At 67.4% G+C, this 51,551-nt stretch carries 46 protein-coding genes and 1 pseudogene (1 of these 47 only partly in view); 15 read left to right on the top strand and 32 right to left on the bottom strand.

The genetic code is table 11. The features are described 5' to 3' along the window. Positions 1-237, top strand: a 237-nt coding sequence (locus tag K309_RS0107165; protein WP_029045785.1) for a TCP-1/cpn60 chaperonin family protein, incomplete at its 5' end; no start/stop codon positions are given. Positions 238-372: 135 nt separating this feature from the next. Here the strand turns inward: K309_RS0107165 and K309_RS0107160 are convergent. From K309_RS0107160 to K309_RS0107090, 15 genes are all read right to left on the bottom strand, one after another. After that, on the bottom strand, positions 373-1,164 hold the full coding sequence (locus K309_RS0107160) for a metallophosphoesterase (protein ID WP_029045784.1): 792 nt from the start codon (positions 1,162-1,164) through the stop codon (positions 373-375). 216 nt (positions 1,165-1,380) lie between these two features. Continuing rightward, the gene (locus tag K309_RS0107155) at positions 1,381-2,352 is read right to left on the bottom strand and encodes a type II secretion system F family protein (protein WP_029045783.1); all 972 of its coding nucleotides are present in this window, start codon (positions 2,350-2,352) and stop codon (positions 1,381-1,383) included. 47 nt (positions 2,353-2,399) lie between these two features. Next, the gene (locus K309_RS0107150; RefSeq protein WP_029045782.1) at positions 2,400-3,377 is read right to left on the bottom strand and encodes a type II secretion system F family protein; all 978 of its coding nucleotides are present in this window, start codon (positions 3,375-3,377) and stop codon (positions 2,400-2,402) included. Between the two features lie 42 nt (positions 3,378-3,419). Then, the gene (locus tag K309_RS0107145) at positions 3,420-4,784 is read right to left on the bottom strand and encodes a TadA family conjugal transfer-associated ATPase (protein WP_029045781.1); all 1,365 of its coding nucleotides are present in this window, start codon (positions 4,782-4,784) and stop codon (positions 3,420-3,422) included. 34 nt (positions 4,785-4,818) lie between these two features. Beyond that, positions 4,819-6,015, bottom strand: a complete 1,197-nt coding sequence (locus K309_RS0107140) for a CpaE/TadZ family protein (RefSeq protein ID WP_029045780.1) — start codon at positions 6,013-6,015, stop codon at positions 4,819-4,821. Positions 6,016-6,037: 22 nt separating this feature from the next. After that, positions 6,038-6,496 (bottom strand): TadE/TadG family type IV pilus assembly protein, encoded by a 459-nt coding sequence (locus K309_RS0107135; protein WP_029045779.1) that lies wholly within the window; start codon positions 6,494-6,496, stop codon positions 6,038-6,040. Further along, positions 6,493-7,020 carry a TadE/TadG family type IV pilus assembly protein gene (locus K309_RS0107130; protein WP_029045778.1) on the bottom strand — a complete coding sequence of 176 codons (528 nt, stop codon included), beginning with the start codon at positions 7,018-7,020 and terminating at the stop codon, positions 6,493-6,495. The genes K309_RS0107135 and K309_RS0107130 overlap by 4 nt, the downstream gene beginning before the upstream one ends. Before the next feature lie 9 nt (positions 7,021-7,029). Beyond that, positions 7,030-8,292, bottom strand: a complete 1,263-nt coding sequence (locus K309_RS0107125; RefSeq protein ID WP_029045777.1) for a pilus assembly protein TadG-related protein — start codon at positions 8,290-8,292, stop codon at positions 7,030-7,032. Between the two features lie 25 nt (positions 8,293-8,317). Then, complete coding sequence (locus tag K309_RS0107120; RefSeq protein WP_029045776.1) at positions 8,318-8,656, bottom strand: hypothetical protein; 339 nt, start codon at positions 8,654-8,656, stop codon at positions 8,318-8,320. A 26-nt stretch (positions 8,657-8,682) separates the two neighbouring features. Further along, positions 8,683-10,560: a type II and III secretion system protein family protein gene (locus K309_RS0107115; RefSeq protein ID WP_029045775.1), complete on the bottom strand. Its 1,878-nt coding sequence runs from the start codon at positions 10,558-10,560 to the stop codon at positions 8,683-8,685. 66 nt (positions 10,561-10,626) lie between these two features. Beyond that, positions 10,627-11,469: a Flp pilus assembly protein CpaB gene (gene cpaB, locus K309_RS0107110; RefSeq protein WP_029045774.1), complete on the bottom strand. Its 843-nt coding sequence runs from the start codon at positions 11,467-11,469 to the stop codon at positions 10,627-10,629. A 50-nt stretch (positions 11,470-11,519) separates the two neighbouring features. Next, the gene (locus K309_RS0107105) at positions 11,520-12,935 is read right to left on the bottom strand and encodes an ATP-binding protein (RefSeq protein ID WP_029045773.1); all 1,416 of its coding nucleotides are present in this window, start codon (positions 12,933-12,935) and stop codon (positions 11,520-11,522) included. A gap of 76 nt (positions 12,936-13,011) precedes the next feature. Beyond that, on the bottom strand, positions 13,012-13,545 hold the full coding sequence (locus tag K309_RS0107100; RefSeq protein ID WP_029045772.1) for an A24 family peptidase: 534 nt from the start codon (positions 13,543-13,545) through the stop codon (positions 13,012-13,014). Between the two features lie 56 nt (positions 13,546-13,601). Beyond that, positions 13,602-13,778 carry a Flp family type IVb pilin gene (locus K309_RS0107095; RefSeq protein ID WP_051320367.1) on the bottom strand — a complete coding sequence of 59 codons (177 nt, stop codon included), beginning with the start codon at positions 13,776-13,778 and terminating at the stop codon, positions 13,602-13,604. An 88-nt stretch (positions 13,779-13,866) separates the two neighbouring features. Continuing rightward, positions 13,867-14,052 carry a Flp family type IVb pilin gene (locus tag K309_RS0107090; RefSeq protein WP_029045770.1) on the bottom strand — a complete coding sequence of 62 codons (186 nt, stop codon included), beginning with the start codon at positions 14,050-14,052 and terminating at the stop codon, positions 13,867-13,869. A 1,165-nt stretch (positions 14,053-15,217) separates the two neighbouring features. Here K309_RS0107090 and K309_RS0107080 point away from each other — a divergent pair. After that, positions 15,218-16,228 (top strand): glycosyltransferase family 2 protein, encoded by a 1,011-nt coding sequence (locus tag K309_RS0107080; RefSeq protein WP_029045769.1) that lies wholly within the window; start codon positions 15,218-15,220, stop codon positions 16,226-16,228. Between the two features lie 208 nt (positions 16,229-16,436). Here the strand turns inward: K309_RS0107080 and K309_RS0107075 are convergent, their stop codons facing one another. Then, positions 16,437-17,813: a sigma-54 dependent transcriptional regulator gene (locus tag K309_RS0107075; RefSeq protein ID WP_029045768.1), complete on the bottom strand. Its 1,377-nt coding sequence runs from the start codon at positions 17,811-17,813 to the stop codon at positions 16,437-16,439. Between the two features lie 1,272 nt (positions 17,814-19,085). Beyond that, positions 19,086-20,054 (bottom strand): LysR substrate-binding domain-containing protein, encoded by a 969-nt coding sequence (locus tag K309_RS0107070; protein ID WP_029045767.1) that lies wholly within the window; start codon positions 20,052-20,054, stop codon positions 19,086-19,088. Between the two features lie 78 nt (positions 20,055-20,132). On the opposite strand from K309_RS0107070, the gene K309_RS0107065 reads away from it, so the two are divergent. Next, positions 20,133-21,401, top strand: coding sequence for an MFS transporter (locus K309_RS0107065; RefSeq protein ID WP_035876973.1), 1,269 nt, complete (start codon positions 20,133-20,135; stop codon positions 21,399-21,401). Here K309_RS0107065 and K309_RS0107060 read toward each other — a convergent pair. From K309_RS0107060 to hemL, 4 genes are all read right to left on the bottom strand, one after another. Continuing rightward, positions 21,398-21,901: a TPM domain-containing protein gene (locus tag K309_RS0107060; protein WP_029045765.1), complete on the bottom strand. Its 504-nt coding sequence runs from the start codon at positions 21,899-21,901 to the stop codon at positions 21,398-21,400. The two genes, K309_RS0107065 and K309_RS0107060, sit on opposite strands and share 4 nt — an antisense overlap. Before the next feature lie 17 nt (positions 21,902-21,918). Continuing rightward, positions 21,919-22,788, bottom strand: coding sequence for a TPM domain-containing protein (locus K309_RS0107055; RefSeq protein WP_029045764.1), 870 nt, complete (start codon positions 22,786-22,788; stop codon positions 21,919-21,921). Between the two features lie 10 nt (positions 22,789-22,798). Further along, positions 22,799-23,425 (bottom strand): LemA family protein, encoded by a 627-nt coding sequence (locus K309_RS0107050; RefSeq protein WP_029045763.1) that lies wholly within the window; start codon positions 23,423-23,425, stop codon positions 22,799-22,801. A 122-nt stretch (positions 23,426-23,547) separates the two neighbouring features. Beyond that, positions 23,548-24,840 (bottom strand): glutamate-1-semialdehyde 2,1-aminomutase, encoded by a 1,293-nt coding sequence (gene hemL / locus K309_RS0107045; RefSeq protein ID WP_029045762.1) that lies wholly within the window; start codon positions 24,838-24,840, stop codon positions 23,548-23,550. A 228-nt stretch (positions 24,841-25,068) separates the two neighbouring features. Between hemL and K309_RS0107040 the strand changes: the two genes are divergently transcribed. The 6 genes from K309_RS0107040 (at position 25,069) to K309_RS0107015 (ending at position 35,620) form a co-directional block, all read left to right on the top strand. Further along, entirely contained in the window at positions 25,069-25,239 is a 171-nt protein-coding gene (locus tag K309_RS0107040; protein ID WP_010813017.1) for a rubredoxin, read from the top strand. Between the two features lie 372 nt (positions 25,240-25,611). Then, positions 25,612-26,109: a response regulator gene (locus tag K309_RS0107035; protein WP_029045761.1), complete on the top strand. Its 498-nt coding sequence runs from the start codon at positions 25,612-25,614 to the stop codon at positions 26,107-26,109. Between the two features lie 19 nt (positions 26,110-26,128). After that, positions 26,129-26,500, top strand: a complete 372-nt coding sequence (locus tag K309_RS0107030) for a response regulator (RefSeq protein WP_029045760.1) — start codon at positions 26,129-26,131, stop codon at positions 26,498-26,500. Positions 26,501-26,552: 52 nt separating this feature from the next. After that, the gene (locus K309_RS0107025) at positions 26,553-27,113 is read left to right on the top strand and encodes a chemotaxis protein CheW (RefSeq protein WP_029045759.1); all 561 of its coding nucleotides are present in this window, start codon (positions 26,553-26,555) and stop codon (positions 27,111-27,113) included. A 112-nt stretch (positions 27,114-27,225) separates the two neighbouring features. Continuing rightward, complete coding sequence (locus K309_RS0107020; RefSeq protein WP_029045758.1) at positions 27,226-29,484, top strand: methyl-accepting chemotaxis protein; 2,259 nt, start codon at positions 27,226-27,228, stop codon at positions 29,482-29,484. Positions 29,485-29,644: 160 nt separating this feature from the next. Continuing rightward, positions 29,645-35,620: a hybrid sensor histidine kinase/response regulator gene (locus K309_RS0107015; protein ID WP_029045757.1), complete on the top strand. Its 5,976-nt coding sequence runs from the start codon at positions 29,645-29,647 to the stop codon at positions 35,618-35,620. A 166-nt stretch (positions 35,621-35,786) separates the two neighbouring features. Here K309_RS0107015 and K309_RS43925 read toward each other — a convergent pair whose 3' ends face one another. The 5 genes from K309_RS43925 to K309_RS0106990 form a co-directional block, all read right to left on the bottom strand. Further along, positions 35,787-36,182, bottom strand: coding sequence for a hypothetical protein (locus tag K309_RS43925; protein WP_369796398.1), 396 nt, complete (start codon positions 36,180-36,182; stop codon positions 35,787-35,789). 683 nt (positions 36,183-36,865) lie between these two features. Further along, positions 36,866-38,173 (bottom strand): MFS transporter, encoded by a 1,308-nt coding sequence (locus K309_RS0107005; protein ID WP_029045755.1) that lies wholly within the window; start codon positions 38,171-38,173, stop codon positions 36,866-36,868. A 79-nt stretch (positions 38,174-38,252) separates the two neighbouring features. Then, positions 38,253-39,011, bottom strand: a complete 759-nt coding sequence (locus K309_RS0107000) for an SDR family oxidoreductase (protein ID WP_029045754.1) — start codon at positions 39,009-39,011, stop codon at positions 38,253-38,255. Between the two features lie 151 nt (positions 39,012-39,162). Then, positions 39,163-39,405, bottom strand: a complete 243-nt coding sequence (locus K309_RS0106995; RefSeq protein ID WP_029045753.1) for a hypothetical protein — start codon at positions 39,403-39,405, stop codon at positions 39,163-39,165. Further along, the gene (locus K309_RS0106990) at positions 39,398-40,834 is read right to left on the bottom strand and encodes an aldehyde dehydrogenase family protein (RefSeq protein WP_029045752.1); all 1,437 of its coding nucleotides are present in this window, start codon (positions 40,832-40,834) and stop codon (positions 39,398-39,400) included. The genes K309_RS0106995 and K309_RS0106990 overlap by 8 nt, the downstream gene beginning before the upstream one ends. Before the next feature lie 203 nt (positions 40,835-41,037). Between K309_RS0106990 and ppa the strand changes: the two genes are divergently transcribed. After that, complete coding sequence (gene ppa, locus K309_RS0106985; RefSeq protein ID WP_029045751.1) at positions 41,038-41,565, top strand: inorganic diphosphatase; 528 nt, start codon at positions 41,038-41,040, stop codon at positions 41,563-41,565. Between the two features lie 128 nt (positions 41,566-41,693). Continuing rightward, the gene (locus K309_RS0106980) at positions 41,694-42,278 is read left to right on the top strand and encodes a cytochrome b (RefSeq protein WP_051320366.1); all 585 of its coding nucleotides are present in this window, start codon (positions 41,694-41,696) and stop codon (positions 42,276-42,278) included. Positions 42,279-42,291: 13 nt separating this feature from the next. Here K309_RS0106980 and K309_RS0106975 read toward each other — a convergent pair whose 3' ends face one another. Further along, positions 42,292-43,533 (bottom strand): GNAT family N-acetyltransferase, encoded by a 1,242-nt coding sequence (locus K309_RS0106975; RefSeq protein ID WP_029045749.1) that lies wholly within the window; start codon positions 43,531-43,533, stop codon positions 42,292-42,294. Between the two features lie 202 nt (positions 43,534-43,735). Between K309_RS0106975 and K309_RS0106970 the strand changes: the two genes are divergently transcribed. Next, on the top strand, positions 43,736-45,784 hold the full coding sequence (locus tag K309_RS0106970) for an NAD(+) synthase (RefSeq protein WP_029045748.1): 2,049 nt from the start codon (positions 43,736-43,738) through the stop codon (positions 45,782-45,784). A 69-nt stretch (positions 45,785-45,853) separates the two neighbouring features. Here K309_RS0106970 and K309_RS0106965 read toward each other — a convergent pair whose 3' ends face one another. Continuing rightward, complete coding sequence (locus tag K309_RS0106965) at positions 45,854-46,180, bottom strand: DMT family transporter (RefSeq protein ID WP_029045747.1); 327 nt, start codon at positions 46,178-46,180, stop codon at positions 45,854-45,856. A 3-nt stretch (positions 46,181-46,183) separates the two neighbouring features. Further along, complete coding sequence (locus K309_RS42400) at positions 46,184-46,339, bottom strand: hypothetical protein (RefSeq protein ID WP_198030797.1); 156 nt, start codon at positions 46,337-46,339, stop codon at positions 46,184-46,186. Between K309_RS42400 and K309_RS36075 the strand changes: the two are divergent. Both K309_RS36075 and glnK read left to right on the top strand, forming a co-directional pair. Further along, a pseudogene (locus K309_RS36075) lies at positions 46,293-47,153 on the top strand (GlxA family transcriptional regulator); the annotation flags it as partial. The gene K309_RS42400 and the pseudogene K309_RS36075 overlap by 47 nt on opposite strands. Positions 47,154-47,403: 250 nt before the next feature. Beyond that, complete coding sequence (gene glnK / locus K309_RS0106955) at positions 47,404-47,742, top strand: P-II family nitrogen regulator (RefSeq protein WP_006162803.1); 339 nt, start codon at positions 47,404-47,406, stop codon at positions 47,740-47,742. Between the two features lie 80 nt (positions 47,743-47,822). Here the strand turns inward: glnK and K309_RS0106950 are convergent, their stop codons facing one another. From K309_RS0106950 to trxB, 3 genes are all read right to left on the bottom strand, one after another. After that, positions 47,823-48,464 (bottom strand): trimeric intracellular cation channel family protein, encoded by a 642-nt coding sequence (locus K309_RS0106950; RefSeq protein WP_029045746.1) that lies wholly within the window; start codon positions 48,462-48,464, stop codon positions 47,823-47,825. A gap of 26 nt (positions 48,465-48,490) precedes the next feature. After that, positions 48,491-49,165: a Smr/MutS family protein gene (locus K309_RS0106945; protein ID WP_029045745.1), complete on the bottom strand. Its 675-nt coding sequence runs from the start codon at positions 49,163-49,165 to the stop codon at positions 48,491-48,493. A 108-nt stretch (positions 49,166-49,273) separates the two neighbouring features. Then, positions 49,274-50,239 (bottom strand): thioredoxin-disulfide reductase, encoded by a 966-nt coding sequence (gene trxB, locus K309_RS0106940; RefSeq protein WP_029045744.1) that lies wholly within the window; start codon positions 50,237-50,239, stop codon positions 49,274-49,276. A 231-nt stretch (positions 50,240-50,470) separates the two neighbouring features. Between trxB and K309_RS0106935 the strand changes: the two genes are divergently transcribed. Beyond that, positions 50,471-51,551, top strand: partial view of a DNA translocase FtsK gene (locus tag K309_RS0106935; RefSeq protein ID WP_029045743.1) — the 5' end (the start) only. Its footprint extends 1,247 nt past the window's final position; 1,081 of the gene's 2,328 nt are visible here — the first part of the coding sequence; the start codon lies at positions 50,471-50,473; the stop codon falls past the right edge of the window.

The raw sequence follows: 51,551 nt of genomic DNA, 5'->3' as shown, positions 1-51,551 counted from the left end.
ATCGAAGGCAAGGGCAACTACGGCTACAACGCGGCTTCGGGCGAGTACGGCGACCTGGTCGAAATGGGCGTGCTGGACCCGACCAAGGTCACCCGCACCGCACTGCAGAACGCCGCTTCGGTGGCTTCGCTGATGCTGACCACGGACTGCGCAGTTGCCGAAACGCCGAAGGAAGAGTCGGCTCCGGCAATGCCGGGCGGCATGGGCGGCATGGGCGGCATGGAAGGCATGATGTAATTTGTGCCGACTGACTGCCGGTGGGGTGTGACAACCCAGGCTGGCAGGCTGTTTGAACGAAAACCCCCGCGGGTGTGAGCCTGCGGGGGTTTTTGTTTTGGGGTTATTGCCTGCCTGACGACTAGCGGGGGCCGGTCATACCTCCACCACGTAGCACCAGTCGAAGCACTTGTTTTCCAGCTCGCCCGTGCGCCGGCTGACATAACCCCGCGGATTGCACACCACGCGCGAATCGTCGATGCAATAGTCGAAACTGGTGTGGGTATGGCCATGGATCCACAGGTCCGCCTGCGCCACCAGGTCGGGCCGGCGTGACAGGAACCCGCCGGAGACCAGGTCATGCGAGTAGCGCGGGTCAAGACTGCCCAGGTCAGGGCCATGATGGGTGACCACCACGGTCTTGCCTTTGAAGGGTTGCGCCAGCTGCGCCGCCAGCCAGGCCGAAGCGGCCTCGTGGCGCGCCAGCGCGTCTTCCGGCATGAAATGGCGGGCCTTGCCGTCGCCGTCGCCGCCGCCGACTTCGATCAGCCTGTGGTCCAGCATCACGCCCTCGCAGGCCTGCATCGAATCCTCGCGCCGGTCGGCGCCGAACAGCGTGTAGTCCGTCCACCAGGTCGTGCCCACGATCCGCACGCGGCCACTGGCGCCGTCGAACTCCGCAACGGCGCCGTTGAGCACATGCATGCCGGGATATTCCGCGGCGGCTTCGGCCATCTGCCGGTCGACCGCATCGAAATTGCTCTCGTAATACTCGTGGTTGCCGGGGACATAGATGACGGGCTGCGCGAACGTGCGCGCGGCCCAGTCGATGCCGTCGCGGCCGTTGGCGATATCGCCCGCCAGCACCACGATGTCGGCATCGCAGCCGGGCACTTCTTGCGGCATGTTGTGCTCGATATGCAGGTCGCTCAGGATGCGTAGTTTCATGGGGACTCCGGGGCGATTGGGTCTGGCTGCATCCGCCGCGCCGGCGGCGGGGCAGTGAGTGGCATTCTTAAGAACCCTGGCGCCGCGGTCAAGTCCCTGGCTCGCACGCCCGCCACCGAAGCAAAAAAGCCCGGAACCAGGTCCGGGCAAGGGACTGTCTGGCCGGCGTTGCACCGGGAGACAGCCGGGGGAACCGTTCAGGGTTACCCGTGCGTCCTATCCTCCTTGTCCCGCCATGGTTGGCAACAGGACGCGATAGATCTGGATAAACGCCGGCCCCAGCAGTACCAGCAGCAGCGAGGGGAAGATGGTGAAGATCAACGGGAACAGCAGCTTGAGCGCGATCTTGGCTGCCTGCTCCTCGGCGAGCATGCGGCGCTTGGTGCGCAGCATGTCCGACAGCACACGCAGGGATTCGCCCAGGCTGGTGCCGAAGCGGTCGGCCTGGATCAGCATCGAGGCAAATTTGTCGACGTCTTCCACGCCGGTGCGCAGCGACAGGTTGGACAGCGCTTTTTCCTTGGAGAAGCCGGAGCGCAGTTCCAGCAGCATCAGCTGCAATTCATCGGCCATTACCGGGCAGCGCAGTGCAAGTTCGTCGGCGACGCGCATCAGCGCGGCGTCCAGGCCGAGGCCGGCTTCCACGCACACGGTCAGCAGGTCGATGACGTCGGGGAATTCCTCGAATACCTTGCGCTGCCGCTCGGTGACCTTCCGTGCCAGCACGACGTTGGGCAGGTAGTAGCCGATCGCACCCAGCAGCGCGAGCAGGGCCAACATCGTGTACTGGTCGTCGACCACCCGACTGCCATTCAGCGCCAGCAGCCCGGTCATTGGCAGCACCACCGCCAGCACAGTCTTGGCGCCAAAGTACAGCGGTGCTGCACTGGCGCTGCGCCAGCCGGCGTTGGTGAAGCGCACGCGCAACTGTGAATTTTCCCAGCCTTCCTTGGGCAGGGACAGCCGCGACACCGGTTGTGCCCAGCGCACCAGTCTCTCGGTCCAGGCCTGCTGTGGGCCGGGAGCGGAAGGCGTGCCTGCCTGGCCGGCGAGCTGCTCCACGCGTCCGCGCATGCGGTTTGGTGAGAACGCGTACATCACGGCAAGTACTGTGCCGAATGCCGCCACGAAGACCAGCGCGAGCACGACCAACTGCTCGGCGGGAATACCCCCGATGATGCCTTGCATGATTGACTCCCCTCAGGACCGTTGTGCCGCCGCGGCTTGTTGTTGTCTCATACACGGATGCGGATGATCTTGCGCATCCATATCACGCCGAACACCATCGACACCAGCGCGCCGCCGATCATGCGCCAGCCGATCGGGTCTTCCCACAGCACCTTCATGAAGCCGGGGTTGACCACCATGATCATGCCGCCAGTCGCGAACGGCAGCAGGCCGAGGATCCAGGCGGACAAGCGCCCTTCGGCAGAAAGCACGCGAATCTTGTCGAACAGCTTCAGCCGCTCGCGCACCATGTTGGCGATGGTGTCGAGGATCTCGGCCAGGTTGCCGCCGCTTTCGCGCTGGATCAGCACGGCGATGACAAAGTAGCGCAGGTCACCCACCGGCACACGGATTGCCAGGTTGGTCATGGCTTCGTCCAGCGCAACGCCATAGTTGATCTCTTCGAACGTGGTGCGGAACTCAGGGCCGATCGGGGCCTTGATCTCCTGGCCGACCATGCCCAGCGCACCGCTGAACGAATGCCCGGCGCGCAGCGAGCGGCTGATCATGTCGACGGCGTCCGGCAGTTGCTTTTCCATCTGCTGGAGGCGCTTGACCCGAAGCCGCATTACGTGCAGCACCGGCAGCAGCCCGGCCACGACGGCAATGGCCAGCACCACAGGCATCGGCACCGGCACCAGCGGGATCAGTGCCACCGTGCACAGCACCACAAGCGCGCAGTAGCCCAGCAGTTGCGACACCGACCAGGAGCTGCCGGACTGCTCCAGCCAGCGGTCCACCGAGCCGATGCGCGGCAACCGCATCAGCCACTGCTGCATCCGGGGAGAATCGCTGAGCAGCCGCTTCTTCAGGATCGACAGGCGTTCGGCACTGACATGTCCGCCCGCGGACAACGCACGCAGCCGTGCGTCGATACGCTTGGCGGCGGGGCCGTGGTAGTTGTTCCACCAGAGATAGAGGCCTTCGATGCAGAGCACCACCGCCGCGAACAGCATGATGCCGAAGGCATAGAAGATCGTGCTCATATGTGTCTCCCCCGAGAGAATGTGCCGCGTCGGTGGCGCGGATCACACTTCATAGCGATGCGCCGGATCGTAGGTTTCATCGGGCAGGCCCACGCCGAACACGCGCAGCCGCTCGGCAAACTTGGGGTACACCCCGGTGGCGCGGAAATGGCCGCGCACGGTGCCGTCCTTGTCCACGCCGGAGCGCTGGAAGGTAAATATCTCCTGCATGTTGATGATTTCGCCTTCCATGCCGGTAATCTCCGAGATGCTGATGATCTTGCGTCGCCCGTCGGTCATGCGTGCGGCCTGGACGATCACGGTGATGGCTGAAGAGATCTGCTGGCGAATTGCCTTGGCCGGCATGGTCAGGCCTGCCATGCTGACCATGTTCTCCAGGCGCGTCAGCGCGTCGCGCGGGGTATTGGCGTGGATGGTCGTCAGCGACCCCTCATGCCCGGTGTTCATCGCGTTGAGCATGTCCAGCGCCTCGCCGCCGCGCACCTCGCCCAGGATGATGCGGTCCGGGCGCATGCGCAGTGCGTTGCGCACCAGCGAGCGCTGCGTGATCTCGCCCTTGCCTTCGATGTTCGGCGGGCGGGTTTCGAGGCGCAGCACATGAGGCTGACGCAACTGCAGTTCGGCCGCGTCCTCGATCGTGACCACGCGCTCGTCCTCCGGGATGAAGCCGGACAGGATGTTCAGCAGCGTGGTCTTGCCGCTGCCGGTGCCGCCCGAGACCAGCACGTTGACCTTGGCATGCGCCAGCGCCTGCAGCATCTGGGCCATCGGCGGCGTCAGGCTCCTCAGGTTCACCAGGTCTGAAACCTGCAGCGGATTGACCGCGAAGCGGCGGATCGACAGCAGTGGCCCGTCGATCGCCGAGGGCGGGATGATGGCATTGACGCGCGAACCATCGGGCAGGCGCGCGTCGACCATCGGACTGGTCTCGTCGATGCGGCGCCCTACGCGCGACACGATCTTCTCGATGACCTTCATCAGATGGGCATCATCGTAGAAGCCGATATCGGTGAGTTCCAGCTTGCCGCGCCGCTCGACATAGGTCTGCTTAGCCGTGTTGACCAGAATGTCGGACACGGTCGGATCCTGCAGCAGCGGCTCGAGCGGGCCGAAGCCGAACATCTCGTCATAGATGTCCGACGTCATCTGGCGGCGTTCCGTATCATTGATCAGGATGCGCTCTTCATCGATGATGGCGTCGATCAGCACCCCGATCTCCGTCTTCACCTGCTCCAGCGGATAGCGCGCGAGACGCTCGAGTTCGACCCGGTCCAGCACCGCGTCGTGGACGGTCTTCTTGAAATTCCGGTAGGCCTGCGTGGTGCCATGGCTGCGGGCGGGCGCGGCATGGCCGTTCATTTGCAGCGGCGGGTGTTCCGGCAGGGAAAGCTGTTCGCGGATCGACATGATGGACTCCGGTTCGTGATGCGGTTCAGGCGGTTCAGGCGGCGGTCGACTTCGGGCGCAGGAAGAGCCTGGCCAGGGACGGCTTGGGCGGCTGCGCCCGCCGCTCGGTACCAGTACCCGCGGCAAGCGTGGCGCCGAGAGACAGCAGCGACTTGGCGATGGCGCTGCGCTTCTGTTCCTTGAGAACGGGAACGCCGTGGCCGATCGACTCATCCACCACGACAGGATCATCGGGCAACGCGTGGAAGATCTTCATGCCGAAGACTTCCTCCAGCTTGGCACGCGGCAACTCGTCGCGGCGGCCCTGGCGGTTCAGCAGGATGCGGATCTTGTCCTCGGTGTAGTGCAGCGCGCGCAGGATATCCAGCAGCCGCTTGCCGGTGCGGACATAGGGGATGCTGGGCTGCACGGTCACGCAGATGCTGTGGCTGCGGTCGAAGGCCGCAAGCGACAGTGGGGTGACCGACTGCCCGATGTCGATCAGGATGAAATCGTAGCGCGGGCTGACCACCGAAAGGATATGGTCGATCCTGTCCTTGCGGACCTCGTTGGCCTTGATCGGGTCGACAGCACCGGCCAGGATGTCGAATCCCTCATCGACGCGGGTCATGCAGGCATCGAGGAAGGTATCGTCCATGCGTTCCAGCTGCGAGCACACGTCCGGCAAGGTTGCTGGCGGCGTCTTGTCGGTGATCAGGAAGGCGGTGTCGCTGAACTGGGTGTTCAGGTCGATCAGCAGCACCCGCTTGCGCTCGCAGGCGCTCAGGGTGTAGGCCAGGTTGCCGGCGATAAAGCTGGTGCCGGCACCGCCCTTGCATGAAACCAGCGAGATCACGCGTGCTTCGTTGCGCTCCCTGGGCACGTGGTTTGACTCCAGCCGCCCGAGCGCCTCGCTCAGTTGGCCCTTGTCGAGCGGCCACGGCAGGATGTCGCGCACTCCGGCACGCAGTGCCCGGATCAGGACATCCGGCTGCTGCGCCGACGTCACCAGGATGCAGGGCAGGTCGGGATGCTGCTGGCGCAAGGCTTCGATGCCGAGCATCTGCGTGCCAGCGCGGAAGTCCTGGTCGAGGATGATCGCATCCGCGCTGCGCAGGTGGCTGCCATGCGTGCACAGCGCGGCGGGAGCATCCTGCAGCCGCATGATCTGGAAGGTTCCACAGGCATCCGCCATACGCGAAAGCTCGCCCAACCTTTCAGCATCCTCGGAAACGATCAGAATTCTGAGCATGGTGTGCTCCTGGTTATGCGTGCTAATTGCAGATCTTGCCGCCGGTTGAGGAGTTCAGGCTTTCCCGCGGCAGCGTAGTCGTGAACGAAGGCATGGCCAGCGTGATTGGCACGACCGGAATAAAGGTCTTGACCGAGACGTTGGCCACGCTGACGGTGACCGAGCGGCACGTGCTGCGGGCAGCGTCGGCGTCGGCGTCGCAGCCGCTTGGCTCGTAGCCGATCTGGATATTGGTGGCCTGTAGCTTCGGCATCAGCTTGGTCATCCTCTCCTTGATGGTCGCGTCCTTGGCGTCGCACACTGCGGCGATGCGTGCGCCCAGCCGGGTCGCCTCGCCAGCGGTATTCCAGTAGAACAGCACGCGCGAGAATTCGGCAATGCCGATCAGCAGCATGAAGAAAATGCTGGCAACGATGGCGAACTCGATCGCGGTGGCGCCGGCCTCTTGCCGACACAAGCGGGTGGCTCGAAGCGAAGTCATAGCACTTGCCTCATCACTGTCGCGATATCGGAGAACGCGAGGTTGCCGACCTTGATGTAGGTCTGGATTGGCGAATATGCATAACCCGATATCTTTACCTCGACCAGGTTGATGGTGCCCGCCTGCACGCCCGAACTGTCGCCGTCCTCGTAGATGGGGACGTTGGCGAACTGCTTGCCGCCACAGCCGCTTGCGTCGACACGGTCGCAGACGACCACCATCGAGGTGCTGAGGCCTTTCACCAATACGTCGCCTTCGCAGACCGTCTTGCCATAGACGGCCATGCACTTTGCCTGCGCCACCGGATAGTTAGGCTCGCTGGGCGCATACTGCGACAGGAAGCGTGCGGCGTCGCGCGTGGCCTTGGTCAGGGCGTTGTACTGGTAGATGGCGCGGCCGTACTCCGCAACCCCGCTCACCAGCAGAAGCAACGGCACCAGGACCATTGCGAATTCCACAGCGACCACTCCGCGCCGATTGCGCCGATTGTGCTGACTGCGCCTGCGCTGTCTGCATCGCTCCATGATTCGCTCCTATTGCACCAGCACCGGCACGCGGGGACCAGAACCCGTATCGGAGCCAGGCACACCCTGTGTTGCGCAAGGGCTGGTGGGGTCGTTCGAATTGCCCAGATATTCGAGGTTAACCACATCCTTTGCGCTGGGCTCCTGCATTGGCTGCACCATCAGCATGCAGTTCCAGGAGACCACCTTGGCCAGCTTGGTCGAGGCGAATTCGGTGCAATCCACCATCGGTACATGAACCAGCCTGCGGTCAGCGCCGGCCTTGTGCACCGCCTGTGTCGATTCCGTGCCCTTGGTGGTCAAGCCGCTATTCGCGTCCGTCTGGTATGGCGCGTTGGCTCCTCGCTTCTGGATGAAGTCGGCGTAGGCGTTGCCGCCGTTCGGCGGATTCCATGTGGTGACGCTGTAGGCATAGCCGGTAAAGTCCGGCGTCCCGTCAGTCGGGCCCTTGTAAGAGCCGGTATAGATGCCGAAGCGGGTATTCCACGCCGCGATCAGCGACGCGATATCGCCTGGTTCACCAACTTTGGAACCCACTGCCGGCAGGTCGCACTGTCCGCTTCCGGCAAGCAGGCCCGCCAGCTCGGAAGCACCACCTCCCGGAGGCGACAGGTCAGCCCAGCCAAAACTGCCGGGGCCATACGGATCCTTCGGATCGACCTTGGATTTGATCCAATCGCCCTTGTTGTACGCAGTCTTTGGGGGATTCGAGGTGGGCGGCGTGCAGATATAGACCGGGATGGCACAGGCTGTCTGCGCGCTGGTTGTGGTGGCCACGGCCATTGCGTTCACGGTACTGGGCTGGATGTCGATGCCGGGCAGCAGGTTAAGGATCTGGATGAACCAGTGGGCAATATCCGTGCGCTCGGCGGTGCACTTGACGTACTTCACCTTGTCCAGCGCGTATGGCACGCTGTCCTTGGTGTAGTAGGTGCCGTCAGCGTTGTCGCTGTACGAGACATTGAGATCCTTGACCATTTTCACTGCCTCGTTCTGGAACATGGCAGCATTGCTCGTGCCGGTGGCGAGGCCCGCCGCCTCCGACACGAGCAGGGGTGTGGCCCCCGTGACGTCGCGCGCGGCGGCCAGCGCGCAGGCATCGACGCTGTTCTGCAGCTCGCTCTTGGTCACATAGAGCTTGCCCAGGTCGAGCGCCAGCCCGACGAAGCCAATCAGAACGGCCAGCGACAGACCGACGATGATGGCGATTGCGCCACGCTGCCGCTTGCGCCAGGTCGTCCGTCGGCCCCGGTAGGTGGTAGGGCGTGACATATCGGCTCTCCGTGGTTTGCTCGGATCAGCGCGACCCGCCACCTGACATGCCGACGCCGCCGTAGCCGCTGGCGCCGAAGTCGATCGTCATGGAGGGCGAGCTGCCTTGCGTGCCGTTGGCCAGCGAACGGTCGAAGTTCCTCATCGCAGCCACCGCGGTCTTGCCGTCCGCACCCGTGACAGTGGGCAGCCCCGCAGGCGCATCGGGATTAATGATCTGCATTTGCGTGACCGTGGCGAGTGCGACGCCGCGCTGGCCGTCCCACACCGGCGTCGAGGTCATGCAGGCCGACAGCGTGAGGCAGGCCAGGCTGCCGAGCACCAGCGTGGTGGCGCCGCGCGAAAGGTTGGGCTTCTTGCTCATGATCGTTCTCCTGTGGGCGCGGCGGTTCAGTTGCCGCCCGCGGCGGTGCCGGTGGCTCGTGCCTGTGCCAGGCGCGCGGCGGTGGCTTCGATGCGGGCGATGCGCGCGGCGGTGTCCTCGGCAGGTGGTGCGGCGGCGATATTGCGAGCAGCTGGTTGGGCCGGTTCCGGCGCGCCGGAGCTCCGAGGCATCGCGGTCGCGGCTGCCTGCGCTCCTGACGATCCGGCAGTTGCCGGGGGGTCCAGCGGGCGGCCCGTCGGCACCATCGAGACCGACGTGGGCGTGCCCTCGCTGCGTGGCGCCGTCGGCGGCGTGACAGGTGCGGCGGCCGGCGCGGCAGGCTGCGAGGGGGCCGGCGCGGGCTGCGGCGCGGGCTTGCCACTGCCTTCCATATTGCCCATGAAGTACAGCGACAGCGGATTTGGCGTGGAGAAGCTGTCAGTCGGCAGCGGGTAGTTGTTGGACTGCATCGGCTTGACCAGGCGCGGCGTGATGACGAACACCAGTTCGGTCAGGTCCTGCTGGTACTGCGTGCTGCGGAACAGCGTGCCCAGAACCGGCACCTCGCCCGCACCCGGCAGCGCCTTGAGCGAGCCGCGCGCGCTGTCGGTCAGCAGCCCGCCGATGGCGAAGCTTTCGCCATCGCGCATCTGCACGGTGGTGGAGGCGCGGCGGGTGGTGATGACCGGCAGGATGGTCTGTCCGGCCAGCGTGCCGCCGCGGATCGTGGCACCCGTGGGCGACAGCTCGGACACTTCCGGCGACACCTTCAGGTGGATGCGGCCGTTTGCCAGCACGGTGGGCGTGAACTTCAGACCCACGCCGAACTCTTCTTCCTGCAGCGTGACCGTGCCTGCCCCGTTCAGCACATTGGCCTGCGCCACCGGGATATAGATCTTGCCGCCGGCGAGGAAGCTGGCCTCCTGGCCGCTGATGGTGACCAGGTTGGGCTCGGCCAGGATCTTGACCAGGCTGTCGTTCTTCTGCGCGTCGATGGCGAATTCGAACGGCAGGTTGTTGGCCTTGCTGCCGAAGATTGCCCCCGAAGCGCCGGTCAGCAGCGACGTCACCACACCACCTGTCCAGGAGCCGAAGCCGCCCTGCAGGTTGACCGCGGAACCCAGCTGGTTGAGCAGCGTCTTGGATACCTCGGCCACCTTCACTTCCAGCATCACCTGCTGCGGGCTGTCGACGGACAGCATGTTGAGCACGCCGCCTTTCTTGTCCCCGTTCTTGCCGTCGGTGCCTTGTGCCGCGTTGGCATACGCCTGGGCAATGTCCATCGCCTGCTGGGCCGACTGGGCATTGGTGACGCTGCCGGTCAGCACGAGGTTATCGGCAGCGGTCATCACCCGGATGCCAGGCTCCCCAGGCAGGAGCTGGGCGAGAGACGTCTGCAGGCCGCCGGCATCGGCATTGACCACGACGTTGATGATGGTGCAGGCGCCGCTGCGCCCTTGCACGATCATGTTTGTCGTGCCCACGCTGCGGCCCAGCACGTAGAGCGTCTGGGGCGACACCATGGTCGCCTGCACGACATTGGGATTGCCCAGCGTGCGGTTGCGCACCGGCTCCTGCAGCGAGATCAGCTGCGACTTGCCGACCGGCACCATCACGCTGGATTCGCTGCGGATCGCGCCGACGCAGTTGGGGCCGCGCGCGTCGGCGGCCGGCGCGGGTGCCTGCGCCGAGCTCTGGGCCACCGTGGTCGGGGCGCCTGGCGTCATGCTGATGGTCATCTGCATCGGTGCCGCGGGTGCCTTGGCGGCGGCCGGCGCAGTGGCCTTGGTCACGATGCCCGCCTCCATGGCGGCCTGCGCCGCGGCGGCCAGCGGGGTGAAGAGGATGGCGGCAAGCACCAGGGTACGGGTGCCGCCTGCGGCGTCGGATCTTTTCTGGTTCATTTTGAATCTCCCCCCGGAGAAGCGGTGATGCAGATCAGAATTCGTTGAACGTCGTGCGAGACGCGGTCAGAAGCATTCGACGCCGCCCTGCATGCCTGCCAGCACGCCGATGCAGTTGCCACGCGCGGGCTGCGCTGCGACCGTGCGGGTTTTCACCACGGTGCGTGTGGCCGTCTGGGTCACGACCTTGACGGCCGGCGCTTCGGGTGTCTTGCCCAGCAGCGTGCCCTTGGTGGCGCCGCCAGTGTTGATGTCCGCGACGTCCATCTGGTTGCGCAGCACCAGCGACAGCGTGCCGACACTGCGGGCCACGTCGAGCTTCTCGGCCTGCTCGGGCGTCACTTCCAGCGTGACGGCATTCACCACCTTGGGCTGGGTGTCGTCACGGCTGACCTGTTGCGCTACCGCCAGCACCAGGATCTTCTCCAGCACGATCTTGGAGATGTTGCTGTTCTGGGCGTTGCGCGCTTCTTCATTCGTGTTGACGATCACGTCGACGTAGTTGCCCGGCAGCGCGAAGCCGGCAACACCCACCACGTCGTTGACGCGAACCGTGATTGCGCGCTTGCCGTCATTGATGACCGCGGACAGTCCGCCCTTGGTGCCGATCGGCGCCAGCTTGGCATCGAGGACCGGCTCGCCGCGCTGGAGGCTGGTGCGGATCACGCGGCCCTCCAGTGCTTTCAGGTCCTGGAATGAACCGGGCGGAACGCTGCCTGCCGGCCAACTGACCAGCTGCAGCTGGCTGCCGTTGAGCGGTTGCCCCAGGTTCAGGTCGTTGGCGGCGACCACCACTTGCCTGACTGAGCTCGATGACTGCTGCACCAGCCATCGCGACGCCGACACCACTGCCGCCACGCCGGCGACCAGGGCAATCAGCAGCATCAGGATTGCGCGCATGTTTTTCATGATGACTCTCCCCAGAAATTCCGAATGGTGTCCGCGTTGGCTGCTACCGTTCAGCTCGCGGCGCGATGGTTGTCTGACCAGCGGCGGGCGCTACCTGCCTTTGGCATTCCTTCGGGCGAAGTGCGTAGCCCGTAGTAGCCCTGCCAGGCCGCCACCAGACCTTCCTCGGTAACTTGGGGCGCGGCGCCGTGGTAGTGCACGCCGGAGGCCACCAGGCGCAGCAGGTCTCGCGGGATGCAGGCGAACAGGGGCGTATCGCTGGCGTAGTGCAGGCTGTCGACAAGGAAGTCGAACACGGCTTCACTGCTGGCCAGTCCGTATTCGGCGGCCGTGCGCTGGTACACCTCGCGATAGTCGTCCACCGACAGCGCACCCACGTAGAGCTTGCTGCCGAGCCGGCGCAGGAAGGCATCGTCGCCGAGGGCCGCCGGTTCAAGGTTGCTCGAGAACACCGGCCAGACGTCGAACGGCACAGAGAAGCGCACGCCTGTCTGCAGCGTGAACATGTCGACGTTGCGGTCCAGCGGCACGATCCAGCGGTTCAGCAGGTCGGTGACGCCAACCAGCTGGCGGCCCAGGTCGTCGATGATGTAGATGCCGTTGTTCGCCTTCATGTGCGGCGGCGCCTGGTAGAAGCCGGCGACGGGGTCGTGGCGCAGGTCCAGCATGGACAGCGTCAGCTCTCCGCCGGACAGCACCACCGGGCGGTGGCAGAGGATCCAGCGGCGGTCCAGCGAACGGCGTGCCAGCGAGCCTTCGCTGTCATCGCAGGGAACATGGACCAGCGGGTCGAATACCTGGATGATTTCACCGGCCACGGTAATGGCATGCGGCACCGGCACCGCGCCCGGCAGCAGCATTCCCAGGCGCTGCGCCAGGTAGGTCTTGCCGCTGCCGGCGGGCCCGTAGATCATCAGGGCCCGGCAGGTATTCAGCGACATGCCGATGGCATCCAGCAGGTGGGCCGGGATCACCAGGTCATGGAAGGCCGCGGTGACGTCGGCCTTGGTCACCGATGCCTGGCCGACGGAGTGGCGCTTCACCGCCTGGACGTAAGCATCCAGCGTGACCGGCGCGGCGCCGACGTAGCTGCAGCGCGCCGAGGCTTCGGCCGCGCGGGCATAGCCGGCGTCCGTCAGCCGGAAGCGAACGTCCAGGTCGCTGGCGCCACGGTGGGCGATCTCCAGCAGTCGCTCGCGTACCGCAACGGCGGCGACCTCGTTGACCACGGTGCCCGGCAGTTTCAGCGTGTCAGTCAGCACAGCCAGCGTGACGGTGCGGTGCTGGTAAGCGGCCTTCATCAGCAGGCTCAGCAGCAATGCCACTTCCAGGCCGGTGTCGGCGATGGTGCGAGGCAGGACGTGCCAGGGGGACGGAGGCACCGTGCCGTGGTCGGGGGTATTCCTGGCTGTCGCGACGGGTTCGATGTGCCGCGTGGCGAGATCCGTGTCGTGGTACTCATTCATTGCCTTCCCCCCGTTTGCTGATCTGGTGTCCTGGCGCTTCAAGGCGCGTCGTGCTGCTGCGCTGTCGTATTGGTTTTCATGTGCCGGCAAAGAGCATTGCAAGCGTGCCAGCGGCGATGGCGACGCCGTAGGGTATCGAGCCAGCGGATGCTTCAGCTTCAGGCTGAACCGGCCTCGCACGGCGTTGGATCGCCACGCTGAGCATGTAGCTCACCCTTGAGAAGGTCACCAGCGTTTGTCTGGTGATGAGAAGCTGCACCAGCGCCCACACGCCACCTATCACGCAGGTCGCAAGTGCAACGTTAACGACCATGGCCGCGCCAAGCCAGGCGCCCACGGCTGCCAGCAGCTTGACGTCGCCGGCGGCCATGCCGCGCAGCAGGTAGAAGGGCAGAAACAGGGCCAGGCCCACCAGCCAGCCATACAGCCATGCGAGCGAGCCGGTGGTGAGGCCATGAATGGTCATCTGCACTGGCAGCGCGGCGATCCAGGCGCCGAACGTCAGCCAGTTGGGAATGCGGCGCCGGTCCAGGTCGATGGCCGCGGCGGTCAGCACGATGCCGATCGTGGCAGGGTCTACGAGGGAGGCGAGTGCGGTGGCGGCTTGCATGGCGTATCGGCTTGAAGGTTGGGGGCGAGTTGTCAGAGAATTGCTAGGCGAATGCCTCATGGCATGCTAGTGGCGATCAGCTCGTACATTTCTTTCACTGCGCCGCTGACCTTGAACACCGATCCGATGATGGCCACCGCAATCAGCATGCCGAGCAGTGCGTATTCGATAGAGGAGACGCCTTGGTCGTCTTGCAACAGGTCCTTTACGATCATGTTGAACTTCGAGGACATGGCGTCTCCTGTGTCACTGATGAGGTTCGTACCGCAAGGCGTACGCATGCCCGTAAAGACGGTTATGCGTACACCCGTTGCGTGCTTATCAGCCGTTGGCGGTCTGGAGTTCCGAGCCGATCTTGTCGAAGGTCTTGTCCAACTCCGAGCCGACGAGCTTGACTGCGGCGATGATGACGACCGCAATCAGGGCCGCGATCAGGCCGTATTCGATGGCCGTCACGCCTTCTTCGTCGCGGATAAATTGCTTGAACATGGTGGTCAGGTTTTGCATGATTCACTCCTCTGTTTTGTGAACGTTCACTGCAGGCTGCGGAAAATCGGTTCAAGGGTGGGGCCGGCCTGAGATCTCAGCGCCGGCAATTACGACAACACGGCGGCGCGCAGATAGCACATGCATGGAAGGGCCAGCGCCCGGGACCGCCGCACACGCCCTGCGGGCTGCGCGCCTCCAGCCGGCGTTCGGCCGAAGCGTGCATGCAACGCGCTACGTGATGCGCATGGCCTGCGCGGGTCAGGCAACGGAACGGCACGCTGCCGCCCATGCGGGCGGATGCGGCGTGACCAGCGTTCCAGTGCGTCAGCGCGAAATGGCGTGCGGCAGGCATGGCAAGATTCCCCGTATCGTTTTTTGGTTCTGATGCCGGCCAGTTGCTCCGGCATCTCGGCATTCGCCTTTGTGGCGGTGCCGGTGCCAGGACATAGGCAAGCGGCGGGCCAGCCAACGCGAAACCCTTGTGCCATAAGGCTTTCCGGGAAGCAGGGGTGATAAGGCGGCGGGCCGTCGGCACCGTATGCCGTGTTTTCACCGCGCTTCGTTGCCGGCGGGAAACGCAAGCCGCAAAGGCCATTTCGGATGAACCAACTAACGGATGAGGACGCAGGGCGCGCTGGCGGGCACCGCTTGTCAAATCAAAACAGCCGCTTCAACCAAAAGCATGATTTGGCAGGATTGGATGAGAGCGATACATACAGCGCTTGGCTGGGGCATTGCGGTGTTCGCCGACTGCGGCGCGGACGGCGCCGCCTGATGGATGAGGCAGCCAGACCGGCAGGCCAACGTTTCCGGATAGAAACGTCGACGCCTTCCGTGGCGTGCCTGGCATGTGTTGCAATGCCAGCCTGATCCCTTGCAACCCTTGTATTTACGCGGCTTACCGACCAGGTCGGCCGCATGATTCACGAAGGAAACGTTGCTCGCTCCGGCGCCGCCCGGGATGGCGATTCACGCGTTGCCGACGCTCGCGCCCCTTGCTTTCCGTTCGGTGCGCGACAAAACTGGGCCAGGAAGAATGGCTGCGCAACCCGCTATGCACAGCGGGGTGCCGCATGCACAAGACCAAAAAAAACAGGGGGAAGATGTCGCATCGACAGCCGGTGTGGTTGCACACGCGCACGCCCCCTGATGCAGGTGTTGCCAGCATCGGAGGATCCAGGTCATGTCCAACTATGAAACCCAGCTCCTGTCATTGGTGGTGCCGTTCCACAACAACGGCGCTGCCACAGATGGCTTCCTTGCGCGCGTGCTGCCGATCCTGGAATCCCTGCACGCCACGCATTTCGAGATTGTCTGCATCAACGACGGTAGCACGGACGACACGCTGTCCAGGCTGGTCGAAGCAGCGCGCCGTGATGGCCGGATTCGCGTGATCGAGCTGACGCGCTGCTTTGGCAAGCAGGCGGCCCTGACTGCCGGCATGGACGAGGCACTCGGGGACGCCGTGATTCCGTTCGATGCGGACCTGCGTGATCCGCCAGAACTGATCCCGACGCTGGTCCAGTGCTGGCGACAAGGCGCGGAGGTTGTGCTTGCCCAATGCACGGGTCCCGGCAATGGCTCGTACCTGAAGCGGTTTGCCGGAGCCGTTTGCGACCGCTTGCACAACGCACTGTCAGACCTGAATATTCCCAGCAATGTGGGTGAATTCCGTCTGATGGATCGTGCGGTAGTGAATGCCATCAAGCAGCTCCCCGAAAGGCACCGCTTCATGAAGGGCCTGTTCTCCTGGGTGGGCTTCCATACCGTGATCGTGCCGTATCAGCGTGAACAGTGCCGTGCAGGCTTATCGAACGAGCAGCGAAGCGGGCGACGGAGGGCGACGCTGGCCGACATCGCCAGCTTTGGCTCGGTGCCGCTGCGTGGCTGGACGTACCTTGGCTCGTGCATCGCGCTGGTCTCGATCTGCTACGGCCTGTACATCGCCGCATATAGTGCAATGGGCGATGGAGACGTGCCCGGCGTTGCGCCGGTGATCGCGCTGTTGCTGTTTTTCAGCGGCGTGCAGCTGATTGGCATTGGCCTGGTTGGCCAATACATCGGGCGCATCTACGAGGAATCAAAAGGCAGGCCGATTTACCTGGTCAAGCGCCGCTACCAAACGCGCCGTCCGCAGCGCCGCGCAGGTGGGGACGGCAAGATCATTTCACTGGTGGCCGGCAAGCGCAGCTGACAGGGCGACCGAGGCCTGCACAGGGTGCGGCCGCCCCGCTTCGCGGGCGGCTATTTTCGGCAGGCAAGCATGCCGGGCCCAGGCTGGCAACGCATGAATGGCACATTGCTGGGGGGATCGCAATCGACCCCGCCAGCAATGTCGAGAGGGATGAGTCGGGCGTGTGCGCGGAAGCTGATGATGCGATTGGCGCGGACGGTCTCCCGCCTCAGGTTCCCTGCACGCACACTATCCCCATATTCCCCTTCTTCACCTGCAGCTTGTAATCCCGCATCAGCCTGAACAACGTCACCCGCGAAATCCCCAGTTCAGCGGCCACATCGATCAGCCGCTCGTGATTGCGCTGCAGCGCCTCCACAATCGCATGCTGCTCGGCCTCCTCGCGGATCGCCGCAAGCGTCTTGGGCCGTTCTTCGGCAGGCGTTGCCAGCTCGAGGTCCGCCGGCTGGATCACGCCGTCCTCGCACATCGCCGCCGCATGGCGGATGCGGTTGATCAGTTCGCGCACGTTGCCGGGCCAGTTGTGCTGCTGGATCGCGCGCAGCGCGGTCGGCGAGAAGCCGCGGATGCGGGCCGGCGACTGCTTGCGCACGCTTTCGAGCACGTGCTCGGCGATCAGCATGATGTCGCTGCCGCGTTCGCGCAGCGGTGGCTGGCGTACGCGCAGCACGCACAGGCGGTGATAGAGGTCGCCGCGGAAGCGTTCGGCGGCGATGGCGGCGTCGAGGTCGACGTGGGTTGCAGAGATGATGCGTACGTCGACTTCGATCGATTCGGTGCCGCCGAGGCGCTCGATGCGGCCAGTCTCCAGGAAGCGCAGCAGGCTGGTCTGGCTTTCCAGCGGCATGTCGCCGATTTCATCGAGGAACAGCGTGCCGCCCTGCGCCATCTCGATGCGGCCGGGCTTGCGCTTGGTGGCGCCGGTGAAGGCGCCGCGCTCGTAGCCGAACAGTTCGGACATCAGCAGCGTGGGCGGGATGGCGGCGCAGTTGACGGCGACGAAGGGCTTTTGTGCGCGTTCGCTGGCACGGTGGATGGCCTGCGCGGCCAGTTCCTTGCCGGTGCCGGATTCGCCCGAGATCAGCACCGGGGTGTCCCAGCGCGAGACCTTCTCGATGCCGCGGAACAGCGTCTGCATGGCGGCACAGGTGCCGATCATGCCGTCCGGGCGCGAGCTGGCCGCCGCCCCCCGCACGGCGGGCCGTATCTGCGCCATGCCCTGGGCATGGCCGAGCGAGTGGGCCAGGTCGGCGGACTCGAACGGGGAGGTGTAGTAGTCGATGAAGTAGAGCCCGAGCAGGCGCCGTGCCGCTTCGCTCAGCGCGTCGCGGCTGGCGACGATGCCGATCCAGCCGAATTGCGGCTGGGCCAGCCACGGTTCGAACGATTCCAGCTCGGCATCGCTGAAGCCGCTGTGCACGTCGAGCAACGCGGCGGCTGGCTGGCCGCTGTGGGCGAGCGCGAGCAGTTCCTGCAGGCTCGACGCGAAGCTGATCTTCCAGCCCCGTTGCGACAGGACCCTGCACAGCATGGCGTCGTGATGCTGCGAAAGATACAGCAGCGGGCGGTTGGCATACGCGCTCATACGATTTCCCCGGATTTCTTCTTATCTGACGAAGCCGGACGTGGCAGTTGCCACATACCGGATTCGGTGGCCCTGAGGCCTGCCGTCGATGCATCATGGATGCCTCGCACCGGCGTGTTCCCCGAATTCTGTTCTTGCCGTCCCGCCGTTGCGCCGCGTAGTTGGCCGCTGCCGCGCCGATGTCGATGGCATCGGTCACGGCAGCGGCGTTTCTCCGCGCCTGCATGGCAGGCCGGTCAGCACCCCATTCTTCCAGACGCGCCGGCAAGCCGTGCGTCCGCGATCCCGTTTCGCCGCCCGGTGGGCCGGGCTGGCATGGGTTCTTCCGGGTTCCACGGGCCACGCGCAAGCGCGCGGCCCGTGTCCCGAAAGACCTCCTCTAATCTTGTCGGCGGCTTCTGTAACGACCCGCCGATGCGGGCCAGTTCCTGCTGCGTGGCCCAACGCTTACAGCACCAGCCCGACGCCCCGCCCTGGGATGCGAGGGTCGTTCTGAAACTGACCTTCGGCGAACGCATGCCAGTATGTTTGCCGCTTCCGTTTCAGACTTCCCCTGTGTCGGGCTTCTGTTCGCGGGGACATAAGTGCGACGAACGTGCCAGTGCGTCATAAATCGTTGATTCAAAAAGAGAATCGAAAAAAACGAGAGTTTCTGTCGCCGCCGTGCTGTGAGAAAACGTTCCGATCCTGATACATCGCAGGCCTTGTTCATGTTGCAATGCAACATGAGTGCGCTTTTCCGTGCCAGGCAGACATCACAGTTTTATGAGCCTGAGTGCCGAAAAGGCTACCTGAACGCATCTGGGGCCATCCGAAAGAGGGGAGGCGGTAAACCGGACGTTCGGGCGCCATGGCTCCGATGCTGCACGCAGCAACCCGTTCACCGGAGTTGCATTTTCTTTACACCGGCCCGGAGCTTTTTCAAGCGGCGCAGGTCTGCCAGGCCTCGACTGCCTCAGCCTTTTAGCGCTTTACAGCCGGGCGTAACCGTGCTGGAAGGCTACGGTTACGGCCGTTGACACGCATTTGCACGGTTCCGCGCATGACGCTGCCGGCCCGGCCTCATCTTTTTGGATGGGTGGCGCAGGAGATCCATGCGTGCTGGCATGGGGGGCAAAATGGTTGCATCGATGAAACTCGGGGCGGTTTCCGATGCAATCGAAGGGCTCGTTCATAGACACCACGCCGGCGTTGCGATCGCCAGTCAGTCGTTGAAATGCCTGGAGTTATCGAAAATGATTCGTATTGCCAACATCGGCGTACGAAACAATTTCATGAATGAAACTGCTGGGGTAGCCCGACGACGGTGGGATGCGATTGCGTGGCCTCGCCGCGCACTTGTTCCTGAAGCCAGGCGTGGAAGGCATGGATCGCCTTTTCGCGCGGGTTGCCTTCGCGCCAGGTGACCCAGTAGTGCAGGCTGGATGGAATGCGGGTCGAGCCGATCTGCACGAGCTGGCCGCTGGACAGGTAATCGTGCGCCAGCTGCAAGCGTGCGGTGGCCAGGCCCAGGCCGGCCACGGCTGATTGCAGCATCAGTCCCGCGTCCTGGAAGATCGGTCCGCGCTCGGGCTCGTCGCCCGGCAGGCCGGCCGCTTCCAGCCAGTCGCGCCACGGGCGCAGCGCAAAGCGCAGCATCGGCAGGCGTGGCACGTCGGCCAGCGTGAAGCCGGGGTAGCGCGCCAGCAGCGTCGGGCTGGCTACGGCGATGACGTGGTCCTCGATCAGGTTGTGGCACTCGAAGCCGGGCAGGTCCACGCGCTGATGCCAGATGCCCACGTCGACACTGTACGGGTCGGGCGGGGTGATCTCGGCGTGCAGCCGCAAGTGCAGGTCCAGTGACGGCACCTGGGTGTGCAGGCTGGGCAGCCGCCGGATCAGCCAGGCATTGGCCAGGTCCTCCATCACGCTGACCTGCAGCCGCACCACCGGCGGCGCGGCGCTGTTGCCGGCCTCGCGCAGCGCGCTTTCGATGCTGTCGAGCGCGGCGCGCACCTGTTCGGCCAGCCGCGCGCCCGCGCTGGTCGGCGTCATCTGGCTGCCGGTGCGCTGGAACAGCTTGCTGCCCAGGCTGGCTTCCAGCCCGCGGATATGGTGGCTGATGGCGCTGTGCGTAAGCGCCAGTTCCTCGGCCGCGCGCGAGAAGCTGCGGTGGCGCGTGGCCGCCTCCAGCGCACGCAACGCTTGCAGCGGGGGCAGGTGGACGGGGTGATCGGCGGGTTTGCCGGGGGATCTGGCCATGGCCGTCAAATTCTACTCACAATCGCCGCGGGTATGTTTCGTTGGCCTAGCACTGGAATGGGGACGACAATGCGGGCCATGACGACAACCTCTTCCACTTCTCCTGCTCTGTCTTCCGCCCCCGCGCCGACGCAGCAAGCCGGCGCTCGCTGGCGCGTGCTGGCCGTGTTTTCGCTGGGCTTCCTGGTGTCCTATGTGTTCCGCGGTGTCAACCTGGGCTTCGCGCCGCACCTGACGCGCGAACTGGGGCTCAATGCCGGTGACCTGGGCTTGCTCACCAGCTTCTATTTCCTGGGCTTTGCCTGTGCCCAGCTGCCCGCCGGCATCCTGCTGGACCGTTACGGCCCGCGCCGCACCGAGGCGGCGATGCTGCTGGCGGCGGTTGCCGGCTCGCTGGTGTTCGCGCTGGCGCCGGGCATGGCGGGGCTGGCCGCCGGCCGGCTGCTGATCGGCGTGGGCGTGTCGGTGTGCCTGGGCGCCGCCATCCAGGCGCTGTCGATGTGGTTCCCGCTGTCGCGCATGCCGTTGCTCAACGGCGTGGTGATGGCGATCGGCGGGTTCGGCGCGGTGCTGGTTGGCACCCCGCTGTCGTGGCTGCTGTCGCTGACGGACTGGCGCATGGTCAGCGCCGGGCTGGCCGGAGTATCGCTGGCGATGGCGGCGCTGTTGTGGTTCGGCGTGCCCGACAAGCCGCGCGCCGGCAAGAAAAGCCTGCGCGAGCAACTGCGCGGCACGCGCCAGATCCTGGCCAGCGAGCGCTTCTGGCGCGTGGTACCGCTGACGCTGCTGAACCAGGGAGTATTCCTGGCCGTGCAGACGCTGTGGGTCGGTGCCTTCCTGCGCGATGTGCCGGGCTTCGATCCGGCCACCAGTGCGCGGCTGGTTTCGGTGATCGGCTTCGCGATGATGGCGGGCTGCGTGGGCTCGGGCTGGGCGGCGCGGCACCTCGAACGCCTCGGCGTCAGCCTATATGCCTTTGCGGGCATCGGCATGACCGGGTTTATCGTGGTGCAGGCGCTGTTGATGGCGCAGGTGCCGCTGCCGCCGGTGCTGCTGTGGGCGGCCTATGGCGTGTTCGGCTCCAGCGGCATCCTGACCTACGCGGTGCTGGCGCGCAGCTTCCCCGACGCGCTGATCGGGCGGGCCACCACGGCGCTGACGCTGACGGTGTTTCTGGCGACCTTTGCGTGCCAGGTCGGGGTGGGGTTCGTGCTGGACCTGTGGCCGTCCAGCGGTGGCCATTACCCCAAGGCGGCGCACATGACGGCGTGGGGCGGGCTGGTGGCGCTGCAGGTGCTGGCGGCGGTGTGGTATCTGATGGGCGCGCGGCGCGCGCCTGCCCGCTAGATCACGACCGGCCGGTCGTCCAGCTCATTGGGGTTGTGCCCGCCGTCCGACGGAAAATGGTTGGCCAGCAGCTCGTGGATGCGCGCCACCGTGACCAGCACCGGCGCCACCGACAGGTCCTGCTTCAGCCCGTGCGCCAGTTCGTCGCACAGTTCGCGCCAGACCGCCGGCCCCACGCTGGCGTCGATGCCGCGGTCGGCCAGCAGCTCGACGGCGTGGTCGGCCAGGTTGATATAGAGCAGCACGCCGGTATGGTCGGCGGTGTTCCAGACTTCCAGCGCGCCGAACAGGAAGCGGGCGCGCTCGCGCGGGGTCACGCCGGCCCAGGCGTGGCCCAGCGGCAGGCTGGCTTCGATGACCACGCGGATTTCGCCGCGATGGCGCGACTCGCCGGCATGCACGGCCGCGTGGAGCTGCTGCTGGGCCTCGGCCGGGAAGTGCTTGCGCGCGGTGCCGGCGGTGGTGGCGAAATGGTGCAGGGCACGTCGGAGATGGGGCATGGTCGTCACTCCTTCTGTCACCAGTTGCCGGACGCGCCGCCGCCATCGAAGCCGCCGCCGCCGCCGCTGAAGCCGCCACCGCCTCCACCGCCGCCGCCGAAACCGCCACCGAAGCCACCGCCGCGCCGTCCCCAGTCCTGCCCCATGCCGTAGCCGCCCAATCCGCCCAGGCCGCCGGCGATCACGTCGCGGCCGCGCCGGGTGGTGACGATCTGCGGCCCGCGCGACCGCAGCATGGCGCCGACAAAGAAAAACAGGATGATCGCCAGCGGGAACAGCACCGGCAGCCAGTCGGCCAGCCCGGAGGATTGTTGCGCCTTGCGCGGCTGCGGTCCGGCCAGGCCTTCCTTGTCAATGGTGGCCTGGATGGCGGAGATGCCGGCCGCCAGCCCGCCATAGAAATCGTTCTGGCGGAAGTGTGGCGCCATCACATCCTGCAGGATGCGTTTGGACATGGCATCGGTCAGCGACCCCTGCACGCCGCGCCCAACCTCGAGCCGCATCTTGCGCAAGCCCGGCGGATTGTTCTTGGCGATCAGCACGATCACGCCGTCGTCGATGCCCTTGCGCCCGGCGCGCCAGGCGTCGGCCACGCGGATGCTGTAGGCGTCGATGGGCTCGGGCTCGGTGGTCGGCACCATCAGCACGAAGATCTGGCTGCCGCGCTGCTGCTCGTATTCAGCGAGCACGTTTTCCAGCGCGGTGCGCTGCTGGGCGCTCAGCGTGCCGGTCAGGTCGGTGACGCGCTGGGTCAGCGGCGGCACCGGGACGAAGCCCTCGGCCGCCAGCGCCGGCGCGCACAGCCATGCCGCCAGCCACAGCAGCAGCGCTGCCAGGCCGGTGCGCCAGGAAGACGGCTGCTGCGAACGGCCGACGGTCAGGCCCATGGCCGCTGCCTCAGAACTTGACCGCCGGGGGCGTCGAGATGGCCTTCTCGTTGTCCACCGTGAACGACGGCTTGACCGGGTACTTGAAGATCATCGCGGTCAGGTTGGTGGGGAAGCTGCGCGCCAGGATGTTGAAGTCCTGCACCGCGGCGATATAGCGCTGGCGCGCCACGGTGATGCGGTTCTCGGTGCCTTCCAGCTGCGACTGCAGGTCGCGGAAGGAGGCATCGGCCTTCAGTTGCGGATAGTTCTCGGACACCGCCAGCAGCCGCGACAGCGCGCTGGACAGCTCACCCTGCGCCTGCTGGAAGCGCTTGAATGCTTCCGGGTCGTTCAGGGTCTCGGGCGAGACCTGGATGCTGGTGGCGGCGGCGCGTGCCTTGGTCACCGCTTCGAGCGTCTCGCGCTCATGCGTGGCGTAGCCCTTGACGGTGTTGACCAGGTTGGGGATCAGGTCGGCGCGGCGCTGGTACTGGTTGATGACCTCGCCCCAGGCCGCCTTGACCGCCTCGTCCTTGGCCTGGAAGTCGTTGTAGCCGCAGGCGCTCAGCAGGCTGGCCATGGCCGCCAGCAGCAGCCAGCGCAGCACGGACAGGGGCGAGCGCATCGGCGAGGTCGGGGAGGAAGAGGCACGCATCTTGAGACTCCGCAGGTAGGCATCGTGGCCATGGATAAACGATTCCCAAGTGTAGCGCACCGCGCATCAGCCAGGCGACGACGGCAGGCTTCGCCCCCCGCGCGTCGCCCGCCGGCGAAGCCTCAGGCTGCCGCGAACGCCTTGCGCGCGGCGTCGAAGGTGGCCTCAAGGATGGCGTCGTCGTGCTGCGCCGAGACAAAGCCAGCCTCGAACGCCGACGGCGCCAGGTAGACGCCGTTGTCCAGCATGGCATGGAAGAAGCGATTGAAGCGCGCGGTGTTGCTCTTGGTCACCTCGGCAAAGCTGCCGGGCACGCCTTCACGGAAATACAGGCCGAACATGCCGCCGATGGCGTCCGCGGCAAACGGCACGCCGGCCGCGCGCGCGGCGTCGGCCAGGCCGTCGGCCAGCTTGCGGGTCTGCGCGGCCAGCTTGTCATAGAAGCCGGGCGCCTGGATCAGCTTGAGCGTGGTCAGGCCGGCGGCCACCGCCAGCGGATTGCCCGACAGCGTGCCGGCCTGGTAGACGCCGCCCAGCGGCGCCAGCTTGGCCATGATGTCGCGCCGCCCGCCGAAGGCCGCCGCCGGCATGCCGCCGCCGATGACCTTGCCCAGGCAGGTCATGTCCGGGCGGATGCCGTAGTGGGCCTGGGCACCGCCCAGCGCCACGCGGAAGCCGGTCATCACTTCATCGAAGATCAGCACCGCGCCGTCGCGGCTGCACAGCTCTCGCATGGCCTTCAGGAAGGCGTCGCTGGCGCGCACCAGGTTCATGTTGCCGGCCACCGGCTCGACGATCACCGCGGCGATCTCGCCGGCGTGCCTGGCGAAGGCCTGCTCCAGCTGCTCGACGTTGTTGTACTCCAGCACCATGGTGTGACGCGTCACGTCGGCCGGCACGCCGGCCGAGGAGGGCGCGTTCTGGGTGGTGTCGGCAAAGGTCAGCAGGCCCGAGCCGGCCTTGACCAGCAGGCTGTCGGCATGGCCGTGGTAGCAGCCCTCGAACTTGATGATCAGGTCGCGGCCGGTAAAGCCGCGCGCCAGGCGCAGCGCGCTCATGGTGGCCTCGGTGCCCGAAGACACCAGCCGCACCTGCTCGATCGACGGCACCAGCTTGCAGATCTCTTCGGCCATGGTGATCTCGGCCTCGGTCGGCGCGCCGAACGAGAAGCTATGGGCCGCGGTCTCCTGTACCGCACGCACCACCTCGGGGTGGGCGTGGCCGACGATCATCGGGCCCCAGGAGCCGATGTAGTCGATATAGCGCTGGCCATCGGCATCCCACATATAGGCTCCTTCGGCGCGCGTGATGAAGCGCGGCGTGCCACCCACCGAGCGGAAGGCACGCACGGGGGAGTTCACGCCGCCAGGAATGGTCTGCTGGGCGCGGTCGAAGAGCTGCTGGTTACGGGACATGGGCGTTGATTGGGATCAAGGACTGCTGGGAACGTGGGCGGCTCGGCCGGAGTGTCATCGACATGCAGGCAATACCGCGCAACTACACGGCAATTGACTGCCAATCCGGCGCTAACATGCGCGAACACGGCGGAACTGGCACGATTCTGGCGGTCGCCGGCTGGCGCGGGCGGCACGGTTTCGGTACCATCTGCGCTGGATTTTAATGGAGAGTGGCCAGAGCCTGTTATGGAATACAAGACTTGGATGTGCCTGATCTGCGGCTGGATCTACGACGAAGCCGCAGGCGCGCCGGAAGACGGCATCGCACCGGGGACCCGGTGGGAAGACGTGCCCATCAACTGGACCTGCCCGGAGTGCGGCGCGCGCAAGGAAGATTTTGAGATGGTGGCCATCTGACGCTGGCCGCCATCGGGCACGACGCCAGCTTGCGCGCCATCGAGGCTTCATAGAAAGCCGCCAGACTGGCAGCGCGCGTCGCGCCGATACGACAGAACGCCGGCAAGGGCCCGCCATCCCGGATTGACGGCCCACCGGCGTCTTGTCACACTCTGTTGCAAATTATGTGGCCGTCCATCCGCCATTGGTGGGGAAGACGGCAGGCAGGTGCGGGTTCCACGCACCGCCGCTGCCGGGTCCGGCCCGGCCTTGAAGGGAAGCAGAATCATTTTTCGGGGGTCCGTCGGGGCGCGCATGGGTCGCGCTGCTCCGCACGGGTGTTCTCTAGTGCTTGCCGGCGCGCCGCATGGCGTGGCCGGTCGCGGGAACAACATGCGGGTCGCTCAAACAGAAGAAATCCAGCGGGTCAATGCCGCCGGCGCCAGCGTTGCGGCGCCTGGCGCAGCAATGCCGGACACCCGGGCGCGCGCGCGCCGCAAGGTGCTGGTCATCGACGATTCCAGCACCATCCGCCGCACCGCGGAGATCTTCCTGGCGCAGGCGGGCTACCAGGTATTGCTGGCCGAGGACGGCTTCGAGGCGCTGGCCAAGGTCGGCGAGCTGCATCCGGACCTGGTCTTCTGCGACATCCTGATGCCCCGGCTGGACGGCTACCAGACCTGCTCCCTGATTAAAAAAAGCCCGCGCTTCCACGCCATCCCCGTGATCATGCTGTCCTCGCGCGACGGCGTGTTCGACCGCTCGCGCGGCCGCCTGGTGGGGGCGCATGACCATCTGGCCAAGCCATTCACCCGCGAAGCGCTGCTGCAGGCCGTGCAGGCCTGCCTGCCGGTCCCCGCTGACGTGGCGGAACGGGCTTTGCCGGCCTGAACGAACCGAAGGAAACCCCATGACTGCCATCAACAAGATCCTGATCGTCGACGATTCCCCGACCGAAGCGCTGTTCATGTCCGACCTGCTCGGCAAGCGCGGCTTCAAGGTCTCGGTCGCCGGCAACAGCGACCAGGCCTTCGCGCGCCTGGAGTCGGAAAGCTTCGACCTGATCCTCATGGACGTGGTGATGCCCGGCCAGAACGGCTACCAGGCCACCCGCGCGATCAAGCGCGACGACCGCTTCAAGGACATCCCCGTGATCATGTGCACCAGCAAGGGCCTGGACACCGACCGCATCTGGGGCATGCGCCAGGGCGCGTCGGATTACATTGTCAAGCCGGTCGACGGCGAGGAGCTGCTGGGCAAGATCGCCGCGCTGGCGCACTGAGCCGCCAGCGCCGGCCGTACGGGATGCCACCACCAGTACCGGGGACTGCCACATGAACGCGCCACGCCAAGACCTACGCGCCCGCCACACCCGCCTGCAGGACTACCAGGCCATGCTGGCCCGGCGCCTGCGCGAGGCGCGCAGCCTGCCCGCCGCAGACAGCTACCTGGCGCTGCAGATCGGCGCGCGCCACTGGCTGCTGCCGCTGGCCGAGACCGGCGAGGTGCTCGATATGCGCCAGCCCAGCCGCGTGCCGCTGACGCAGCCGTGGTACAGCGGCCTGGTCAATGCGCGCGGCAGCCTGCTCGGCGTGATCGATTTCAGCCAGTTCTGCGGCGGTGCGCCCACCCCGGTGCAGCCCGGCAGCAAGCTGGTGGTGCTGTCGCGCCAGGTGGAGCGCGCCTGCGCGATCCTGGCCACGCGCGTGGCGGGATTGCGCCATGCGGCGGACCTGGGCCTGCCGCACGGGGAGGCGGCGCCAGGACACGATGAGGCGCCGGCCTGGGAGGGCCAGCGCTTCGCCGACCGCGACGGGCGCGACTGGCAGGTGCTCAACGTGCGCGCGCTGCTGGACGCGCCGGCGTTCCTGCAGGTGGGCCGCGGCGCGGCCTGAGGCCGGCGCGCGCACCACGCCGCGGGCGGGCAAAGGACACGCGCTGGCTCCGGGCCGGCGCACCCGGCACGAGCCGCCGGGCACAACGACGAATAACACGGAAGAGGGTGCCATGGGTTTCAAGAAATTCAGCCTGGGCCGGCGTACGCCGGCAGCCGACGCCGCCGCTGCGGCCGCCGGGACCGGACTTGGCGGCGCGCCGGAAATGGCCTATGCCGGTGGCTCCCACGCCCAGCCGGCAGAATCCGCCACGTCCGCCGCGTCCGCCGAGTCCGCAGCAACCGCCGGGCTTGGCGCCACGCCGATTGAGCACGTGTCGGCATGGCTGGGCCGCGTGCCGTTCTCGTCGCAGCAGCGGGTGCTGACCGTGGGCGTGGTGGTGTCGCTGGTGGCGCTGCTGGGCTCGGTGTACCTCGACAACCGCATCGCCAACAATGCGGCGGCGCAGATCGAGATTGCGGGCGACATGCTGATGCACTCGCAGCGCCTGGGCAAGGCGGTGCCGGTGGCGCTGCTGGGCAATGCGCAGGCCTTCACGCAGCTGCGCGAGTCCAAGGAGACGCTGGCGACGGACCTGAAGGCGCTGCAGGACGGCAGCGACGAGAAACGCGTGCGCGCCACCACGGGCGAGGCCGCGCCGCTGCTGGAAACCGCCATGACGTCGTGGAAGCGCTCCGAGAAGAGCGCGGCCGACGTGCTGGCCCAGCAGCCTGTGCTGACCACCATCGGCCGGACCCTGCAGGTCTTCAACGCCTCGAACCCCGAACTGCTGGAAGCCGCCGAGCAGGTGGCCGCGATCAAGCTGCAGTCCGGCGCCAATGCCCGTGAGGTGGCGGCCTCCGCGCAACTGGTGATGCTGACGCAGCGCCTGGGCAAGAACCTGAACGAGTTCCTGGCCGGAGAAGGCGTCAACCCCGAGACCGCGTTCCTGCTCGGCAAGGACACCAACACCTTCCGCGAGACGCTGGACGGGCTGATGAACGGCAGCGAAGCGCTGCGCCTCTCCGCGGCCACCGACGAAGAGACGCGCGGCTACCTGAAGCAGCTGTCGGATCGTTTCGACGCGGTGCAGAAGACCACCCAGACCATCCTGCAGAACCTGCCCGGCCTGATTGCCGCCAAGCGCGCGCAGCAGCAGATCTTCAACGACAACGAGGCGCTGCGCGGCGAGCTGTCGGCGTTGCAGCGCGCCTACGCCGAGTCGGCGCGCCTGCGCCCTGTGACGCTGGGCGCTACCGTGGTGTCGTCGCTGCTGACGCTGCTGTGCCTGGTGGGGTTGGCCGCGCTGTACCTGCGCGATTCGCGCATGCGCGCGCTGGAAGCCGAGGCGCGCGAACGCGAGGCCGAAGCGCGCCGCCTCGATGAAAAGCGCAACAACGACAACACCCAGAAGGCCATTCTGCAGCTGATGAACGAGCTGCAGGACATCGCCGACGGCGACCTGACGCGCCAGGCCACGGTGACCGAGGACATCACCGGCGCCATTGCCGACTCGGTCAACTACACCGTGGAAGAACTGCGCGAGCTGGTCGGCCGGGTGCAGCAGACCGCCGGCGAGGTGACGCAGGCTTCGGGGCAGGTGCAGGCCACCTCGACCCAGCTGGTGTCGACCACCGAAGAGCAGTCGCGCCAGATCCGCCAGACCGGCGAATCGGTGGTGGAGATGGCCGACCGCATCACGCAGGTATCGCGCGGCGCGGCCGAGTCGGCCAACGTCGCGCGCGCCTCGCTGTCGGCCGCCGAGCAGGGCCAGCAGGCGGTGCAGAACGCCATCACCGGCATGAACGACATCCGCGAGCAGATCCAGGAGACCTCCAAGCGGATCAAGCGCCTGGGCGAGTCGTCGCAGGAGATCGGTGAAATCGTCGAACTGATTTCGGACATTACCGAGCAGACCAACGTGCTGGCACTGAACGCCGCCATCCAGGCCGCATCGGCCGGCGAAGCCGGGCGCGGCTTCTCGGTGGTGGCCGAAGAAGTGCAGCGCCTGGCCGAACGCTCCGGCGAGGCCACCAAGCAGATCGGCGCGCTGATCCGCACCATCCAGACCGATACCCAGGACGCCGTGCACGCCATGGAGCGCAGCACGCAGGGCGTGGTCGAGGGCGCGCGCCTGTCCGACAATGCCGGCGCGGCGCTGGTCGAGATCGGCCGCGTGTCGCGCCAGCTGGCGGAGCTGATCGAGCAGATCTCGCAGTCCACCTCGCACGAGGCCGACCTTGCCACCACCGTGGCGCGCCATATCGAACGCATCCTGCAGGTAACCGAGCAGACCACCAGCGGCACGCGCCAGACCGCGCAATCCGTGCGCCAGCTGACGCTGCTGACTGAGGAGCTGCGCAACTCGGTGTCGCGCTTCAAGATCGCCTGAGTGGCCGGATGACGCCTGCGACCGCTTCCGCGCAGCGCGGTAACTGGCACAACCGCCGCCACCGCTACCTTCGCGCCTGCCATCAAGCCAACCCAGCGCCTGCCTGCCGCCGCGGCGGGCCGCCCGCGGCCGCCCTGGCGGCGCCGCACTGGAAGCCGTCATGTCCATGAATTTTCCCATTCCGTGCGAAGCGGCCGATGCCAACGCATCGCTGCCGGCGCCCGCCATGCCCGAGCCGGAAGCGGCGCCGCTGCCCGCATCTGCCACCACCGCCGTGCCGGCCGACGCCGGCGGCGCGGCGCGCGACCTGTCCGGGCTGGCGTGGCTCGCGCCGAGCCTGCGCGCCGCGCTCGAAGACGCGGCCGCGGAGCTGGGCCACTACGTCGATGAAATCCGCCAGGCGCCCGAGGCGCTGGGCGCGCGCGATACCACCTCGCTGCGGCTCGCCGGCCAGCACCTGCACCAGGCCGCCGGCGCGGTGCATATCGTCGGGCTGCGCGGCACCGACCCGTACTGCCAGGCGCTGCGCCGCCTGCTCGAGGCCATCGATGCCGGCCAGCTCGCCGCCGACGCGCAGGCGCTGGCGGTGTTCCGCGCCGGCGTGCAGGCGCTGGCCGAGTATGTCGACGACCTGATGGCCGGCGATGACGAAGCCCCGCTGCGGCTGTTCCAGCCCTACGCCGGCGTGCTGGCGCAACTGCGCGAGGAGCGCGTGCATCCGGCTGACCTGTGGCTCGACGAGCTGCAGATGCTGCCCGGCATGCTGCTGCCGGCGCGCAGCCCCGCCGCCGTCACGCGCGCGCGCCAGCAATTCGAGGCCACCCTGCTGAAGGCCATGCGCCTGCCCGCCGCGTGCCAGGACGCGGCCCTGCTGCGCGAGGCCTGGCTGCCGCTGCATGCGGCGCTGGACGAAGTGCGCGCCAACGAGCAGGAGCCGCGCCGCGCCGCCGACCACCCGGACCGTGACGTCTGGCATGTGCTGGGGCTGGTGTTCCGCGCGCTCGGGCATGGACTGCTGCCGTCCGACCTGCTGGCCAAGCGTTTTGCCGGGCGTGCCAACCTGCTGCTGCGCCAGTACCAGCAAGGGCATGTGCGCGTGCCGCAGGCGCTGCTGAACGATGCCGTGTTCCTGCTGGTGTGCACGGGGCTGGCGAAAACGGTGGCCGGCGACGCGGCCCAGGCGGATGGCGCCGCTGCCGTGCGCAGCGACATCGTCCGTACGCTGGCGGCCTTCCGTCTCGACGCCGCGCACGCGGTGGCCGATGCCGACTTCCGGCTGCGCTATTACGGCTGGCTCGACCCGATCGATACGCGCAACCTGCAGCAGGCCGCCGCGGGGCTGGAGCAGGCCGCGGCCGGCGACCAGGCCGGCTGGGAAACCGCGCTGGCCGCGCTTGCCGAAGCCGCGCAGCCGCTGGCACAGCCACCGCTGCAGCGCTGCCTGGCGCAGGCGGCGATGTCGACGATGGCGGCCGCGGGGCCCGGCTGGGAGCTCAGCCGGGCCGGAGCGCTGGGCGCCACCGGCATCGCGCTGTTCCTGGCGCGTGCGCTGGCCTTGCCGTGGCGCGTGCACGGACAATCCGCCCATCCCGCCGCGGCGCGCTTTGCCGCGCAGTGCGAGGCGCTGGCCGATTGCCTGCACCAGTCGGCCTCGGATCCGGGCGTGGGCGCGCCGGCGTGGCTGGCCAGCATGGTTGACGATGCGCGCGCGCAGGCACTGCGCGGCGAGGCCGTGTCGCAGCTGCGTGCGCAGATCGACAGCGGCGAATCGTGGCTGGACAGCTATGACCGCAACGCCGCGCGTGCCGATGGCGCCGGCCACCTGCGCGATGCGCGCCAGGCGTTCGCGGCGCTGGCCAATACGCTGGAGCGGCTGCAAGCGTCGCCGGCGCTGCCGGCCCTGCTGGCCGGGGACGCGGGCAGGGCCATGGCTGCGGTGCAGGCCGTCAATGAGCGGCTGGCCGCGGTTGGCGATGCCTCCCATGCTTCCGATGCCGCCATGCGCACCGAACTGCTCGCCGCCGTGGCGGCCGAGCTGGGCACCGTCCATGCCTTTGCCGATGCGCTGGAATTCGGCCGCGCCCGCCGGCATGACATGCCCGCCGAAGCCGCAGCCATCGAGGATGCACGCGCTGTGCAGACTCCGCTTGCCGCTGCCCGCGACGCCGCGGCCGAAGCGTTCCAGGCCGGTCCCATGCTCGACGCGCCGCAGGTGCAGCGCCTGCGTGCCGCGCTGCAGGCGCTGGCGGACCAGGCCGCGATCGACGACAACGCGCCGCTGCGGCGCCGCGCCGCCGATGCCACCACGCAATGCAATGCCTGGCTGGCCGGCAGCGATGATGCCGCCGGTCGCCTGATGCTGGCGCTGGCCGATGCCGCGGGCGAGCCTGAACCGGCTCCGCTGCCTGCTGCAGCTGCAGCCGCCGCCGCGCCGACCCGGCCCGCTGCCGATGACAGCGCCGCGGTCGACGCCGAGCTGCTCGACATCTTCCTCAATGAAGCCGACGAGGTGCTGGACGGCATTGCCAGCGACCTCGACGGGGGCGTCGATCCCTTGCGTGATGCCGACACGCTCAGCCGCATGCGGCGTGCCTTCCATACGCTCAAGGGCTCGAGCCGCATGGTCGGCCTGCATCGCTACGGCGAAGCCGCGTGGGCGGTGGAGCAGGTGATGAACCTGTGGATCGCCGAGTCCCGCGCGCCGGTGCCGGCGCTGCTGTCGCTGCTGCGCCGCGCGCACGCCGAGCTGTCGGCGTGGGTGGCTCAGTTGCACCGCGACGCGGGTGCGGGGCACGATATCGCTGCCCTGGTGGCAACTGCCGAGGCGGTGCGCGACGGCCTCCAGGCGAATGAAGGGGAGGCTGCGGGCAAGCCGTCCACCCCGGAGGCCGCTCCACCAGTGCCTTCCGCGGACGACAGGCAGCCGGGAGCGGCGGCACCGCAGGACACGCCCGGCGAGGACGACAACGTCATCCCGTTCCGCCTGGCCGGCGGCCTGTCCAGCGAGGAGGACAACTACAAGGTCATCGGCCCGGTCCGAATCGGCCTGGCGCTCTACAACGTCTACCTGCAGGAGGCCGACGACCTGCTGCGCCAGTTCGCCACTGATATCTCCGAATGGCGCCACGAGGGGCATCCGTGCCCGAGCGAGCTGGCGCTGCGCGTGGCGCACACGCTGCAGGGCAGTGCCTCGACCGTGGGGCTGGAGCCGGTGCGCGAGATCGCCGAAGCGCTGGAAGGACTGCTGCTGCAGCTGGGCTCGCACCCGGTGGCAATGCATCCGGGCGACTTCCGCCTGCTGGAGCAGGCGGTGGAGCGGCTGCGCGGCATGCTGCACCAGTTTGCCGCCGGCGTCTGGCCGCAGGCCGACGCAGGCCTGCACCGCAGCCTGGTGGAATTCGGCGAGCGCGCCTTGCTGCGCCCACGCGTGGCCGTGGTGGTGCCCGACGCGCCGGACAGCTCGATGGCGCAGCTGTATGGCCAGCCGCTGCCCGAGGATGACGAAGCACCGTCAGCGCCAGCGCCGGCCGAGCCCACGCCGCCCGCGCTCCCTGCGCAGCATGATGCCGTCGTGATTGCGCTGCCGACCTCGCACCGGCCGCCGGTCGCGGCGGAGGCCGGTGACGCCGCGTCCGACCCCGCGCCCGACCCCGCGCTGGTCCAGATCTTCCTCGAGGAAGCCCAGGGCACGCTGCCCGAACTCGGCAAGCTGGTGCGCACCTGGGAAGCGGCGCCGGCGGACGCGCGCCACGGCGGACTGGTGCTGCGCGCGCTGCATACGCTCAAGGGCAGTGCGCGCATGGCCGGCGCAATGGCGCTGGGCCAAGCCGCGCACGAGATGGAAACGCTGCTCGATGCCAGCCTGCGCGTGCAGGCCGGGCCGGGAGCCGGCCCGCAGTTGTTCGAGCGCCTCTACGCCTGGTACGACCGCATTCTCGCGCACGCCGAAGCGCTCCAGGCCGGCCGCCTGCTGCCCCCCGACGACCCGGATGTGATCAACGGTCTGGGCGGGGCGCCGCAGGATGAGGCGGAGCCCGCCGCCGAAGCGCACCCTGAAGCGGCCCCAAATCCTGCCGCAGATGTTGCCGGTGCGGTCTCCATGCTGCCGGTCATGCCCGGGCCCGCGGACGTGATGGTGCCGATGCCTCCCACCGCGTCCATCCCGGCGGCCGAGCCGCAGCGTGCGCTGGTGCGTGTGCAGGCGCGTGCGCTCGACACGCTGATCAACGAGGCCGGCGAAGTCGGCGCGACGCGCGCGCGGCTCGACAGCGAACTCGATGCGATGCGCACCTACCTGGGCGAACTCAACGACAACGTCGCGCGCCTGCGCGGCCAGTTGCGCGAGATCGAGATCCAGGCCGAATCGCAGATGGCGTCCCGCATCGCCGATGCGCAGCACAAGCAGGAGTTCGACCCGCTCGAGTTCGACCGCTTTACCCGCTTCCAGGAACTGACGCGGATGATGGCCGAATCGGTCAACGACGTGGCCACCGTCGAGCAGAACCTGCAGCGCGGCTTCGACCGCGCCGCCGGCGACCTGGCTGCGCAGGCGCGGCTGACGCGCGGGCTGCAGCGCAGCCTGATGCAGGCGCGCATGGTGCAGTTCGACGCGCTGGCCGAACGCCTGTACCGCGTGGCGCGCCAGGCCGCCGCCGAGACCGGCAAGGAAGTGCGGCTGCTGATCAAGGGCGGCACGGTCGAGATCGACCGCTCCGTGCTGGACCGCATGGCTGGCCCGATCGAACACCTGATCCGCAATGCGGTGGTGCACGGGATCGAGCCCGCGCCGCAACGCCGCGCCGCCGGCAAGCCCGCCACGGGCGCGCTGACGCTGGAGGTGCAGCAGGAAGGCAATGAAGTGGTGCTGCACTTCGTCGACGACGGCAACGGGCTGGACCTGGCGCGCATCCGCGCGCGCGCGGTCGAGCGCCGCCTGCTTGCGCCGGACGACGACGCCGGCGAGGCGCGCCTGACCGAGATGATCTTCACCCCCGGCTTCTCCACGGCCGATGCAGTCTCCGAGCTGGCCGGGCGCGGCGTCGGCATGGACGTGGTGCGCGCCGAGACCGTGGCGCTGGGCGGCCGCATCACGCTGGCTTCGAAGGCCGGGCAGGGCACCACCTTTACCGTGCACCTGCCGCTGACCACGGCCATCACGCAGGTGCTGGTGTTCTCGCTGGGCGCGCGGCGCTATGCGGTGCCCAGCGGCATGATCGACCAGGTGCAGCAGCTGCGCGCGCCGGCGCTGGTGGAGGCCTACAACCAGGGACGCTTCGCGGTGGCCGGCGCCGACGTGCCGTTCTTCTACTTCGGCGCCCTGCTGGAAGAGGGCAACTCCGTGACGGCCGGCCGCAAGTACTCGCCGGTGGTGCTGGTGCGCAGCGGCGCCGAACGTGTCGCCGTGCACGTTGACGAGGTGGTCGGCAACCGCGAAGTGGTGGTCAAGCACATCGGGCCGCAGCTGGCGCGGCTGGAAGGCATTGCCGGCGCAACCACGCTCGGCGACGGCGAGATCGTGCTGATCTACAACCCCGTGGTGCTGGCCCAGCGGCTGCTGCGCGAGCGCGGCCAGCCCGCGCCGCAGCAGATGGTCCCTGCGCCGTCCGCACCGGAGTCCGCGCCGCAGTTGGCGCAGCCGGTGGCCGGGCCGCTGGGCGCGGTCGCCGAACTGGCCGGTGACGGCAGCGCCGCGCCGGTGCGCGGCCTGGCGCTGCAGCCCACGGTGATGGTGGTCGATGATTCGCTGACCGTGCGCAAGGCGACCCAGCGCCTGCTCGGCCGCGCCGGCTACCAGGTGGTGCTGGCGCGTGACGGCGTGGATGCGCTCAAGCAGCTGCAGGAAGTGATGCCGGATGCGATGCTGGTGGATATCGAGATGCCGAACATGGACGGCTTCGACCTGACCCGCAACGTGCGTTCCGACTCGCGCACGGCGCATATGCCGCTGGTGATGATCACCTCGCGCACGGCGGACAAGCATCGCCGCTACGCGGAGGAAATCGGCGTCAACGTCTACCTCGGCAAGCCGTATAACGAGGACCAGCTGCTGGCCACGCTGCAGCGCCTGCTGGGCGAGCGCGCGGCGGGAACGGCGGCATCGGTGGCGCAGATGCTGGGCGAGGGGCCGGGGGCCTGAGCGTTTCAAACGCTATCGGTTCGCTCCCCTCTCTCGCTTGCGGGAGAGGGAGACCACCGTCAGTTGACGTGAGGCATTCGGCCAAAAGAAAAAGCGCGGCATCGCGACACGCCGCGCCCCTTCCTCTCCTCCGGCAACGCCGCGTAGCGGCGCTGCCATCCTCGACCTACCAGCGCATCTGGTTGTTGCGGCCGCCGGTGCTCACCGTGGCCGTCCTGGTCCGGCCCTGGTAAGTCGCCCGCACGTTGTACGTGCCGCTCGGCGCCTTCAGCAGGCAGCGCGGCCCGTCGGCGACAAAGCTCGCCACTTCCTTGTTGCCGCGCATCAGCTTGACGTCGACATCCGACAGGTACTCGCCGCGCGCGCCCTGCGTAAAGAGCAGGCTCATGTTGAAGTTGCGTGCCAGCTGCTGCAGTGCGACCTGTTCGTCCTCGGCAACGCCGCCGCAGATGTAGGTTACCGCCCCCGCGGTACGCTGCACCATTGCATCACGCGGCGGCGGAGGCTGCGGCGTGGTCAGCGGCGGGCGTGGCTGGGCCGCGGTGGCCGGCGGAGCGGGCACGGCAGGTGAGGCACCGCCCGGTGCCGGGGCAGGCGATGCCGTTGGCGGCGGCGCTGCAGTACCCGGTGCCGGTGCAGGCTGGGCAACCGGCGGCGGCATGGTGGTGGGCGGCTGCGTCGCGGGCGCGGTCACGCCCGGGGTTGGGGCGATGGCGCCGGCCGGAGCTGGGGCGGTCGCTGCTGGCGACGTCGCTGCCGGAGCAGTCGGTGCCGGAGCAGTCGCTGCCGGAGCCGGCGCGGGCATGGCGGGCGCGGGCGCCGGTGTGGCTTCGACCACGGGTGCCTGGGCATGGCTGGCAGCTGGCACAAGGGCCAGCAGCGCGACCACGCCGGCGCTGAGCGCGATGACAAGGCGCTTGACGCGCGTGCGGCGTGCGAGCCGCGCTTCGACGCGCTTCAGTGACTGGGTGGGGGCAAACGGGGGCAGGTGCGGCATCGTGGCCTCCTTGGCAATCTTCAGGATTCACATGCCCGGAGGACCCCGTGTGGATCACTCCGGGTGTCTTCCTTTCCATGCTAGGGCGCAAGCCGGGGCCGCAATGCCGGGTTTGGTCCTACACCGGCGTCAGCGGATGGCGCGTCGTCGCCGCGCGAGCGCCGCGCCAGGCACTTGCGCAGATCCCATGAAAAACGGCGCTTTCCTTGCCGGAAAGCGCCGTTGCGGGCCACCCGCGAAGCGCTTGCCTACCTGCGGCTCACCAGCCGGGCCGGGACCGACAGCGTCAACGCCGCGCCGACCACCAGGCACGCGGCCAGCAGGTACATGCCGGAGTCCGTGCTCCTGGTCAGGTCCTTGAGCCAGCCTACCGCATACGGGCTGAGAAAGCCGGCGAGGTTGCCCAGCGAGTTGATCAGGGCAATGCCGGCTGCCGCGCCGGTGCCGGCCAGGAACGACGTGGGCAGGCTCCAGAACAGCGGCAACGTGGTCAGGATGCCGATGGTGGCCAGCGTCAGCGCGCACATGGCCAGCGTGGTATTGGTGGCCCATTGCACCGACAGCAGCAGGCCGAACGAGCCGAGCAGCGCCGGGATCGCGATATGCCAGCGCCGTTCGCCGCTGCGGTCGGCACTGTGCGCCACCAGCACCATGCCGATCACCGCGCAGCCATACGGGATCGCGGTCAGCAGGCCGATGTCGAGCGCGCTCTTCACGCCGGTCTGCTTGATGATGGTCGGCAGCCAGAAGCTGACGCCGTACAGGCCCATGACGAAGCAGAAGTAGATCGCGCTCATCAGCCAGACGCGCGGGCTGAACATCACGGTGCGGATTGGCGGGTCTTCCTTGTGCGCGTCTTCGGCGGCGATATTGCGCTCTAGCAGCGCCTTTTCCCCGGCCGTGAGCCACCTGGCGTGCGCGATGCGGTCATCCAGGTAGGCCAGCACCCACAGCCCCACCAGGATCGAGGGCACCCCTTCCAGCAGGAACATCCACTGCCAGCCCGCCCAGCCGCTATGGCCGTCGAACGACTGCATGATCCACCCCGACAGCGGCCCGCCGATCACGCCCGACAGCGCGATCGCGGTCATGAAGAAGGTGGTGGTGCGCCCGCGCCGGTTGGCCGGGTACCAGTAGGTCAGGTACAGGATGATGCCCGGAAAGAAGCCGGCTTCGGCAATGCCCAGCAGGAAGCGCAGCACGTAGAACATGGTCGGCGTGGTGACGAACATCATCGCCGCCGAGATCGCGCCCCAGGTGATCATGATGCGCGCGATCCAGATGCGCGCGCCCACCTTGTGCAGGATCACGTTGCTCGGCACTTCGAACAGGAAGTAGCCGATGAAGAAGATGCCGGCGCCCAGTCCGTAGACGGTCTCGCTGAACTGCAGGTCGTTGAGCATCTGCAGCTTGGCAAAGCCCACATTGACGCGGTCCAGGTAGGCGACCACGTAGCACATCAGCAGGAAGGGCACCAGGCGCCAGCTCACCTTGCGGTAGGTGGCGTCTTCAAAGGCGGCGTCGCTGACGCCGGGGGTTACTGCGGTCGTTGTCATGCTGTCTCCTGAGGATGTTTGCGTTCTCGACGACGCGGTACAGCGGTGTTACGACAAGGAAATGCCGGGGAAGCAGGGCTCAGACGCAGCGCCCGCCGTCGACTTCGATGCAGGTGCCGGTGATGAAGGCGGCTTCGTCGGAAGCCAGGTAAAGGCAGGCATTGGCCACGTCCTGCGGCGTCGACATGCGCCCCATCGGGATAGTGGCGAGGAACTTCGCGCGGTTCTCGGGCGTGTCGGGCATGCCCATGAACTCTTCGAGCAGCGCGGTGGCGCCGATCACCGGGTTGACGCAGTTGACGCGGATATTGTCCTTGCCCAGTTCGGCCGCCATGGCCTTGCTGGCGGTGATCACAGCGCCCTTGCTGCCGTTGTACCAGACCAGTCCGGGACGCGGGCGGATGCCGGCGGTGGAGGCAATGTTGACGAACGCGCCGCCGCCGCGCTGGCGGAAGTGCGGGATGAAGGCACGCGCCGACCAGTAGATGCTCTTGACGTTGACCGCGTAGACGCGGTCGAACTCATCCTCGGTGATGTCGAGGATGGGTTTGTTGCGATGCGTGGTGCCGGCGTTGTTGACGACGATATGCACGTCGCCGAAGGCGGCCAGCGCGGCCTCGCGCATGGCTTCGGTATCGTCGCCGCGCGAGACGTCGGCGCGCACCGCGCGCGCCTGTCCGCCGGCCTCGCGGATCGCCGCGGCAACGCGCTCGGCGGCGTCTTCGCGCAGGTCGGCCACCAGCACGCTGGCGCCCTCGCGCGCGAAGGTGTGGGCGATGCCCTCGCCGAAGCCGGAACCGCCGCCGGTGACGATCGCTACCTTGTTGGCCAGTCTCATTGGTTGTCTCCTGGTGTTGTTGTGGTTTGGGTGATCGCTACAGGTTTTCAATGTCCGCCTGTGTGCTCCCCTCTCCCGCCGGCGGGAGAGGGGAGCGTCTGCAACGGGCGTCGGCCCGCTCAGGCGCCATCGATGATCGCGCCTCGTTCGCTCAATGCGAGAACGGCCCCTGCCCGCGCAACGCATTCGCGACCATCATCACCGCCAGCAAGAACGGCAGCGCCACATACAGGCACCAGTGCACGCGGTCTCCCACCACATCGCCCCACTTGCGCTTGAACACCTGCAGCCGCGGCATGCCGGAGGGATTGGTGGCGCGCTTGTTCCGCACATGCCACGCCATCCAGAAAAAGAAAATGGCAAAAGCGATGGAAAGGAAATTGATGTTACCCATGTTGGATGGCGATGGTTTTCAGTGTGGTGAACCCGTACAGGGCCTCGAAGCCCTTCTCGCGGCCGTAGCCGGACTGGCCGCTGCCGCCGAAGGGCAGCTCCACGCCGCCGCCGGCTCCGTAGTTGTTGATAAAGACCTGGCCCGCGCGCAGCTTGTGCGCCAGGCGCAGCTGGCGTCCGCCATCACGGGTCCAGACGCCGGCGACCAGGCCATAGGGCGTGCCGTTGGCCAGCGCGACGGCCTCGGCCTCGGTGTCGAAGGGCATGGCCGCCAGCAGCGGGCCGAACACTTCTTCCTGCGCCAGCCGGTGCGCGGGCGGGACATCGCGGAACAGCATCGGCACCTGGTAGTAGCCGGCCTCGGGCGCCTCGGCCACGATCTGGCCCTGCGCCATGACCGCCACGCCGGCGTGCTGCGCGTCGGAGACGAAGTCCCACACGCGCTGCTGCTGCTTGCGGCTGATCAGCGGGCCGCATTCCAGGTCGAGTTCGGACGGGCCCACGCGCAGCGACTCGAATACCGATGCCAGCCGGTCGAGCAGCGCGTTGTAGACCGGGCGCTCCACCAGCAGGCGGCTGCCGGCCGAGCAGGTCTGGCCGGCGTTCTGCACGATGCTGTTGACCACCACCGGCACCAGCGCGTCGATGTCGGCATCGGCAAACACGATCTGTGGTGACTTGCCGCCCAGTTCCAGCGTGACCGGCACATGGTTCTCGGCGGCCAGCTGCGACACCAGCTTGCCCGTCTGCGGCGAGCCGGTGAACGAGATGTGGTTGATGCCGGGATGGCGCGCCAGCGCGGCGCCGGCCTCGTGGCCGTAGCCGGTGATGATATTGAGCGCGCCTTCGGGCAGGCCGGCCTCGGCGGCGATCTCGGCCACGCGCAGCAGCGACAGGCAGGCGTCCTCGGCCGGCTTGACCACGCAGGCATTGCCAGCGGCCAGCGCCGCGCCCACGCTGCGCCCGAAGATCTGCAGCGGGTAGTTCCACGGGATGATGTGGCCGGTCACGCCGTGCGGCTCGCGCACCGTCAGCACGGTGTAGCCGGGGTTGTAGGGGATGGTCTGGCCGTGCAGCTTGTCGACCGCGCCGGCGTAGAACTCGAAGTAGCGCGCCACGGCGCGGGCATCGGCGCGGGCCTGGCGCAGCGGCTTGCCGGTATCGCGCGCTTCCAGCGCGGCCAGCTCTTCTTCATGGGCGATCAGCGCCACGGCAACGCGGTTGAGCAGGCGCACACGCTCGGCCGGGGCCATCTGGCCCCAGGCGCCGTCGGCGGCCTGGCGCGCGGCGTGGACTGCGACATTGATGTCGGTGGCGTTGCCGCGGGCGATCTCGGCAAAGGGCTCGCCGTTGGACGGGTCGAACACCTTGATGCGCAGGCCGTTGTCCGGCGCGATCAGGCGGTTGGCGACAAAGTGCTGGGCATGCATGGGTGGCTCCGGGGCAGCACGAAGGCTGCGGCTATTCAGTGTCGGCTGAAGAATGCGCCATTATCGCCCACGCGCGCGTGGCTGCAACGCGTTGCAGCGGGCCGGGAGGTCAGAAAGGGCGATGGCTTGTCAGCAACCGGTCAGGCGCGAGCCGTTATAATGCCCGCCATCCGACAACACAGCGCAGGCATCTGGAGAACCGCATGAGCTTCAACCTCGTCACCCCGGGCAAGGACATCCCCAACGATTTCAACGTCATCATCGAGATCTCGGCCCAGAGCGATCCGGTGAAGTACGAAGCCGACAAGGAAACCGGCCTGCTGTTCGTGGACCGCTTCATCGGCACCGGCATGCGCTATCCGGCCAACTACGGCTACATCCCGCAGACGCTGTCGGGCGACGGCGACCCGGTGGACGTGCTGGTGCTGTCCCCGTTCCCGATCCTGGCTGGCGCCGTGGTGCGCTGCCGTGCACTCGGCATGCTGAAGATGACCGACGAGTCGGGCGTGGACGCCAAGCTGGTCGCCGTGCCGGTGGACAAGCTGTCACCCGCTACCGCCTACATGAAGGGCCTGTCGGACGTGCCGCAGAACCTGCTGGACCAGATCAAGCATTTCTTTGAGCACTACAAGGCACTGGAAGCCGGCAAGTGGGTCAAGGTCGAAGGCTGGGCCGGCATCGAGGAAGCCCACAAGGAAATCACCGACGGCGTGGCCAACTACAAGAAGTAAGCTGAACCGACGCTGAAGAAACCCCGCCGCGGCGGGGTTTTTTGTTGCCCGCCGCTTGATGGCGGTTAGGACCTGTCCGCGCGGCTTGCGCTACGCTGGGTCCGTGTCGAAAGAGAAGGAGAACCGCCATGAACCGGGCTACACAGAGCATCAAACCGATGCAGAGCCTGCCGGAAGTGTTGTCGCCATCGCGCCGCTATGACGGGCTTGCGGTGTGCTTTCATTGGGCGGTGTTCGTGCTGGTGGCGCTGGCGTATGCGGCCATCGAGCTGAAGGGCAATTTCGACAAGGGCACGCCGGCGCGCGTGATGGCCATGGATGTCCATGAATGGGCCGGGGCGCTGGTCGTAGGGCTGGCAGTGCCGCGGCTGCTGTGGCGGCTGGTGCGCGGCGCACCTGCGCCGGAGCCCGGCCCGCGCTGGATGCATCTGGCGGGCGCAGCCATGCACTGGGTGCTGTACCTGTTTATCCTGGCGCAGCCGCTGCTGGGGCTGCTGGCGATGAATGCCGGCGGGCACCTGCTGGCGCTGCCGTCGCTGGGGATCGAAGTGCCCGCGCTGGTGGCGGCGGATCCCGCGCTGAAGGTCACAGTCAAGGCCATCCACGAAACGCTGGGAACCGCGTTCTACCTGGTCATCGGGCTGCATGCGATGGCTTCGCTGTTCCACCACTACATGCTGGGCGACAACACGCTGCGGCGCATGTGGCGCTGAGCGCCTCGGCGGCTCAGGAACGCGCGAAGGGATTGCGTTCGCCCAGTTCGTCGAGGTAGGCGTCGATGCCGTGGCGCTCGCGCGCGAGGAAGCGCTCCACGGCATCGGCAAAGTCGGGATGCGCCAGCCAGTGCGCCGAGCGCGTGGCCACCGGCAGGAAGCCCCGCGCCATCTTGTGCTCACCCTGCGCGCCGCCTTCGAAGGTGCGGATGCCGTGGGCGATGCAGAACTCCAGCGGCTGGTAATACGCGGTCTCGAAGTGCAGGCAGGGGTGGTATTCCAGCGCGCCCCAATAGCGGCCGTACAGCGTGCTGACCTGCGGCGCATCGTCGTAGACCAGCAGCGACGAGGCGATCGGCTGGCCTGCGCGCTCGGCCACCACCAGCAGCAGGTGCTGCGGCATCGCCGCGCCGATGCGCCGGAAGAAATCCAGATTCAGGTAGGGCGTGGAATGGTGCTCGCGATAGGTCTGGCGGTAGCAGCGGTTGAAGAAGCGCCAGGCCTCGTCGTCGATCCCGCTGCCGCGCAGGTGGCGGAAGGTGATGCCGGCCTGCGCCACCTGGCGCCGCTCGGCGCGGATATTCTTGCGCTTCTTCTGCGATAGCGTGGCCAGGAAGTCCTCGAAATCGGCGTACCGTGTGCTGCCACCTTCGCCCCCATTGGTCCAGTGGAACTGCACGCCGTGCCGCATCAGCATGCCTGCCTGCTGCATCAGCCCGGCTTCGGCCTCGTCAGGAAAGAGGACATGCAGCGACGACATGCCGCTTTCCGCCGCCAGCGCCAGCGCTACCTTCAGCAGCAGCCGGCGCGCTTGCGGATCTTCGGCGATCAGCCGCGCGCCGCGCACCGGCGTGAACGGAATCGCCGACAGCCACTTGGGGTAGTACTCGATGTTGTGCCGCGCATAGGCATCGGCCCAGGCCCAGTCGAACACGTACTCGCCGTACGAATGCGCCTTGGCATAGAGCGGCATCGCCGCGGCCAGCCGGTCGCCGGCCCACAACGTCAGGAAGCGCGGATGCCAGCCGGTCTCGGCGCATGCGCTGCCGCTGGCATGCAAGGCATGCAGGAAGGCGTGGCGCAGGAAGGGCGTCGGTTCGGGCTGGCGCGCCAGCAGCGCGTCCCACGCGGCCGGTTCGATCTCGGCCAGGTCGGAGACGATGCGCGTCTGGTAGTCCGGAGTGTCCGCTTGGCTGGCTTTCTGGTCGTCTGCGCGGCTGCCTGTGGCCGCCGTATCGCCGGAATCCGACTGCATGGGCTGTCGCTGAAGAGATGGGAACGGGAGCGCCCCGCGCGGGCGCAGGGCGGCTCGAGTCTACCGGAAATGGCGTGGCGACGCTGCGGCACGGCAGCGGCGGCGCGGCCCCGGGTAGCGACGTAGAATGGCGTATATGCGTCACCCCCCAGGTTCAGGCGCGGATGATCCGCCCCATGCCTGCCATACCCCAGGGCCCGATATGAAGACTCCGTTTTTCAACCTCTATTCCCACGGCTTTGCCCGCGTGGCCGTCGGCGTGCCGGTCTGCCGCGTTGCCGACCCCGCCTTCAACGCGCGCGAGACGCTGGCGCTGGCCACGCAGGCCGCGCAGCGCGGCGCGGTGTTGGCCGCTTTCCCGGAGCTGGGCCTGTCGGCCTATACCTGCGACGACCTGTTCCACCAGCGCACGCTGCTCGATGCGTGCGAAGCCGCGCTCGGCACCATCGTCGAAGCTTCGCGCAAGCTGCCGCTGGCGATGGTGGTGGGCATGCCGCTGCGCGTGCAGCACCAGCTGTTCAATTGCGCCGTGGTGGTGGCCGCGGGCCGTGTGCAGGGCGTGGTGCCCAAATCGTTCCTGCCCAACTACTGGGAATTCTATGAAGGGCGCCAGTTCAGCGCGGCAGACTGCGCCACGGTCGACAGCGTGCGATTGCTGGGCCAGGACGTGCCGTTCGGCGCGGGGCTGCTGTTCGATATCGAAGGGCTGCCGTTCTTCCGCTTCCATACCGAGATCTGCGAGGACGTGTGGGTGCCGGTGCCGCCGTCGTCGTTCGCCGCGATGGCCGGCGCGACCGTGCTGGTGAACCTGTCGGCATCGAACATCGTCATCGGCAAATCGGGCTACCGGCACCAGCTGGTGTCGCAGCAGTCGGCGCGCTGCCTGGCGGCGTACCTGTACACCTCGGCCGGCAAGGGCGAATCGTCGACCGACCTGGCCTGGGACGGGCAGGCGCTGATCTACGAGAACGGCGAAATGCTGGCCGAATCCGAGCGTTTCTCCGACGACTCGCACCTGCTGTTCGCCGATGTCGATGTCGAACGCCTGTCGCGCGAGCGCATGCACCAGGTCACCTTCGGCCATTCGGTGCGCCGGCACAAGGCCGAGGTCGAAGCGTTCCGCGTGGTCACCTTCGCGCTCGACCTGCCGCGCGAGAAGTCGCTGCCGCTGGCACGCAACGTGGCGCGCTTCCCGTACGTGCCGGCCGACCCGCGCCAGCGCGACGAGCGCTGCATGGAGGTCTACAACATCCAGGTGCAGGCGCTGGTGCAGCGGCTCTCTGCCAGCAAGATCAGCAAGGTGGTGATCGGCGTTTCGGGCGGGCTTGACTCCACACACGCGCTGCTGGTCTGCGCCAAGGCGATGGACCGCCTGGGGCTGCCGCGCGCCAATATCCTCGCCTACACCATGCCCGGCTTCGCCACCAGCGACCGCACGCTGGACCAGGCGCGCAAGCTGATGCAGGTGGTGGGCTGCAGTGCCACCGAGATCGACATCCGACCCAGCTGCCTGGCGATGCTGAAGGACCTGGGGCACCCGTACGCCGCCGGCGAGAAGGTCTATGACGTGACCTTCGAAAACGTGCAGGCTGGCGAGCGCACCAATCACCTGTTCCGGCTCGCGAATTTCCACGGCGCCATCGTGATCGGCACCGGCGACCTGAGCGAGCTGGCGCTGGGCTGGTGCACCTATGGCGTGGGCGACCACATGTCGCACTACAACGTCAACGCCAGCGTGCCCAAGACGCTGATCTCGCACCTGGTGCGCTGGGTCGCCGAGACCGGGCAGATCGGCGAGGGCGGGGCGGACGTGCTGCTGGCGGTGCTCGGCACCGACATCAGCCCCGAGCTGGTGCCCGGCGACAGCAACCATGGGCCGGAGCAGAAAACCGAAAGCACCATCGGGCCGTACGAGCTGCAGGATTTCAATCTCTACCACACGCTGCGCTTCGGCTTCACGCCGTCCAAGATCGCTTTCCTGGCCCAGCACGCCTGGGGCGACCGCGAGCGCGGCGTGTGGCCGTACGGGCCGGAGGTGGCACGCAACCAGTATGGGCTGCCGGAGATCAAGCGCAATCTCGCGATCTTCCTGGACCGATTCTTCAGGACCAGCCAGTTCAAGCGTTCGTGCATCCCGAATGCGCCCAAGGTGGGCTCGGGCGGTTCGCTGTCGCCGCGCGGCGACTGGCGCGCGCCGAGCGATTCGGAGTCGGCGGTGTGGCTGGCGGACCTGGAGAAGGTACCGGACTGATGCGCCGGTGTCGCTGAGCAGTGAAAAAATGGCCCGCACTGTGCGGGCCATTTTCCTGCGGGAGCGCCGTCAGGCGGCCGGGCCCGAGACCAGCTTGAGACCCACCACGCCACACAGGATCAGCGCGATGCAGCCCGCGCGCGCCAGCGATGCCGGCTCGCCCAGCCACAGCATGCCGAGCATCGCGGTGCCGGCCGCGCCGATGCCGGTCCATACCGCATAAGCCGTTCCCACCGGCAGCGCGCGCAGCGACAGCGTCAGCAGGACGATGCTGGACAGCCCGGTCGCCACCGCATAGACGCTGGGCCAGAACCGGCTGAAGCCGGCCGACCATTTCATGCCGAAGGCGAAGGCGATCTCCAGCACGCCGGCCACGACCAACAGGATCCACGGCATCGTTCAGCCGGCCAGCAGGCGATGCGTGAACAGGCTGTGCAGCGTGCGCACGGACAGCACCGCGATCGCCACCGTCCCGCACTGCTGCTGCTGTGCTGCGTGGGCCTCGCGGAATGCGTACCAGTTCGAGATCATCGCGCCGGGGCCGGGGATGCTCACGGCCTCCAACGGCATGCGCATCGAACCGGACGCAACGCTGGAGACCGCCAGTGACGATATCGACACGCTGCTGGTCGCGGGCGGCCCCGCGCTATGGAAGCAGGCGCAGGATGAAACCATCGGCGCATGGCTGTCCCGGCAGGCACGCACGGTGCGGAGGATCGGGTCGGTCTGCTCCGGCGCGATGATGCTTGCACATGCGGGCTTGCTGGACGGACGCAGCGCCACCACGCACTGGAACACAACCGACCGCCTGGCGCGCATGTTTCCGGGCGTCCAGGTGGAGCCGGACCGCATATACGTCAAGGATGGCAACGTCTACACCTCCGCCGGCGTGACCGCGGGGCTGGACCTGGCGCTGGCGCTTGTCGAGGAGGATTTCGGCCGCGTGGTGGCGCTACGGGTGGCGCGCGAACTGGTGATGTTCCTCAAGCGGCCAGGCGGACAGTCGCAGTTCAGCGCCCACCTTGCGGCGCAGACGGCGGAGCGCAATGCCATCCGGGAGGTGCAGGGGTGGATTGTCGAGAACCTTGCCGGCGACCTGTCGGTCGACGCGCTGGCCGCACGTGCCGGCATGAGCACGCGCAACTTTGCCCGCGTCTTCCGCCAGGAATGCCAGGTGACGCCGGCCGATTTCGTCGAGGCCGCGCGCATCGACGCCGCGCGCCGGCTGCTGGAAGGTTCGCGCCATCCGCTCAAGCGCGTGGCCGCGCTGGCCGGCTTTGGCGATCCCAACAACCTGCGGCGCGCCTTTCTGCGGCGTGTCGGAGTGGCGCCTTCGGACTATCGGCGCCGCTTCCTCAACATGGCGTGACCGGGTGATGTGCACAGGGTTTGCACAGGCTCTGCACAGGATTTCCCGGGGGCTGTCCACAGGGTTGTCCACAGGCTCGAACGGCATCGCGCCGCCCTGCGATGCGGGTTGTCGAACGTTCCGGCCGCGCCGGGCGCGGGATTGCGGGGAATGCATGGCGCCAATGGCTGTTAAAATGCCAGCCGGAGAGCGCCGCGCCCGCGGCGGTGCGCCGCCAGGCGCGTGAACAAACGATAACCAGGGGCCAGTCATGAAGCAGATTACCGCCATCATCAAACCGTTCAAGCTCGACGAGGTGCGTGAAGCCCTCGCTGATGTCGGCGTGACCGGGCTGACGGTGACCGAGGTGAAGGGATTTGGCCGGCAGAAAGGGCATACCGAGCTCTACCGTGGCGCCGAATACGTCGTCGACTTCCTCCCCAAGATCAAGATCGAGGTGGTGGTGGCTGAGAACCAGCTGGACACCGTGCTGGACGCCATCGTCAAGGCCGCGCATACGGGCAAGATCGGCGACGGCAAGATCTTCGTGACCGAGATCGAGCGCGTGATCCGCATTCGTACCGGCGAGCAGGACGAAGCCGCGGTCTGAGCCGCCGCCTGTCAATGCAGGAACGCCGCCCAACCGGGCGGCGTTTTTTGTTTCTGGATTTGTCCTGCGGCGATGCAGGCTCAGCTCGGCAGCTTCCAGCCGTAGCGCACCGACACCAGCCGCATCGCGATGATCGCCAGCGCGCCGGTCATCAGCGCCGCCTCCTGCTGCACCTCCAGCCAGGTCAGGCCGATGTAGATCCAGCAGCCGACAAAGGAGCAGGTCGCGTAGGGCGAGCGGTCGCGCAGGATCATTGGCACTTCATTGCACAGCACGTCGCGCACCACGCCGCCGAACACCGACGAGATGATGCCCATCATCACCGCCACGGTCGGCGTCATCTGCGCCACCAGCGCCAGCGAGGCGCCGGTGACCGAGAACAGCCCGAGCCCGATCGCGTCGGCGACGATCATGGCCCGGTCCGAGGCCACGCGGCTGACCACGCGCAGCACGAACGACGCGCCGAACGACATCGCGAAGATCAGCAGCACGTAGCCTTCATGGTCGACCCAGTAGAACGGGCGCCGGTCCAGCAGCACGTCGCGCAGCGTGCCGCCGCCGAAGGCCGTGGCGAAGGCGACCACGAAGGTGCCGACCACGTCGAGCCGCTGCTTGCGCGCATCGACCACGCCCGACACCGCGAAGGCGAGCACGCCGATGACCTCCATGATATGGAGGATCAGGGGCAGCCGCCCCATCAGCAATTCGAGCGGGAGATGCATCCGCGGCGCGGTTCAGGCCCGGTGCGTCAGGGCTTCGGCTGGCGCAGCAGCACCATCAGCGCGCCGGCGCCGCCTTCGGCCTCGCGCGCCTGCACGAAGGCGAGCACTTCCTCCTTCTGCACCAGCCAGCTGCGCACCTTGCCCTTGAGCACCGGCAGCTTGTCGGGCGAGCCCAGGCCCTTGCCGTGGATCACGCGCACGCAGCGCACGCCGTTGCGCACCGAGCGGCGCAGGAATTCGGCCAGCGCCTCGCGCGCCTCGTCGCTGCGCAGGCCGTGCAGGTCAACCTTGTCCTGGGGCACCCATTCGCCGCGCCGCAGCTTGCGGATTACGTCCATGCCGATGCCGGGGCGGCGGAACGACAGGGTCTCGTCGGTCTCCAGCAGGCTTTCGACATCGAAGTCATCGGACAGCGAGGCTTGCAATACCGCCTGGTCGTTGCGCTGCGATTGCACCGGGACGGGCGCGGGCTTGCTGGCGGGGTGGTGGGCGCGGTTGCGGTCGCGCAGCTGGCTGACCTGGCCCACGCTGGCACGGAACACGTCGGCCTCTTCGCGGGCACGCTGCGCCGCCTGCTCGGCGGCCAGGCGCTCGGCTTCGCGCCGCTCGGCATCGGCCTTGAGGTTGTCGCGCAGGCGGGACAGGTCGTTCAGGCCGAAGCGTTGGGTCGGGCGGTCGGGTTTGCGGGCGCCTTGCGTCATGAATAATCTCCGGGGGCTCGCCGGAATTATATCGACTGGGGCAGGGCAGCCGGGGAGGGCGAGTGGAGATGAACCGGCCACGGCAGGCCGGTCCAGGAGGGCTTGCGCTTACTTCAGGGCTTCGACAAAACGCTGCGCATCCAGCGCGGCCATGCAGCCGGTGCCGGCGCTGGTGATCGCCTGGCGGTAGACGTGGTCCTGCACATCGCCGGCGGCGAACACGCCCGGCACGCTGGTGGCGGTGGCGTCGCCCTGCAGGCCCGACTTGGTCACCAGGTAGCCGTTCTTCATCTCCAGCTGGCCGGCGAACAGGTCGGTATTGGGCTTGTGGCCAATGGCGATGAACACGCCCGCCAGCTTCAGCTCTTCGGTCTGGCTGGTCTTGGCGTTGCGGATGCGGATGCCGGTGACGCCGGAATCGTCGCCCAGCACTTCATCCAGCACGTTGTCGTAGCGGATTTCAATGCGGCCTTCCTGTTCGCGCTGGAGCAGGCGGTCGACCAGGATCGGCTCGGCGCGGAAGCTGTCGCGGCGGTGGATCACGGTGACCTTGCTGGCGATGTGCGACAGGTACAGCGCTTCTTCCACGGCGGTGTTGCCGCCGCCGACCACGGCGACTTCCTGGTTCTTGTAGAAGAAGCCGTCGCAGGTGGCGCAGGCCGACACGCCGCGGCCCATGAAGGACTCTTCCGACGGCAGGCCCAGGTATTGGGCCGAAGCGCCGGTGGCGATGACGAGGGCGTCGCAGGTGTACTCGCCGGCGTCGCCGATCAGCGTGAAGGGGCGGGCCGGCTTGCCGTTCTCGTCCACCAGCCTGGCGGTGTGGATGTGATCGAAGATGATTTCGGTCTTGAACTCTTCTGCATGCGCCAGCAGGCGCTGCATCAGTTCGGGACCCTGGACGCCCTTGGCATCGCCCGGCCAGTTCTCGACGTCCGTGGTGGTCATCAGCTGTCCGCCCTGGGCCAGGCCGGTGATCAGCACCGGCTGCAGGTTGGCGCGGGCCGCGTAGACCGCGGCGGTATAGCCGGCGGGACCGGAACCGAGAATCAGCACTTTTGCGTGTTTTGCCATGATGCGTTCCTATGGCCGGTGCGGCATGATGCCCACCGGCATTGCTCGAAAGCGACATTATAAGAGGAGCGGCATTTGCCCACTGTTGCAAATTCCAATGGGTGCGATAGTCGTCGCCCACGTTAAAATGGCCGCCACGATGCCCGTCAGTCACCTCGTCAGTCAGCGCTGACATAGTCCGACGGCGGCGCCAAACGCATCCGGAATCACCTTAAAGAGTCCTATCCAGGCATGGCCCGAGCTACCACGACCACCCGCACCGATCCGTCAGCCTTGCCTTCCCGCATCGGCAAACTGCTGGGCGAGGTGCGCTGGTTCCTGCTGCTGGCCGTCACGCTGGGCTTCCTGTGCGTGCTGGCCAGCTACAGCAAGACCGACCCCGGCTGGTCGCATGCCAACCAGGTCGCCGACATCCATAACCTGGGCGGCCGTGTCGGCGCCTGGGTAGCCGACGTGCTGTTCTTTATCTTCGGCTTCTCGGCCTATTGGTGGGCGGTGCTGCTGGTGCGGCGCTGCTGGCGCGGCTGGCGTACGCTGACGGCCGAGCTGCCCGAGCGCGAGGACCATCGCCAGGGCGTGACGGTAAGCTGGATCGGCTTCGTGCTGACGCTGCTGTCCAGCATGGGGCTGGAGGCAATCCGCATGTACCCGCTGCGTGCCGCGCTGCCGCGTGCGCCGGGCGGGGTGCTGGGCGACACGCTGGGCGGCTGGATGCAGGTGGCGCTGGGCTTCACCGGGGCGACGCTGCTGCTGCTGTTGCTGTTCGCGATCGGGCTGTCGCTGTTTTTCCACTTCTCGTGGCTGTCGGTAGCCGAGCATATCGGCGGTTTCGTCGAAACCATGTTCCTGGGCTTCAAGGCGCGCCGCGAGAGCAAGCAGGACCGCATCATCGGCGAGGCCGCCAAGGTCGAGCGCAAGGAAACCGTCGAGGTACAGCGCGTGCGCATCGAGGAGGCGCCGCCGGTGCAGATCGTGCGGCCGCAGGCGGTGCCCAAGCATGAACGCGTGGAACGCGAGAAGCAGCAGCCGCTGTTCGCCGACATCCAGGATTCGGACCTGCCGCCGCTGTCGCTGCTCGATCCGATCCCGCCGCACCAGGAGACGGTCAGCGCCGAGACGCTGGAATTCACCTCGCGCCTGATCGAGAAGAAGCTCAAGGACTTCGGCGTCGAGGTCAAGGTGGTGGCGGCCTACCCGGGGCCGGTCATCACGCGCTACGAGATCGAGCCGGCCACCGGCGTCAAGGGCAGCCAGGTGGTCAACCTGGCGCGCGACCTGGCGCGCTCGCTGTCGCTGGTGTCGATCCGCGTGG

The sequence above is a fragment of the Cupriavidus phytohabitans genome (assembly GCF_000426345.1).
Lineage (GTDB): Bacteria > Pseudomonadota > Gammaproteobacteria > Burkholderiales > Burkholderiaceae > Cupriavidus.
This window is presented reverse-complemented; position numbering and strand designations above follow the sequence as displayed.

What these genes read in the sequence shown, in the direction of transcription:
- K309_RS0107160 (WP_029045784.1), bottom strand. Translation starts at nt 1,164, where the DNA reads ATGAAACTACGCATCCTGAGCGACCTGCATATCGAGCACAACATGCCG.
- K309_RS0107155 (WP_029045783.1), bottom strand. Translation starts at nt 2,352, where the DNA reads ATGCAAGGCATCATCGGGGGTATTCCCGCCGAGCAGTTGGTCGTGCTC.
- K309_RS0107150 (WP_029045782.1), bottom strand. Translation starts at nt 3,377, where the DNA reads ATGAGCACGATCTTCTATGCCTTCGGCATCATGCTGTTCGCGGCGGTG.
- K309_RS0107145 (WP_029045781.1), bottom strand. Translation starts at nt 4,784, where the DNA reads ATGTCGATCCGCGAACAGCTTTCCCTGCCGGAACACCCGCCGCTGCAA.
- K309_RS0107140 (WP_029045780.1), bottom strand. Translation starts at nt 6,015, where the DNA reads ATGCTCAGAATTCTGATCGTTTCCGAGGATGCTGAAAGGTTGGGCGAG.
- K309_RS0107135 (WP_029045779.1), bottom strand. Translation starts at nt 6,496, where the DNA reads ATGACTTCGCTTCGAGCCACCCGCTTGTGTCGGCAAGAGGCCGGCGCC.
- K309_RS0107130 (WP_029045778.1), bottom strand. Translation starts at nt 7,020, where the DNA reads ATGGAGCGATGCAGACAGCGCAGGCGCAGTCAGCACAATCGGCGCAAT.
- K309_RS0107125 (WP_029045777.1), bottom strand. Translation starts at nt 8,292, where the DNA reads ATGTCACGCCCTACCACCTACCGGGGCCGACGGACGACCTGGCGCAAG.
- K309_RS0107120 (WP_029045776.1), bottom strand. Translation starts at nt 8,656, where the DNA reads ATGAGCAAGAAGCCCAACCTTTCGCGCGGCGCCACCACGCTGGTGCTC.
- K309_RS0107115 (WP_029045775.1), bottom strand. Translation starts at nt 10,560, where the DNA reads ATGAACCAGAAAAGATCCGACGCCGCAGGCGGCACCCGTACCCTGGTG.
- cpaB (WP_029045774.1), bottom strand. Translation starts at nt 11,469, where the DNA reads ATGAAAAACATGCGCGCAATCCTGATGCTGCTGATTGCCCTGGTCGCC.
- K309_RS0107105 (WP_029045773.1), bottom strand. Translation starts at nt 12,935, where the DNA reads ATGAATGAGTACCACGACACGGATCTCGCCACGCGGCACATCGAACCC.
- K309_RS0107100 (WP_029045772.1), bottom strand. Translation starts at nt 13,545, where the DNA reads ATGCAAGCCGCCACCGCACTCGCCTCCCTCGTAGACCCTGCCACGATC.
- K309_RS0107095 (WP_051320367.1), bottom strand. Translation starts at nt 13,778, where the DNA reads ATGTCCTCGAAGTTCAACATGATCGTAAAGGACCTGTTGCAAGACGAC.
- K309_RS0107090 (WP_029045770.1), bottom strand. Translation starts at nt 14,052, where the DNA reads ATGCAAAACCTGACCACCATGTTCAAGCAATTTATCCGCGACGAAGAA.
- K309_RS0107080 (WP_029045769.1), top strand. Translation starts at nt 15,218, where the DNA reads ATGTCCAACTATGAAACCCAGCTCCTGTCATTGGTGGTGCCGTTCCAC.
- K309_RS0107075 (WP_029045768.1), bottom strand. Translation starts at nt 17,813, where the DNA reads ATGAGCGCGTATGCCAACCGCCCGCTGCTGTATCTTTCGCAGCATCAC.
- K309_RS0107070 (WP_029045767.1), bottom strand. Translation starts at nt 20,054, where the DNA reads ATGGCCAGATCCCCCGGCAAACCCGCCGATCACCCCGTCCACCTGCCC.
- K309_RS0107065 (WP_035876973.1), top strand. Translation starts at nt 20,133, where the DNA reads ATGACGACAACCTCTTCCACTTCTCCTGCTCTGTCTTCCGCCCCCGCG.
- K309_RS0107060 (WP_029045765.1), bottom strand. Translation starts at nt 21,901, where the DNA reads ATGCCCCATCTCCGACGTGCCCTGCACCATTTCGCCACCACCGCCGGC.
- K309_RS0107055 (WP_029045764.1), bottom strand. Translation starts at nt 22,788, where the DNA reads ATGGGCCTGACCGTCGGCCGTTCGCAGCAGCCGTCTTCCTGGCGCACC.
- K309_RS0107050 (WP_029045763.1), bottom strand. Translation starts at nt 23,425, where the DNA reads ATGCGTGCCTCTTCCTCCCCGACCTCGCCGATGCGCTCGCCCCTGTCC.
- hemL (WP_029045762.1), bottom strand. Translation starts at nt 24,840, where the DNA reads ATGTCCCGTAACCAGCAGCTCTTCGACCGCGCCCAGCAGACCATTCCT.
- K309_RS0107040 (WP_010813017.1), top strand. Translation starts at nt 25,069, where the DNA reads ATGGAATACAAGACTTGGATGTGCCTGATCTGCGGCTGGATCTACGAC.
- K309_RS0107035 (WP_029045761.1), top strand. Translation starts at nt 25,612, where the DNA reads ATGCGGGTCGCTCAAACAGAAGAAATCCAGCGGGTCAATGCCGCCGGC.
- K309_RS0107030 (WP_029045760.1), top strand. Translation starts at nt 26,129, where the DNA reads ATGACTGCCATCAACAAGATCCTGATCGTCGACGATTCCCCGACCGAA.
- K309_RS0107025 (WP_029045759.1), top strand. Translation starts at nt 26,553, where the DNA reads ATGAACGCGCCACGCCAAGACCTACGCGCCCGCCACACCCGCCTGCAG.
- K309_RS0107020 (WP_029045758.1), top strand. Translation starts at nt 27,226, where the DNA reads ATGGGTTTCAAGAAATTCAGCCTGGGCCGGCGTACGCCGGCAGCCGAC.
- K309_RS0107015 (WP_029045757.1), top strand. Translation starts at nt 29,645, where the DNA reads ATGTCCATGAATTTTCCCATTCCGTGCGAAGCGGCCGATGCCAACGCA.
- K309_RS0107005 (WP_029045755.1), bottom strand. Translation starts at nt 38,173, where the DNA reads ATGACAACGACCGCAGTAACCCCCGGCGTCAGCGACGCCGCCTTTGAA.
- K309_RS0107000 (WP_029045754.1), bottom strand. Translation starts at nt 39,011, where the DNA reads ATGAGACTGGCCAACAAGGTAGCGATCGTCACCGGCGGCGGTTCCGGC.
- K309_RS0106995 (WP_029045753.1), bottom strand. Translation starts at nt 39,405, where the DNA reads ATGGGTAACATCAATTTCCTTTCCATCGCTTTTGCCATTTTCTTTTTC.
- K309_RS0106990 (WP_029045752.1), bottom strand. Translation starts at nt 40,834, where the DNA reads ATGCATGCCCAGCACTTTGTCGCCAACCGCCTGATCGCGCCGGACAAC.
- ppa (WP_029045751.1), top strand. Translation starts at nt 41,038, where the DNA reads ATGAGCTTCAACCTCGTCACCCCGGGCAAGGACATCCCCAACGATTTC.
- K309_RS0106980 (WP_051320366.1), top strand. Translation starts at nt 41,694, where the DNA reads ATGAACCGGGCTACACAGAGCATCAAACCGATGCAGAGCCTGCCGGAA.
- K309_RS0106975 (WP_029045749.1), bottom strand. Translation starts at nt 43,533, where the DNA reads ATGCAGTCGGATTCCGGCGATACGGCGGCCACAGGCAGCCGCGCAGAC.
- K309_RS0106970 (WP_029045748.1), top strand. Translation starts at nt 43,736, where the DNA reads ATGAAGACTCCGTTTTTCAACCTCTATTCCCACGGCTTTGCCCGCGTG.
- K309_RS0106965 (WP_029045747.1), bottom strand. Translation starts at nt 46,180, where the DNA reads ATGCCGTGGATCCTGTTGGTCGTGGCCGGCGTGCTGGAGATCGCCTTC.
- glnK (WP_006162803.1), top strand. Translation starts at nt 47,404, where the DNA reads ATGAAGCAGATTACCGCCATCATCAAACCGTTCAAGCTCGACGAGGTG.
- K309_RS0106950 (WP_029045746.1), bottom strand. Translation starts at nt 48,464, where the DNA reads ATGCATCTCCCGCTCGAATTGCTGATGGGGCGGCTGCCCCTGATCCTC.
- K309_RS0106945 (WP_029045745.1), bottom strand. Translation starts at nt 49,165, where the DNA reads ATGACGCAAGGCGCCCGCAAACCCGACCGCCCGACCCAACGCTTCGGC.
- trxB (WP_029045744.1), bottom strand. Translation starts at nt 50,239, where the DNA reads ATGGCAAAACACGCAAAAGTGCTGATTCTCGGTTCCGGTCCCGCCGGC.